General features: G+C 53.6%; 52 protein-coding genes (2 of these 52 cut by a window edge). 21 read left to right on the plus strand and 31 right to left on the minus strand.

The window, feature by feature from the left end; all coding sequences use genetic code 11:
• Positions 1–199, minus strand: partial view of an ADP-glyceromanno-heptose 6-epimerase gene (gene rfaD, locus KWG64_RS22010; protein ID WP_218523130.1) — the 5' end (the start) only. Its footprint begins 734 nt before the window's first position; the window shows 199 of its 933 coding nt (coding positions 1–199); the start codon lies at positions 197–199; its stop codon lies off the left edge, out of view.
• 242 nt (positions 200–441) lie between these two features.
• Here rfaD and kbl point away from each other — a divergent pair, with 242 nt between their 5' ends.
• Positions 442–1,638 carry a glycine C-acetyltransferase gene (gene kbl, locus KWG64_RS22015; protein ID WP_218523131.1) on the plus strand — a complete coding sequence of 399 codons (1,197 nt, stop codon included), beginning with the start codon at positions 442–444 and terminating at the stop codon, positions 1,636–1,638.
• A 9-nt stretch (positions 1,639–1,647) separates the two neighbouring features.
• Entirely contained in the window at positions 1,648–2,670 is a 1,023-nt protein-coding gene (tdh, locus tag KWG64_RS22020) for an L-threonine 3-dehydrogenase (protein ID WP_195816136.1), read from the plus strand.
• A gap of 56 nt (positions 2,671–2,726) precedes the next feature.
• On the opposite strand, the gene KWG64_RS22025 is transcribed toward tdh, so the two are convergent.
• The 3 genes from KWG64_RS22025 to gpmM form a co-directional block, all read right to left on the minus strand.
• Positions 2,727–3,707 (minus strand): divergent polysaccharide deacetylase family protein, encoded by a 981-nt coding sequence (locus KWG64_RS22025; RefSeq protein ID WP_218523132.1) that lies wholly within the window; start codon positions 3,705–3,707, stop codon positions 2,727–2,729.
• Between the two features lie 2 nt (positions 3,708–3,709).
• Positions 3,710–4,975 carry a murein hydrolase activator EnvC gene (gene envC / locus KWG64_RS22030; protein ID WP_255562267.1) on the minus strand — a complete coding sequence of 422 codons (1,266 nt, stop codon included), beginning with the start codon at positions 4,973–4,975 and terminating at the stop codon, positions 3,710–3,712.
• A 172-nt stretch (positions 4,976–5,147) separates the two neighbouring features.
• On the minus strand, positions 5,148–6,692 hold the full coding sequence (gpmM, locus tag KWG64_RS22035) for a 2,3-bisphosphoglycerate-independent phosphoglycerate mutase (protein ID WP_195816140.1): 1,545 nt from the start codon (positions 6,690–6,692) through the stop codon (positions 5,148–5,150).
• Between the two features lie 305 nt (positions 6,693–6,997).
• Here gpmM and KWG64_RS22040 point away from each other — a divergent pair, with 305 nt between their 5' ends.
• From KWG64_RS22040 to cysE, 5 genes are all read left to right on the plus strand, one after another.
• Entirely contained in the window at positions 6,998–7,429 is a 432-nt protein-coding gene (locus tag KWG64_RS22040) for a rhodanese-like domain-containing protein (protein ID WP_152325009.1), read from the plus strand.
• A 53-nt stretch (positions 7,430–7,482) separates the two neighbouring features.
• The gene (gene grxC / locus KWG64_RS22045) at positions 7,483–7,734 is read left to right on the plus strand and encodes a glutaredoxin 3 (protein WP_101079906.1); all 252 of its coding nucleotides are present in this window, start codon (positions 7,483–7,485) and stop codon (positions 7,732–7,734) included.
• Positions 7,735–7,798: 64 nt separating this feature from the next.
• On the plus strand, positions 7,799–8,269 hold the full coding sequence (secB, locus tag KWG64_RS22050; protein ID WP_013577602.1) for a protein-export chaperone SecB: 471 nt from the start codon (positions 7,799–7,801) through the stop codon (positions 8,267–8,269).
• Complete coding sequence (gpsA, locus tag KWG64_RS22055) at positions 8,269–9,288, plus strand: NAD(P)H-dependent glycerol-3-phosphate dehydrogenase (protein WP_218523134.1); 1,020 nt, start codon at positions 8,269–8,271, stop codon at positions 9,286–9,288. Before secB ends, gpsA begins: the two co-directional genes overlap by 1 nt.
• 88 nt (positions 9,289–9,376) lie before the next feature.
• Positions 9,377–10,198, plus strand: a complete 822-nt coding sequence (gene cysE / locus KWG64_RS22060) for a serine O-acetyltransferase (RefSeq protein ID WP_101079904.1) — start codon at positions 9,377–9,379, stop codon at positions 10,196–10,198.
• Positions 10,199–10,257: 59 nt separating this feature from the next.
• On the opposite strand, the gene trmL is transcribed toward cysE, so the two are convergent.
• The 3 genes from trmL to cpxR are packed head-to-tail and all read right to left on the minus strand — an operon-like array spanning position 10,258 to position 12,837.
• On the minus strand, positions 10,258–10,731 hold the full coding sequence (gene trmL / locus KWG64_RS22065; RefSeq protein WP_218523135.1) for a tRNA (uridine(34)/cytosine(34)/5-carboxymethylaminomethyluridine(34)-2'-O)-methyltransferase TrmL: 474 nt from the start codon (positions 10,729–10,731) through the stop codon (positions 10,258–10,260).
• 37 nt (positions 10,732–10,768) lie between these two features.
• Positions 10,769–12,139: an envelope stress sensor histidine kinase CpxA gene (cpxA, locus tag KWG64_RS22070; protein ID WP_152325014.1), complete on the minus strand. Its 1,371-nt coding sequence runs from the start codon at positions 12,137–12,139 to the stop codon at positions 10,769–10,771.
• Positions 12,136–12,837, minus strand: a complete 702-nt coding sequence (gene cpxR, locus KWG64_RS22075; protein ID WP_013577597.1) for an envelope stress response regulator transcription factor CpxR — start codon at positions 12,835–12,837, stop codon at positions 12,136–12,138. Before cpxR ends, cpxA begins: the two co-directional genes overlap by 4 nt.
• Before the next feature lie 151 nt (positions 12,838–12,988).
• On the opposite strand from cpxR, the gene cpxP reads away from it, so the two are divergent.
• The 3 genes from cpxP (at position 12,989) to KWG64_RS22090 (ending at position 16,014) form a co-directional block, all read left to right on the plus strand.
• Positions 12,989–13,498 (plus strand): cell-envelope stress modulator CpxP, encoded by a 510-nt coding sequence (gene cpxP / locus KWG64_RS22080; protein WP_195825781.1) that lies wholly within the window; start codon positions 12,989–12,991, stop codon positions 13,496–13,498.
• A gap of 345 nt (positions 13,499–13,843) precedes the next feature.
• Positions 13,844–14,830, plus strand: coding sequence for a 6-phosphofructokinase (gene pfkA / locus KWG64_RS22085; protein WP_152325016.1), 987 nt, complete (start codon positions 13,844–13,846; stop codon positions 14,828–14,830).
• Between the two features lie 194 nt (positions 14,831–15,024).
• Positions 15,025–16,014 (plus strand): sulfate ABC transporter substrate-binding protein, encoded by a 990-nt coding sequence (locus tag KWG64_RS22090; RefSeq protein ID WP_104924834.1) that lies wholly within the window; start codon positions 15,025–15,027, stop codon positions 16,012–16,014.
• A 64-nt stretch (positions 16,015–16,078) separates the two neighbouring features.
• Here KWG64_RS22090 and tpiA read toward each other — a convergent pair whose 3' ends face one another.
• Both tpiA and KWG64_RS22100 read right to left on the minus strand, forming a co-directional pair.
• Entirely contained in the window at positions 16,079–16,846 is a 768-nt protein-coding gene (gene tpiA / locus KWG64_RS22095) for a triose-phosphate isomerase (RefSeq protein WP_104923984.1), read from the minus strand.
• 127 nt (positions 16,847–16,973) lie between these two features.
• Positions 16,974–17,579 (minus strand): DUF1454 family protein, encoded by a 606-nt coding sequence (locus KWG64_RS22100; RefSeq protein ID WP_195816144.1) that lies wholly within the window; start codon positions 17,577–17,579, stop codon positions 16,974–16,976.
• Positions 17,580–17,737: 158 nt separating this feature from the next.
• Here KWG64_RS22100 and KWG64_RS22105 point away from each other — a divergent pair, with 158 nt between their 5' ends.
• On the plus strand, positions 17,738–18,166 hold the full coding sequence (locus tag KWG64_RS22105) for a DUF805 domain-containing protein (RefSeq protein WP_195816145.1): 429 nt from the start codon (positions 17,738–17,740) through the stop codon (positions 18,164–18,166).
• Positions 18,167–18,173: 7 nt separating this feature from the next.
• Here KWG64_RS22105 and fpr read toward each other — a convergent pair whose 3' ends face one another.
• A complete protein-coding gene (fpr, locus tag KWG64_RS22110; RefSeq protein ID WP_218523136.1) occupies positions 18,174–18,920 on the minus strand; it encodes a ferredoxin--NADP(+) reductase in 747 nt (248 codons plus the stop codon).
• 308 nt (positions 18,921–19,228) lie between these two features.
• Between fpr and emrD the strand changes: the two genes are divergently transcribed.
• Positions 19,229–20,422 (plus strand): multidrug efflux MFS transporter EmrD, encoded by a 1,194-nt coding sequence (emrD, locus tag KWG64_RS22115; protein WP_218523137.1) that lies wholly within the window; start codon positions 19,229–19,231, stop codon positions 20,420–20,422.
• Between the two features lie 68 nt (positions 20,423–20,490).
• On the opposite strand, the gene glpX is transcribed toward emrD, so the two are convergent.
• The 3 genes from glpX to KWG64_RS22130 form a co-directional block, all read right to left on the minus strand.
• Positions 20,491–21,501: a class II fructose-bisphosphatase gene (gene glpX, locus KWG64_RS22120; protein ID WP_195816148.1), complete on the minus strand. Its 1,011-nt coding sequence runs from the start codon at positions 21,499–21,501 to the stop codon at positions 20,491–20,493.
• 143 nt (positions 21,502–21,644) lie between these two features.
• Positions 21,645–23,168 carry a glycerol kinase GlpK gene (gene glpK / locus KWG64_RS22125; protein ID WP_152325021.1) on the minus strand — a complete coding sequence of 508 codons (1,524 nt, stop codon included), beginning with the start codon at positions 23,166–23,168 and terminating at the stop codon, positions 21,645–21,647.
• Between the two features lie 45 nt (positions 23,169–23,213).
• Positions 23,214–24,062: an MIP/aquaporin family protein gene (locus KWG64_RS22130; protein ID WP_152325022.1), complete on the minus strand. Its 849-nt coding sequence runs from the start codon at positions 24,060–24,062 to the stop codon at positions 23,214–23,216.
• Between the two features lie 589 nt (positions 24,063–24,651).
• Between KWG64_RS22130 and zapB the strand changes: the two genes are divergently transcribed.
• Complete coding sequence (gene zapB / locus KWG64_RS22135; protein WP_013577585.1) at positions 24,652–24,891, plus strand: septal ring assembly protein ZapB; 240 nt, start codon at positions 24,652–24,654, stop codon at positions 24,889–24,891.
• Positions 24,892–24,955: 64 nt separating this feature from the next.
• On the opposite strand, the gene rraA is transcribed toward zapB, so the two are convergent.
• The 7 genes from rraA to priA form a co-directional block, all read right to left on the minus strand.
• Positions 24,956–25,441 carry a ribonuclease E activity regulator RraA gene (gene rraA / locus KWG64_RS22140; RefSeq protein ID WP_152325023.1) on the minus strand — a complete coding sequence of 162 codons (486 nt, stop codon included), beginning with the start codon at positions 25,439–25,441 and terminating at the stop codon, positions 24,956–24,958.
• A gap of 120 nt (positions 25,442–25,561) precedes the next feature.
• Positions 25,562–26,488 (minus strand): 1,4-dihydroxy-2-naphthoate polyprenyltransferase, encoded by a 927-nt coding sequence (locus KWG64_RS22145; protein WP_218523138.1) that lies wholly within the window; start codon positions 26,486–26,488, stop codon positions 25,562–25,564.
• A gap of 97 nt (positions 26,489–26,585) precedes the next feature.
• Complete coding sequence (gene hslU / locus KWG64_RS22150) at positions 26,586–27,917, minus strand: HslU--HslV peptidase ATPase subunit (protein ID WP_152325025.1); 1,332 nt, start codon at positions 27,915–27,917, stop codon at positions 26,586–26,588.
• Positions 27,918–27,929: 12 nt separating this feature from the next.
• Positions 27,930–28,460 carry an ATP-dependent protease subunit HslV gene (gene hslV, locus KWG64_RS22155; protein WP_056774599.1) on the minus strand — a complete coding sequence of 177 codons (531 nt, stop codon included), beginning with the start codon at positions 28,458–28,460 and terminating at the stop codon, positions 27,930–27,932.
• Positions 28,461–28,575: 115 nt separating this feature from the next.
• Positions 28,576–29,529: a cell division protein FtsN gene (ftsN, locus tag KWG64_RS22160; RefSeq protein WP_218523139.1), complete on the minus strand. Its 954-nt coding sequence runs from the start codon at positions 29,527–29,529 to the stop codon at positions 28,576–28,578.
• Positions 29,530–29,609: 80 nt separating this feature from the next.
• The gene (gene cytR, locus KWG64_RS22165) at positions 29,610–30,638 is read right to left on the minus strand and encodes a DNA-binding transcriptional regulator CytR (RefSeq protein ID WP_195816151.1); all 1,029 of its coding nucleotides are present in this window, start codon (positions 30,636–30,638) and stop codon (positions 29,610–29,612) included.
• 190 nt (positions 30,639–30,828) lie between these two features.
• Entirely contained in the window at positions 30,829–33,024 is a 2,196-nt protein-coding gene (gene priA, locus KWG64_RS22170; protein ID WP_218523140.1) for a primosomal protein N', read from the minus strand.
• A 201-nt stretch (positions 33,025–33,225) separates the two neighbouring features.
• On the opposite strand from priA, the gene rpmE reads away from it, so the two are divergent.
• The gene (gene rpmE / locus KWG64_RS22175; RefSeq protein WP_152325030.1) at positions 33,226–33,438 is read left to right on the plus strand and encodes a 50S ribosomal protein L31; all 213 of its coding nucleotides are present in this window, start codon (positions 33,226–33,228) and stop codon (positions 33,436–33,438) included.
• Positions 33,439–33,606: 168 nt separating this feature from the next.
• Here the strand turns inward: rpmE and metJ are convergent, their stop codons facing one another.
• Positions 33,607–33,924, minus strand: a complete 318-nt coding sequence (gene metJ / locus KWG64_RS22180; protein WP_004392248.1) for a met regulon transcriptional regulator MetJ — start codon at positions 33,922–33,924, stop codon at positions 33,607–33,609.
• Positions 33,925–34,253: 329 nt separating this feature from the next.
• On the opposite strand from metJ, the gene metB reads away from it, so the two are divergent.
• From metB to metF, 3 genes are all read left to right on the plus strand, one after another.
• Positions 34,254–35,414, plus strand: coding sequence for a cystathionine gamma-synthase (metB, locus tag KWG64_RS22185; RefSeq protein ID WP_152325032.1), 1,161 nt, complete (start codon positions 34,254–34,256; stop codon positions 35,412–35,414).
• Between the two features lie 2 nt (positions 35,415–35,416).
• Positions 35,417–37,852 (plus strand): bifunctional aspartate kinase/homoserine dehydrogenase II, encoded by a 2,436-nt coding sequence (locus KWG64_RS22190; RefSeq protein ID WP_195816154.1) that lies wholly within the window; start codon positions 35,417–35,419, stop codon positions 37,850–37,852.
• 241 nt (positions 37,853–38,093) lie between these two features.
• Complete coding sequence (gene metF, locus KWG64_RS22195) at positions 38,094–39,002, plus strand: methylenetetrahydrofolate reductase (protein WP_195816155.1); 909 nt, start codon at positions 38,094–38,096, stop codon at positions 39,000–39,002.
• A 74-nt stretch (positions 39,003–39,076) separates the two neighbouring features.
• Here metF and ppc read toward each other — a convergent pair whose 3' ends face one another.
• Positions 39,077–41,722: a phosphoenolpyruvate carboxylase gene (gene ppc / locus KWG64_RS22200; RefSeq protein WP_195825773.1), complete on the minus strand. Its 2,646-nt coding sequence runs from the start codon at positions 41,720–41,722 to the stop codon at positions 39,077–39,079.
• Between the two features lie 288 nt (positions 41,723–42,010).
• A complete protein-coding gene (gene argE, locus KWG64_RS22205; RefSeq protein ID WP_101079878.1) occupies positions 42,011–43,162 on the minus strand; it encodes an acetylornithine deacetylase in 1,152 nt (383 codons plus the stop codon).
• A 135-nt stretch (positions 43,163–43,297) separates the two neighbouring features.
• Between argE and argC the strand changes: the two genes are divergently transcribed.
• The 3 genes from argC to argH all read left to right on the plus strand — a co-directional run bounded on the left by argC (position 43,298) and on the right by argH (position 46,685).
• Entirely contained in the window at positions 43,298–44,302 is a 1,005-nt protein-coding gene (argC, locus tag KWG64_RS22210) for an N-acetyl-gamma-glutamyl-phosphate reductase (protein WP_218523141.1), read from the plus strand.
• A gap of 130 nt (positions 44,303–44,432) precedes the next feature.
• Complete coding sequence (argB, locus tag KWG64_RS22215; protein ID WP_101079876.1) at positions 44,433–45,206, plus strand: acetylglutamate kinase; 774 nt, start codon at positions 44,433–44,435, stop codon at positions 45,204–45,206.
• 102 nt (positions 45,207–45,308) lie between these two features.
• Positions 45,309–46,685, plus strand: a complete 1,377-nt coding sequence (argH, locus tag KWG64_RS22220; protein ID WP_218523142.1) for an argininosuccinate lyase — start codon at positions 45,309–45,311, stop codon at positions 46,683–46,685.
• 117 nt (positions 46,686–46,802) lie between these two features.
• Here argH and KWG64_RS22225 read toward each other — a convergent pair whose 3' ends face one another.
• The 5 genes from KWG64_RS22225 to KWG64_RS22240 all read right to left on the minus strand — a co-directional run bounded on the left by KWG64_RS22225 (position 46,803) and on the right by KWG64_RS22240 (position 52,942).
• Entirely contained in the window at positions 46,803–47,156 is a 354-nt protein-coding gene (locus KWG64_RS22225) for a hypothetical protein (protein ID WP_218523143.1), read from the minus strand.
• A gap of 88 nt (positions 47,157–47,244) precedes the next feature.
• The gene (locus tag KWG64_RS25765) at positions 47,245–49,869 is read right to left on the minus strand and encodes an RHS repeat domain-containing protein (RefSeq protein ID WP_255562265.1); all 2,625 of its coding nucleotides are present in this window, start codon (positions 49,867–49,869) and stop codon (positions 47,245–47,247) included.
• 118 nt (positions 49,870–49,987) lie between these two features.
• The gene (locus KWG64_RS25770; protein ID WP_255562266.1) at positions 49,988–51,436 is read right to left on the minus strand and encodes a DUF6531 domain-containing protein; all 1,449 of its coding nucleotides are present in this window, start codon (positions 51,434–51,436) and stop codon (positions 49,988–49,990) included.
• Between the two features lie 235 nt (positions 51,437–51,671).
• Positions 51,672–51,917 (minus strand): YheU family protein, encoded by a 246-nt coding sequence (locus KWG64_RS22235; RefSeq protein ID WP_101077427.1) that lies wholly within the window; start codon positions 51,915–51,917, stop codon positions 51,672–51,674.
• The gene (locus tag KWG64_RS22240) at positions 51,914–52,942 is read right to left on the minus strand and encodes a hydrolase (protein ID WP_218523144.1); all 1,029 of its coding nucleotides are present in this window, start codon (positions 52,940–52,942) and stop codon (positions 51,914–51,916) included. The genes KWG64_RS22235 and KWG64_RS22240 overlap by 4 nt, the downstream gene beginning before the upstream one ends.
• 100 nt (positions 52,943–53,042) lie before the next feature.
• On the opposite strand from KWG64_RS22240, the gene KWG64_RS22245 reads away from it, so the two are divergent.
• On the plus strand, positions 53,043–53,645 hold the full coding sequence (locus KWG64_RS22245) for a LysE family translocator (RefSeq protein WP_101077425.1): 603 nt from the start codon (positions 53,043–53,045) through the stop codon (positions 53,643–53,645).
• 52 nt (positions 53,646–53,697) lie between these two features.
• On the opposite strand, the gene KWG64_RS22250 is transcribed toward KWG64_RS22245, so the two are convergent.
• From KWG64_RS22250 to KWG64_RS22260, 3 genes are all read right to left on the minus strand, one after another.
• Positions 53,698–54,750: a 5-bromo-4-chloroindolyl phosphate hydrolysis family protein gene (locus KWG64_RS22250; protein WP_218523145.1), complete on the minus strand. Its 1,053-nt coding sequence runs from the start codon at positions 54,748–54,750 to the stop codon at positions 53,698–53,700.
• Positions 54,747–55,886, minus strand: coding sequence for a toxic anion resistance protein (locus KWG64_RS22255; RefSeq protein ID WP_218523157.1), 1,140 nt, complete (start codon positions 55,884–55,886; stop codon positions 54,747–54,749). Before KWG64_RS22255 ends, KWG64_RS22250 begins: the two co-directional genes overlap by 4 nt.
• A 178-nt stretch (positions 55,887–56,064) precedes the next feature.
• A protein-coding gene (locus tag KWG64_RS22260; RefSeq protein ID WP_218523146.1) for an ABC transporter ATP-binding protein crosses the window boundary here: on the minus strand, positions 56,065–57,671 show its 3' portion. The gene runs 313 nt beyond the window's last position; 1,607 of the gene's 1,920 nt are visible here — the last part of the coding sequence; its start codon lies off the right edge, out of view — the gene reads right to left on this strand; its stop codon occupies positions 56,065–56,067.

The raw sequence follows: 57,671 nt of genomic DNA on the forward strand, positions 1-57,671 counted from the left end.
CCAGATCGTCGCCGGCAACGATGCTGGCAATGAAATCTTCTTTGTCGCAGTAATCCGCGATATCCAGATCAACCAGATTGACGAATTTCGTGCCGTCTTTCAGGTTGTCTACCACCAAAATATCGCGGTATCCCATATCATTGAGCGATTTAATAATATTGCTGCCGATAAAACCAGCGCCGCCAGTGACGATTATCATGGGATTCACCTTTAATCTTTAGAAGAGCCACGCACCATGCGCAGCTTATACATTGGGTAATATCATAACACTTCATTATGAAGCTCACATTGGGAAGGTGTCCTATAACACGCATTCTTGTGTTTCAGGCGGTAAGGCGTGAACTATGCTGCAAAACGAAGATATTGTGAGCGGTTCCATCGTTATTTCGCAGTCAGGTTAGTAAGGTATTCCGTGAATGAGCCATTTCAGGAGAATACTGTATGTCTGTTTCGTTTTATCGCCAGTTAGAAGATCAGCTTGACCAGGCGCGTGCCGAAGGGCTGTTTAAAGAAGAACGCATTCTGACCACGCCTCAGCAGTCCGAAGTATCCGTCGCGGGCGGCAAGCCGGTCATCAATTTTTGTGCGAATAACTACCTCGGGCTGGCAAACCATCCGGAATTAATTCAGGCCGCAAAGGCGGGGCTCGACAGCCACGGTTTTGGCATGGCATCGGTACGTTTCATTTGCGGAACGCAAGATACTCATAAAGAACTCGAACATCGCTTGGCAGATTTTCTGGGGATGGACGACGCCATTTTGTATTCCTCCTGCTTTGATGCCAACGGCGGATTATTCGAAACACTGCTGACCGAAGAAGACGCCATTATTTCTGATGCACTGAATCACGCGTCAATTATTGATGGAGTTCGTCTTTGCAAAGCGAAACGTTACCGCTATGCCAATAATAATATGGCCGAACTTGAAGCGTGTCTGGAGCAGGCGAAAAAGGACGGCGCACGCCATATTCTTGTGGCGACAGACGGCGTGTTTTCGATGGATGGCGTCATTGCCAATCTGAAAGGCGTTTGCGATCTGGCGGAGCGTTTCGATGCGCTGGTCATGGTAGATGATTCCCATGCCGTTGGTTTTGTTGGCGCGGAAGGGCGCGGAACGCACGAATATTGCGACGTCATGGGCCGCGTGGATATCATCACCGGAACGCTCGGCAAAGCGCTGGGCGGCGCGTCCGGCGGATATACCGCCGCGCGTCAGGAAGTGATCGACTGGTTACGTCAGCGCTCCCGTCCTTATCTTTTTTCAAACTCTTTGGCTCCTTCGATTGTCTCCGCTTCCCTGAAAGTCCTGTCGATGCTGGAAGCCGGCAGCGAGCTGCGTGAAAAGCTGCTGAGCAATGCAAAACTCTTCCGTGAAAAAATGACCGCTGCCGGTTTCACGCTGGCCGGGGCCGATCACGCCATTATTCCCGTGATGCTCGGCGAAGCGCGGCTGGCACAGGAATTTGCCGCGCTGCTTCAGCAGGAAGGTATCTACGTCACCGGCTTCTTCTATCCCGTGGTGCCAAAAGGGCAGGCGCGTATCCGTACACAAATGTCGGCCGCGCACAGCACGGAACAAATCGAAAAGGCGGTCAGCGCCTTCACCCAAATTGGCAAAAAACTTGGCGTGATCGCCTGAGGAGTGTCTGTGAAAGCCTTAGCAAAACTGAAACGTGAAGAAGGCATCTGGATGACCGATGCGCCGGTGCCGGAGCTGGGACATAACGATTTGCTGATCAAAATCCGTAAAACTGCCATCTGCGGTACGGATGTTCACATTTACAACTGGGATGCGTGGTCGCAAAAAACTATTCCGGTACCGATGGTGGTCGGGCATGAATATGTCGGCGAAGTCGTGGGGATTGGTCAGGAAGTGAAAGGTTTTAGCCTTGGCGACCGGGTTTCAGGTGAAGGGCACATTACCTGTGGTCATTGCCGCAACTGCCGCGGTGGCCGCACGCATTTATGCCGAAATGCACAAGGTGTGGGCGTTAACCGTCCAGGCGCTTTTGCGGAATATCTGGTTCTGCCTGCCTTTAATGCTTTTAAAATCCCGGACAATATTTCCGACGATCTGGCGGCTATTTTCGACCCTCTAGGCAACGCTGTGCATACCGCATTGTCGTTTGATCTGGTCGGGGAAGATGTCCTGATCAGCGGTGCAGGCCCGATTGGCATTATGGCGGCGGCGATTTGCAAACATGTGGGCGCCCGCCATGTGGTGATCACGGACATGAATGAATATCGTCTGGAGCTGGCCCGTAAAATGGGCGTAACCCGCGCGGTTAATGTCAGCCAGCAAAGTTTGCAGGACGTCATGGAAGAGCTTGGCATGACCGAAGGTTTTGACGTGGGACTCGAAATGTCCGGCGCTCCGGCGGCGTTTCGCAGCATGCTCAATGCTATGAATCACGGCGGCCGTATTGCGATGCTGGGTATTCCTTCAACCGAAATGGCTATCGACTGGAATCAGGTCATCTTCAAGGGGTTGTTCATCAAAGGGATTTATGGCCGGGAAATGTTTGAAACCTGGTACAAAATGGCGGCGCTGATCCAGTCAGGTTTAGACCTAACACCGCTGATTACGCATCATTTCCCGATCGATGATTTCCAGAAGGGTTTCGATGCAATGCGATCCGGCCACTCAGGGAAAGTGATTTTGGACTGGTAGTGTGGGTTGGTCGTACTGATGTGCAGGGCCTCTTGTGTCAAAGAGGCCCTTAAGTATTATTTTTGAGGCGCAATAGTTGGTTCTGCTACCACTGGTGCTGAGGTGGTTCTGTCAACAAATCCGACCCAAACCCCATATTGCCGTTCTGCGAACTGAATGGCTGGAAGCGATTGCAGGCTTTCTCCTACGACGGTAAACAGGCTGCCGGCATAAACTGGCGGTACAGGATGTTTGGTCCGGCACTGGCTGATGCCTTTTCGTGATGGTTTGGCAGGCGGGATATTTACCGGTTTGCCCGAAGGCGCGCTGCGTTGGGCTTCATCCAGCAAATCACTTGGGCGCACCAGCACAATATCTGACGGTAAATTTGGCAGCATTTGTTGCAGCACTTTTACCGTCGTCGGGTGCGGGTGGCCGATGGCGATCGCATAACCATTTTTGCGGGCTAACTGAATTGCGCGCTCGAACTGGCGGCGGATTTCGGCTTCATTCTGCACATCATCTAAAAAGACATTGCGCTTGATGACTTTCACGCGGGTGCCCTGAGCGGCTTTGACCGACTGAGTATTGCCGATCGTCATGCTGTCGAGGAAGAACAGGTTATGGGCGTTCATGGCCTGCATGACGTTTTCCATGCCAGACAGGCTGGAGGTCATGGCGCTGCCCATATGGTTATTGATGCCGATGGCGTAAGGGATATTACTGATAGCCTGATCGACAATGCGCTTCACTTCAGCTGCACTCATGGACGGCGTCAGCGTATTTTTTTCCAGCGGTTGCTTACTCAGCGGCGCCATCGGCAGGTGGATCAGGATTTCACGTCCCTGCTGATGGGCCTTGTTCATCATCATCTGCGAATCTGGCGCATTGGGGAAAATCGCTACGGATACCGCTTTTGGCATCTGAAGTACCTGGTTTTCCTCATGCTGGCGATAACCAAAGTCATCTATCAGGATGGATAGCTTCGCTGCCTGAACCTGACAAACGAATAACGCAGTACCACAAAGGGCAGCTAAAACGGACTTTTTATATCGCAATGCTATCTTCCCAACCACGGCTGTGGATTGACTGCCTGACCCTGACGACGAATTTCAAAATACAGCGATGGCTGGCCCTGTCCGCCGCTGTTTCCAACTTTAGCAATAGCCTGGCCGGTTCTGACCTGGTCACCGACACTGACTAACGCATCCTGATTATATCCATACAGGCTCATATCACCTTTGCCGTGATCGATGACCACAACCAGCCCGTAACCTTGCAACCAGTCAGCCAGAATGACACGACCGTCGGCAATTGCGCGGACGTCGCTGCCCTCTCTTGCTGAAATAACAATACCTTTCCAGCGTAGTTCACCCTGAAGCTGTTCGCCGAAGCGATGTATCAACGAACCGTTAACCGGCCACATATTCTGGCCGGATGGTCTTCCCAGACCGCCGGTTCGCGCCATCAGTGATTGCTCACTTTGGGTCGGTTTATAGGTGGTGCCGGTTTTCTTCGCCTGCTGCTCTTTCGCCCGGACGGCGGCGGCTTCTCGCGCTTCCTTCTCTGCTCGGGCTTTTGCTGCACGTTCAGCGGCGGCAATTTTATTCTGCAAGCTGGCTTCGTTGGCGCGCAACTCGGTCAGGCTTTGCTCATCTTTTTGCAACGAGGATTCCAGCGCCGTCAGCGTTTGTTTCCGTGCCGAACGGGCCTGCTCAAGTTTTTGTTGCTGCGTCTGCTGCTCGCCTAACAGGCTTTTTTGCTGGGTCTCTTTCGATTGCAGGGAAACCCGCTGTTCGGCCAGTTTGGTACGCGTTTGTTTAAGTTCTTCGATGGTTTTCTGGCGGGCTTCATTCAGATAGCCAAAATAGGCCATGATACGTTCGCTGCGTTCGGTCTCTTCACCGCTTAACAGCAGTTGCAGGCCTTTGTGCTGGCCGATACGGAATGCCGCATCCAGCTGCTTTGAAAGAATGGCTTCCTGCGCTTTCTGCTGTTTTTGCAGTTTATCGATAGAGGCATTCAGCCCGGCGATATCTTTATTCAGCGTCGCCAGTGTCGACTGTGTCCCGCGTAACTGAGTGCTGGCGGAGGCAATGGTTTTTTCCTGTGCCTGCAACTGTTGCAACAACGTTCCGCGCTGCTGTTTCTGCTGCTTTACACTTTTCTCTTTTTCCGCAATGTTCTGCTGAATGGTTTTGAGCTGATCTTTGTTTTCGTCAGCGTGCACACTCACGGAGAGGGTTAACAATGAAGCGCAAAGTAATAAGGCTGGAGATGGGAAGGCAGATACGGCCTTGTCCTGAGCGGAAAGGCGGGTTCTCATCAGGCTGAAATGAATGAATTTGCTCAAACTTTTTTCCGCTTGTCGACCGTGGATGATAGACAATATGGCTGTCCCTTATCTTATCGTAACACTAATCAACCGGCTGATGCACAAACAAAAAAGGCGTACCAGCCTGCGCTGATACGCCTTAAATTCGCTTTCTTAACGGAAATTAGCGCGCGATAAACAGCGGTTTGCCGCTCATTTCGGCCGGGATTTCCATCCCCATCAGGGAGAGCATGGTCGGCGCAATATCAGACAATTTCCCGCCTTCGATGGCTTGCGCGTTGCCGCCCACGTATATCAGCGGAACCGGCAGGCTGGTATGTGCTGTGTGCGCCTGGCCGGTTGCCGGGTCACGCATTTGCTCTGCGTTACCGTGATCGGCGGTGATCAGCAGTTGGCCGCCGACCGCTTTAACCGCATCCACAACCTGAGCCACACAATGATCCAGCGCTTCTACCGCGTTGACGGCAGCATCATAAACGCCGGTATGCCCGACCATATCGCCGTTCGGGTAGTTACAGATAATCGCGTCATATTTGCCACTGGCGATCGCACCCAGCAATTTATCGGTCAGTTCTGCTGAACTCATTTCCGGTTGCAGGTCATAGGTCGCGACATTCGGTGATTTCACCAGAATGCGGTCTTCGCCTTCAAACGCATCTTCCATGCCGCCGTTGAAGAAGAAGGTTACGTGCGCATATTTCTCAGTTTCGGAGATACGAAGCTGCGTTTTCTTATGCGCCATCAGCCATTCGCCCAGCGTGTTTTTCAGTGATGCAGGCGGATACGCGCAGGCAGCTTTAATATCAGCGGCGTATTCGGTCAGCATGATGAAATCGCCGAAGTTAATCACTTTTTCACGGGCAAAACCGTCGAAGTCGGTATTGATGAAGGCGCGGGTGATTTCACGTGCACGGTCAGCACGGAAGTTCATAAAGATCATCGCATCGCCGTCATTGATTGCCGCGTTTTCTTCGCCGGCAGCCTGCAACACGGTAGGTTTCACGAACTCGTCATTTTCGTCTCGGGCGTAAGCGGCCTGCAAGCCTGCCAGAGCGTTATCTGCGGTGAACGCGCCTTTGGCCTGAGACATCAGATCATAAGCCAGTTGAACGCGATCCCAGCGGTTGTCGCGGTCCATTGAATAATAACGGCCGACGATAGACGCGATGCGGCCGGAACCGATTTCTGCAAACTTCTCTGAGAAACGTTTTAATGCGGCTTCAGCGCTGCGCGGAGGCGTATCGCGGCCATCCAGGAACGCGTGCAGATATATGGCTTTCGCGCCACGGCGGTGAGCCAGTTCGACCATCGCCATGATGTGGTCTTCGTGGCTGTGAACGCCACCCGCGGACAGCAGACCCATAATGTGAACGGCTTTGCCCGCGCTGATTGCGCGATCAACCGCGCCGGTCAGTACGCTATTATTAAAGAAGTCGCCTTCTTTGATTTCTTTATCCAGGCGGGTGAGATCCTGATAAACGATACGACCCGCGCCTAAATTGACGTGGCCCACTTCGGAGTTGCCCATCTGGCCATCAGGCAGGCCTACGTCAAGGCCTGACGCAGCAATCAGGGTGTGGGGCTGAGTCGCCCACAGCTTATCCATGACCGGGGTTTTTGCATTCAGAATCGCGTTATCTTGTTGTTCTTCGCGAAATCCGTAGCCATCAAGAATAACCAGAACCATCGGTTTTTTATTGCTCGACATGTCAATTGACCTCAATTTGAAAGATGAAATGCTCAATAGGCTCGCCAGCTCGATGTGAATAAACAGGCGTGGCTAAGTGCATTTAAGCGGGCTGATTTTACCCCAGCGCTGAAAGGGGAATAGCCGTGGGAGATCAAAGATGGAGCGCGGCGGGAGTTAACTTTCGGCATAAAGGCGTGTTAATTTTTCGGGATGTGCCGCAGTTTGTGGCATTAGCCCGCGCATACTGGCTGTATTTGCGCCGACGCGCAGGTATACTCTGAAGCCTTGAATTTTCCCCCAACTGACGGGAGTTGCTACACCCCATGCAAGATATTATGCCATTCATCAGTGCGCATCCGGTTCTCAGCCTGGCGTGGGTTGCGTTACTGATTGCAGTAATTGTGACCACCTTTAAAACACGTTTTTCTAAAGTGAAAGAGATCACGCGTGGCGAAGCAACCCGCCTGATCAACAAAGAAGATGCTGTTGTTGTCGATGTTCGCGCGCGTGAAGAATTCCGCAAAGGCCACATCGCAGAATCCCAAAATGTGCTGAGTGCAGACATTAAAAACAATAACCTGGGCGAACTGAGCAAGCACAAAGCGCAACCGGTTATCGTTGTCTGTGCCACCGGCCAGACTTCCCGCACGGCGGCAGAAGGCCTGATCGCAGCAGGTTTCGAACGTGTTTTCACGTTGAAAGAAGGTATCAGCGGCTGGAGCGGTGAAAACCTGCCTTTAGTTCGCGGTAAGTAAGATTCAGACCCCGTCGCAACGGCACTAAAATCTACGACTCAGAGGTGGAACCCATGGCTAAAATTGAAATCTATACCAAGGCAACCTGTCCTTACTGCCATCGTGCGAAAGCCCTGCTCAATAGCAAAGGCGCTTCATTTGATGAAATCGCTATTGATGGTGACGCAGATACGCGTGAAAAAATGATCGCCCGCAGCGGTCGTTCGACTGTTCCTCAGATTTTTATCGACGGGCAGCACGTGGGCGGTTGCGATGATTTACATGCACTTGATGCGCGTGGTGGCCTTGACCCATTACTGGGTTAATGCCGATAGCCGCGTATTTTCATTAAGTGTTTAAAAGGACTATTAACTCGAGGGTACTACTCACATGTCAGAACAAAACAACACCGAGATGGCTTTCCAGATCCAACGTATTTACACCAAAGATATTTCTTTCGAAGCGCCAAATGCTCCTCAGGTTTTCCAGCAGGACTGGCAGCCGGAAGTGAAACTGGATCTTGATACGGCTTCCAGCCAGCTGGCTGAAGGCGTATACGAAGTCGTCTTGCGTGTGACCGTAACGTCTTCACTGGGTGACGAAACGGCATTCCTGTGCGAAGTTCAACAGGGTGGTATCTTCACTATCTCCGGTATTGATGGTAACCAGATGGCACATTGCCTGGGTGCATACTGCCCGAACATCCTGTTCCCGTATGCGCGTGAGTGCATCACCAGCCTGGTTTCACGCGGTACCTTCCCGCAACTGAACCTGGCACCTGTTAACTTCGACGCTCTGTTCATGAACTATCTGCAACAGCAAGCTGAAGGCGAAGGTGCTGAACCGCATCAGGATGCCTGATGAAAACCGTCAATGCGTCAATGACTGTTATCGGTGCCGGATCTTACGGCACCGCTTTAGCGATTACTCTTGCCAGAAATGGCCATCCCGTTGTGCTCTGGGGACACAATCCCGACCACATCAATGCCTTACAACAAGCCCGTTGTAACCAGGAATTCCTTCCTGATGTTCCGTTCCCCGATAATCTGCTGCTCGAAACCGATTTGTCTGTCGCATTAGCGGCCAGCCGCAATGTGCTGGTTGTAGTACCGAGCCACGTTTTTGGTGACGTCCTGCGTCAGCTGAAACCACATTTGCGGGCCGATGCGCGCGTAGTGTGGGCGACGAAAGGGCTTGAGGCGGAAACCGGACGTTTGTTGCAGGATGTCGCGCGTGAAGAGCTGGGTGATGCGATTCCGCTGGCCGTAGTTTCCGGGCCGACGTTTGCCAAAGAGCTGGCTGCCGGCATGCCGACAGCGATTTCACTGGCCGCCACCGATGCGAGCTTTGCGGAAGATCTTCAGCAGTTGCTGCATTGCGGCAAGAGTTTCCGGGTTTACAGCAATCCTGATTTTATCGGTGTACAGCTTGGCGGCGCGATTAAAAACGTCATCGCCATTGGTGCCGGTATGTCCGATGGGATTGGTTTCGGCGCGAATGCCCGAACTGCGCTGATCACCCGTGGTCTGGCCGAAATGACCCGTCTGGGCTCCGCACTGGGTGCTGATCCTGCGACATTTATGGGCATGGCGGGGCTGGGCGATTTGGTGTTAACCTGCACAGACAACCAGTCACGTAACCGTCGTTTCGGCATTATGCTGGGACAGGGCAAAGATGTTCAGACTGCTCAGGACACTATCGGTCAGGTTGTTGAAGGCTATCGCAACACGAAAGAAGTACGGGCGCTGGCTCAGCGTAATAACGTTGAGATGCCTATTACGGAACAGATTTACCAGGTGTTGTACTGCGGTAAAGATGCCCGTGAAGCGGCCATCAGTCTGCTTGCCCGTGCGAGCAAGGACGAAAAACACAGCCACTGAAAGGCGACATGAAGCATAGCCACCTTGTTGGGTCTCCCGACAGGGCGGCTTTTTATTATCAAAACCTGCTAAGTCGTAAGGAAAAGTGATGTCGCTAGAAGAATTAGAACTGGTCTGGAATAACATTAAATCAGAGGCGAGAGCACTGGCTGAGTGTGAACCGATGCTGGCCAGCTTTTTCCACGCGACGTTACTCAAACATGAAACGCTGGGCAGCGCGCTGAGCTACATTCTGGCTAACAAGCTGGGCAACCCAATCATGCCGGCGATGGCGATTCGTGAAGTGGTCGAAGAAGCTTACCGCAACGACGAGCAAATGATCCTCTCTGCTGCCCGCGATATTCTGGCGGTGCATCAGCGCGATGCGGCGGTCGACAAATTCTCCACGCCTTTGCTTTACCTCAAAGGTTTTCATGCGCTTCAGGCTTACCGCATCGGCAACTGGTTGTGGAAGCAGGATCGCAAAGCGCTGGCGATTTATTTCCAGAACCAGATTTCTGTCTCCTTCGGCGTGGATATTCACCCGGCGGCGCGTATTGGTTGCGGCATCATGTTTGACCACGCCACCGGGATTGTCATTGGTGAAACGGCCGTGGTTGAAAACGATGTATCGATTCTGCAATCGGTCACGCTCGGGGGGACGGGTAAAACCGTCGGTGACCGCCATCCGAAAATTCGTGAAGGCGTGATGATTGGCGCGGGCGCGAAAATCCTCGGCAATATCGAAGTGGGTGCAGGGGCAAAAATCGGGGCAGGTTCTGTGGTATTGCAATCTGTTCCGGCGCACACCACGGCGGCAGGCGTTCCTGCACGCATCGTCGGGCGGCCAGAAAGCGAACGACCTTCAATGGATATGGATCAGCATTTCAACGGTATTGCGCAGGGTTTTGAATTCGGCGACGGTATCTGACAGATTTCCGATGGCATGTTCTTGCATGCCATCGTTCACTTCATTTTTTCTCTTCCGGTTTACTCTTTGAGTAAAGCACCCGGATATCCCAGCTGGCGCCAGGCCTCGTAAACCACCACAGAAACAGCATTCGACAAGTTCATGCTGCGGCTTTCTGCGAGCATCGGAATACGGATTTTATGTCTGGCAGGCAGTGCTTCCAGGATTGTAGCTGGCAGGCCGCGCGTTTCCGGGCCGAACAGCAAAAAATCATTATCCTGATAGCTGACGCCGCTGTGAGCGGGCGTACCTTTGGTGGTCAAGGCGAACAGGCGCTGTGGATTTTCGCTACTGAGAAAAGCGTCGTAGTTTGCGTGATGTTTGATGTGAGCGAATTCGTGATAATCGAGCCCGGCACGGCGCAGGCGCTTATCGTCCCAGCCGAAACCCAGCGGTTCGATGAGGTGAAGCTGACATCCGGTGTTGGCACACAAACGGATAATATTGCCGGTATTTGGCGGGATTTCTGGTTCAAATAAAACGATGTTAAGCATGCGTCCCCCTGATAGAGGGACGCAGAATAGCAGAAACTCAACGCTGGTGCAGCGGCAGCCAGATAATCAGGCGAAGGCCACCCAGCGGGCTGTCTTCGGCTTTAACCTTGCCTCTGTGCTGCTGAACGGCGGTATCCACAATCGCCAGTCCGAGACCAGTGCCGCCTGATTCACGATCGCGAGCCTCATCAGTCCGGTAGAACGGACGGAAAATCTGTTCGCGATCTTCTTCACTGACACCGGGGCCGTCGTCATCCACGGTAATGGTGATACCTTCGTTGTCGTGAGCGAAGTTCAGCGCGATGTGATGATGTGAATAACGCAGGGCGTTACGCACAATATTTTCCAGCGCGCTGTCGAGCGCAGCCGCATTACCGATGAGCTTCCACGGGCCCGGAGGCGATGTCACTTCAAGGGTTTTGCCCATCTGCTCAGCTTCAAACTGCGCATCATCAATCACACCAGCCCACAACTCGTTGGCCTTCAGGGTTTCCCGCGACAGCTCATTCTTGTGCTGACTGCGCGATAACACCAGCAGGTCATTGATCATGCCGTCCAGACGCTGCGCCTCGTTTTCGATGCGCTGCAACTCTTTGCCTTCACCGTGGCGACGACGCATCAGCGCGGTTGCCAGCTGAAGACGCGTCAGCGGCGTCCGGAGTTCATGTGAGATATCCGAAATCAGCCGTTGCTGCGCGGTCACCATGCGTTCGAGCGCGCTGACCATCTGGTTGAAACTGGCGCCGGTCGCGAGGAACTCCTGCGGTCCGGCTTCGAGTTCCGGATGCTGTTTGAGATTTCCCCGTGCAACGTCATCTGCGGCGTTTTTCAACTTACGAGCAGGTTTCGCCAGACTCCATGCCAGCCAGAGCAGAAGCGGGGCGCTGATGAGCATTGTGACGATGAGCAGAAGAAGCGGGCGGTCAAACATCAGATTGATAAAATCAGACTGAGAGCTGCTGGCCGGACGCATCAGGTAAAGCTGATAGTTGTCCTCGCCGTCACGAACAGAAAATGGCCCCACCATTTCAACGCGGCCATATTTCTTTTTCTTCGGACGATCTGAGTTATCAGACTGCCCGATGAAGTTACGCACGATCTGCATTTCATTGCGCTGCGCACCGATGACGCGGCCTTCGCTGGTGACCAGCAACAGGCGCTGGCCAGGCGGAGCCCACTTATCGATCGCGCGAAACAGCCTGCGCCACCACATCAGGTCATTGGCAGGATCGGTGGCGAGTTCGGCTTCGACATGTTGTTCAATCATCAGGCCTTGCCGCTGTTCGTTATCGAGCAACGGCGTAATCTGGCGTGAATCGAGTTTCGGCACCATCAATACCAACATCAGCACCAGCGCTAATGTGAACCAAAAAATGGCAAAAATACGTGCCGTAAGGCTGTTTATCATGAAGCAGAAACCATCAGATAACCGCGTCCGCGCAAGGTTTTAAACCACGGGTGTCCGTCCTGACGGTCGGGCAATTTACGGCGCAAATTAGAAATATGCATATCGATGGCACGGTCAAACGGCGTAAGACGTTTACCCAGTACTTCCTGGCTCAGATGCTCGCGTGAAACGACCTGTCCGAGATGTTTTGCCAGTAAATACAGCAGGGTAAATTCAGTCCCGGTGAGATCCAGCGCTTCACCGTTAAAACTGGCTTCCTGGCGGCCGGGGTTAAGTTGCAGCCCGTCGACTTCCAGCGTTGGCGAGCCATTGTTTTCATTGGTTTGCTGCTGTTCGCTCCAGTTGGAACGGCGCAACATGGCGCGGATGCGCGCAACCAGTTCACGGTCGTTAAACGGTTTTGGCAGATAGTCATCGGCACCCAGTTCGAGGCCGAGAACGCGGTCTAATTCACTGCCACGGGCGGTCAGCATAATCACTGGCGTCTGGTGGCGCTGGCGTAATTCTTTAAGGGTTTCAATGCCGTTTTTCTTCGGCATCATCACGTCAAGTAACAAAAGGTCGATGGTATTATCGATTTTCTCTAATGCCTGCTCACCGTCGTAAGCAACCACAACATTAAAGCCTTCCATTTCGAGCAATTCTTTCAAAAGTGAAGTCAGTTCACGGTCATCATCAACTAACAAAATTTTATTCATTGTATTTACCTCTAGACGCAAAATACGTCATCAATTGCCGCTATTCCATGACTTTACGTACTTTTACAAGCACTGACGCTTGTTTGCAGCAGCAGGTTTAGACTGCTTTTCAATGATTCGCGATGAGCGATAAAGACTTTAGGAGTATGTGATGTTTAAGGCAGCTTCAATTGGTTTGGCCACGCTTCTGACGCTGAGTTCAGGTGTCGTTTTAGCAGATGGCGCAAAACCAGTGTCGGCGATGCCAGCAGAACATGATAGCACGTTGTTGGATAAGCCTCAGGAACGCAACACACTGTTTGATGGTGTGAATCTGACAGAGCAACAGCGCCAACAAATGCGCGACCTAATGCATCAGGCCCGTAAAGATTTGCCTCATGTAAATGTAGAACAGATGGAAACTATGCACAGGCTGGTGACCGCTGAAAAATTTGATCAGGGCGCTGTAAGGGCCCAAGCCGAATTAATGGCTCAGGAGCAAGTGGACCGTCAGGTCGAAATGGCCCGCATCCGCAACCAGATGTTTAATCTTCTGACTCCTGAGCAAAAAGATGTACTTAACCGGAAGCACGAGCAACGCATGAAAGAGATGCAAGCGCAGCTTTCCGGATTACAAACCCCTTCTGCCCAGAAGACGAGTAGTACCAGCACGACCGAGTAAGATCCCTGTTTTTCCTTGCCATAGACACCATCCCTGTCTTCCCCCACCGAAAGGTGGGGTTTTTTTTGTCTGCAATTTGGAATTGTTTCACAAAACCGGAAATTAACAAGATGGAAATCTGCGCGCAACCAACCGGAAATATCTTGTAAAAGCCGTATGAATCAGTAAATTGCGATGTACAGAGCGTTGTATGCGTGTTCTTGCTGACTTGAATCAATTCAGCTACGGTGTTTTGTTATACTATAGGCTCAAACGCTAATAAGCCCTTTGGCTGCAAAAGTTAAATCCGCCGACGGGCAGGCTCAAGATTCTTAAGAAATTGCATCTACAAGTTCAGAGGTAGTCATGATCAAAAAAATTGGTGTACTGACAAGCGGTGGCGATGCCCCGGGCATGAACGCTGCGATCCGTGGCGTTGTGCGTTCGGCGTTATCCGCAGGTTTGGAAGTTTTCGGTATTGAAGATGGCTATCTCGGCATGTACGAAAATCGCATGCGAGAACTCGACCGCTACAGCGTTTCAGACATGATCAACCGTGGCGGTACTTTCCTGGGTTCAGCGCGTTTCCCTGAATTCCGCGATCCGGACATGCGTAAAGTTGCCCTGCAAAACCTGAAAGATCGCGGTATCGACGGCCTCGTCGTTATCGGCGGTGACGGTTCTTATGCTGGTGCTGACCTGCTGACCAAAGAAGGTGGCATCCGTTGTATCGGCCTGCCAGGCACCATCGACAACGATGTTGCCGGTACTGACTACACCATCGGTTTCTTCACTGCTCTGGGTACTGTGGTTGAAGCTATCGACCGCCTGCGTGACACTTCTTCTTCACACCAGCGTATCTCTATCGTTGAAGTGATGGGCCGTTACTGCGGCGATTTGACCCTGGCTGCGGCCATTGCCGGTGGTTGCGAATTTATCGCCATCCCTGAAGTTGAATTCAAACGTGATGATCTGGTTGCTGAAATCAAAGCCGGCATCGCGAAAGGTAAAAAGCACGCTATCGTCGCCATCACTGAAAAGTTAGATGATATCGATGAGCTGGCTAAATATATCGAGAAAGAAACCTGTCGTGAAACCCGTGGCACCGTACTGGGTCACATCCAGCGTGGTGGTGCACCGGTTGCTTATGACCGTATTTTAGCGTCCCGCATGGGTGCTTACGCGGTAGACCTGCTGATGGAAGAAGGTCGTGACTACGGCAAAGGCGGTTACTGCGTCGGTGTTCAAAACGAGAAAATGGTTCACGAACTGATCTCTGTGTGTATTTCTCCTGAGAACAAGAAAAGTAAGTTCAAAGAAGACTGGTACGACACGGCTAAAAAACTGTTTTAAAAACAGCTTTTTGCCTGAATATAAGAACCTCCTTTACGGGAGGTTTTTTTTCGACCTGTTTCTGGTTATTCCAGAAAGTAATAGAAAAAAACCTTTTATTCTTTAGTTGTTTTCTTTTTCTCTGGCACGCTCTGTTCATCCGATCAAATTAATGAAATCCATAAAAACTATTTTTGGGAGAGAGTGCGATGCGTATGCGTAAATGGGGTGCAGGTCTGGCATTACTGTTGGTAGCAACCGGGGCGATTGCCAAAGACATTCAGATTCTGAACGTGTCGTACGATCCAACCCGTGAGCTTTATGAACAATACAATAAAGCGTTCAGCAAATACTGGCAGGGTAAAACCGGCGATACCGTGACCGTTCGCCAGTCACATGGTGGTTCAGGCAAGCAGGCAACGTCAGTCATTAACGGTATTGAAGCCGATGTCGTGACCTTGGCACTGGCGTATGACGTGGATGCTATCGCTGAACGCGGCCGTATTGATAAAAACTGGATCACCCGTCTGCCAGACAATTCTGCCCCTTACACGTCGACCATCGTATTCCTGGTACGCAAAGGCAACCCGAAACAAATTCACGACTGGAATGATTTGATCAAACCGGGCGTGTCGGTAATCACCCCGAATCCTAAAACATCAGGCGGTGCGCGCTGGAACTATCTGGCTGCGTGGGGCTATGCCCTGCATCACAACAACAATGACAAAGCGAAAGCTCAGGATTTTGTGAAAGCGCTGTATAAAAACGTGGAAGTGCTGGATTCCGGTGCTCGCGGCGCGACAAATACCTTTGTGGAACGCGGTATTGGTGATGTGCTGATTGCCTGGGAAAACGAAGCACTGCTGGCCACCAAAGAAGTTGGCAAAGACAAGTTTGAAATCGTGACGCCAAGCGAATCGATTCTGGCAGAACCAACGGTTTCTGTGGTGGATAAAGTGGTCGATAAGCGTGATACGCGTACCGTGGCGGAAGCTTATCTTAAGTACCTGTACTCACCGGAAGGCCAGACTATTGCGGCTGAAAACTACTATCGTCCGCGTGATCCGGTTGTTGAGAAAAAATTCGATGCTGAATTCCCTAAACTGAAACTGTTCACCATTGGTGATGTTGCAGGAACCTGGGCTCAGGCGCAGAAAGATCACTTCGCGACTGACGGAATTTTCGACCAAATCAGCAAGCGTTAATCCTGCTTTCAGGCAATAAAAAACCCCGGCATGCCGGGGTTTTTTGCGCTCAGAAGAAACAGGCTTACGCTTGTTTTGCTTCTGCGGCTGCTTTAACGATCACTGCGAAAGCGTCAGCTTTCAGTGATGCGCCGCCAACCAGTGCGCCATCGATGTCTGGCTGAGTGAACAGTTCAGCAGCGTTAGCAGCGTTAACAGAACCGCCGTACTGGATGATAACTTGTTCAGCCACAGCAGCATCTTGTTTAGCGATGTGGTCACGGATGAATTTGTGAACGGCCTGAGCCTGAGCTGGGGTCGCTGATTTGCCTGTACCGATTGCCCAAACTGGTTCGTAAGCGATCACTGCGCCTTCGAATGCTTTTGCGCCCAGAGTGTTCAGAACGGCGTCCAGTTGCTTAGCGCATACGGCTTCAGTTTTACCGGCTTCGTTTTCTGCTTCAGTTTCACCGATGCACAGAACAGGGATCAGACCCGCTTCTTTCAGCACGCCAAATTTCTTAGCAATGAACTCGTCGCTTTCTTTGTGGTAAGTGCGGCGTTCTGAGTGACCGATGATGATGTATTTCGCACCGATATCTTTCAGCATGTCGGCAGAGATTTCACCGGTGAATGCGCCGGACAGGTTAGCATCAACGTTCTGAGCACCCAGCGCGATACGGCTGCCGGCCAGAGCGTGTTTAGCCTGTGACAGGTAAACTTCTGGTGGAGCAATTGCAACGCCACAACCTACAACGGTGCTCAGCTCGGTACGCAGAGCAGCAATCAGTTCGTTAACCATGTGGGTGCTGCCGTTAAGCTTCCAGTTACCCATCACTAATGGATGTCGCATGTTTTTTCCTCCAAAAGGGGACGCGAGTGTCGATTAAAATTTCTGCCAAACAAGCAGATTACCTGTGCAACAGTATAGAGATCATTGACCATAAAGGCTTTGCTTTTTGTCATTAAAAACCGTCATCTCAGGGCTCAGCCAGCGCCAGTTTTACCGGCTCAACGGCAAACGTCAGGCCTTTTTCGCCATTGTCTGAAATCACAAAACGCACCGCCCCAACTTCCTGTTTATAAAATTGCTGACCTTTCCCTTTTTCAATCAGGGACGTCACTCTCGCCACGCTTTGTTCCGGCGAAAGGGTGGCATCAAACTGACGCATCAGATTCGCCATATAGCTGACAGCCAGCGCGCGGGCGGCTTTCTCTTCAGGGCCCTGGATCGGCAAATAGGTAATTTGCAGCGTTTTGATTTTGCCTGTGCCTTTTTCCAGCGCGGTGGAGGCGTAAAGGTTTTCGTTAATCTTACTGGCTGCGCGGGTGAGCGAGCTGCTGGCGGATTCGCTGATCGCGCGGAATTCGCCGATCTGCTGGGTCGGATTCGCTTCATTGTATTTGGCGCGGAAGTTAATCAGCGTTGTTTCGAATGTCGGTGCGCCAGCCAGAAGATACGGGGCTTTCGGCATCTCTTCTGCGCCGGAATGGTCAGCCGGCGGATCGGCAAGGGCAGTGTTCTGGCCCGCGAGTATCAGTAATACGGGCAAAGCCAGTTGTAAAATCGATTTAGCAACAGTCATAGGGCGTTTCTTATTTTGTTTCAACAGACCGATTAAAGCGGTGATCGGGGGGCAATGTCAAAAGGAGTGCGTAAAGATTCTCCCGGCCACGGTGCATCAGGTACACTCGCCCTGTTTTAACATTTTCCTCTCATTGTTTTTTAGGGAACCGACGGTCAATGACGTTACAGCACGCACTGTTTTCTTTTAACGGCCGCCTGGGCCGCCGCGATTTTTGGCTCTGGATGATCAGCTGGCTGGTTCTGATGGCCGCCGATTTCTTCTTTGCCGCACAGCTATGGATTACCTATCAGACCGCGGGTTTCGCGCTGGTCGTCCTGTTGTGGCCAACGGCGGCGGTGCTGGTGAAAAGGTTACATGACCGCAATAAGTCGGCCTGGTGGGCGTTGTTGTTTGTGCTGGCGTGGATGCTGGTGGCCGGAAACTGGGCGGCGGCGATGCCGCAGACGTGGAGCTGGGTATTAGGACGGCTGGCGCCTTCGGTGATTTTCATCATGCTGATTATCGACTGCGGTGCCTTTGTTGGTACGCCGGGCACAAATCGTTTTGGCCCGGAACCGGAAGACGTCAGATTTAAATCCGCATAAATCGCGCTTACCAGTAGTGCTCACTGGTCATATGGCCCGGTTTGCGTTTGAGATGTTTACGCATGCCGTGCAAGTCTTTCAGAACCTGCTGGGTATCGCGAACCATCTGCGGGTTCCCGCAAAGCATGATGTGGCTGTCGTCCGCGTTAATCTTCAGGCCGACAGCCCCTTCCAGCGTGCCGTTTTCAATCAGCGCCGGAACACGCCCGGTCAGCGAGCCTGAAATTTCCTCACGGCTGACGACGGTCTGAATGTGCAGTTTGCCCTCATAACGGCGCTGTAATTGCTGCATCAGTGGTAAATAGCTGAGATCGGCGGCAAAGCGCGCAGCGTGGACCAGCACGATATTTTTAAAACGCTCAAGACCCATCCCTTCCTGCAAAATCGAAAGATAAGGCCCGATAGCGGTGCCGGTTGCCAGCATCCACAGGGTGTCGCACTCGGGAACTTCATCAATCACGAAAAAACCGGCAGCTTCTTTGGTGACATGAATTTCGTCACCGGGCTGCATCACGTGCAGGCGCGGGCTGAGTTTTCCTTCCGGCACGTTGACCAGATAAAACTCCAGATCTGCGCTGGAAGGCGGATTGACGTAGGAATATGCACGCTGAACCCGCTCACCGTCGATTTCCAGAGAGAGTTTGGCAAACTGGCCTGCGGTAAAAGAGTCGACTGGCGCGTTGACCGTGATGCTGAACAAATTGTCCGTCCAGTGCTCAACTTTTTTGATTTTTCCCGTCACCCAATCAGCCATAAAAACTCCCGTCGTTTCTGATTTCGTCATGCATAGCGAATTTATGCGCTGATTTTATTTCAAAATTTTCGGATCCCTTATCGGTTAAATGTTATCAGCCTGTTCTGCGGCCGTTAGCCGGTATCGATTTCTGTACAGTCTGCGTTACAGATCTGGCTCCTGCCGCTGCCAGCAAAATAACAGGAGAGTTTGCCGCACCCCTCGCTTATTCATCTGAATTTGTTAACTTATGCGCCGCCGTATTATCGGCGGTTTTACTGGTTATTTGTTCTGCACTTTTCCTACTCCATCTGATAACGAACTGAAAAATGAAAAATCTGGAAAATATTCACCTGCTTGTGATGCTGATATTGCTGGTGGCGGTCGGTCAGATGGCGCAGACCATTTATGTGCCGAACATCGCGGATATGGCGACCAGCCTGGCCGTCAAACCGGGGGCAGTGCAGCGCGTTATGGCCGCTTATTTGCTGACCTACGGCGGCTCGCAGCTGATTTACGGCCCGTTGTCCGACAACGTTGGGCGCAAACCGGTGATCCTCACCGGTCTGATGATTTTCCTGATTGGTGCGGCGGGCGCGATGATGTCGTCCAGCCTGAACATGCTGATTGCCGCCAGCGCCGTGCAGGGGCTTGGCACCGGCGTAGCGGGCGTGATGGCGAGAACCATGCCGCGTGACTTATACAGCGGCGGTGCTTTGCGCCACGCCAACAGTTTGCTGAACATGGGAATTCTGGTCAGCCCGCTGTTAGCGCCAGTTATCGGTGGTGCGCTGGCCGCGTGGTTAGGCTGGCGGGCGAGTTTCGGTTTCTTACTGATTTTGTGTGCAGGCGTTGCGTTTTCCATGTACCGCTGGTTGCCGGAAACCCGCCCGGAATTTACCGCTGAACATCCGCCGCGCAAAATGCTCAGCAGCCTGCGTTTGTTGCTGGCAGACGCCAATTTCAGCCGTTATCTGGTGATGCTGGTGGGCGCGCTGGCGGGCGTGGCGGTCTTTGAAGCCAGCTGCGGCGTGCTGATGGGCGGCGTATTGGGGCTGAGCGGCGTAATGGTCAGCATTCTGTTTATCCTGCCGATCCCTGCCGCATTCTTTGGTGCCTGGTATGCCGGGCGCACGGAGAAAAGTTTCCAGCAACTGATGTGGCATTCGGTCATCAGCTGTCTGCTGGCGGGGCTACTGATGTGGATCCCGGGCTGGCTGGGCATCATGAATATCTGGACGCTGATCGTGCCTGCGTCTTTGTTCTTCTTCGGCGCGGGGATGTTATTCCCGCTGGCGACGACCGGCGCGATGGAGCCTTTCCCGTATCTGGCGGGTGCGGCAGGGGCACTGGTGGGCGGTTTGCAAAATATGGGATCCGGCCTGGTGGCGTGGATGTCAGCAATGTTGCCGCAAACCGGTCAGTTCAGTCTTGGCCTGCTGATGTTTGCGATGGCTGTGCTGATTTTGCTGTGCTGGTGGCCGATGTCGAACCGCAGTCAGCATGAAGGGCATGCGGCTTAACGTTTTGTTTTACATTAAAAAAGGCAGGGCGAAAAACCCTGCCTTTTTGATGACCGGAAGGGCGCGAATCAGATAATGAATTCGTGCAGCGCGGCGTCTTTGCGGTCGAGATAATGCGTCGAACGGATGCGGCGGATGGTGCGGGATTTTCCACGAATCAGCAGTGTTTCGGTCGTCGCCATATTTCCCTGACGGCTGATGCCTTCCAGCAGATCGCCTTTGGTAATCCCGGTCGCGGAGAAAATCACGTTGTCGTTGCGCGCCATATCATCGAGCAACAGCACTTTCCCGGCTTCAATCCCCATCGCTTTACAGCGCGCCAGCTCTTCTTCGCCAATCCGGCGGTTTTCCGGCGTATCCCCTTTGACGTCATGACGCGCCAGTAATCGCCCCTGCATATCGCCATCCAGCGCGCGGATAACGGCCGCAGAAATCACGCCTTCAGGCGCGCCGCCAATTCCGTAAAGCACATCAACCTCACTTTCCGGCATGCAGGTCAGAATGGTTGCTGCGACGTCACCGTCCGGGAACGCAAAGACGCGGACACCGGCGGCCAGCATTTCACGGATTGCGTCGTCATGACGCGGTTTTGCCAGCACGGCGACGGTCAGTTCGGTCAGCGGTTTGTTCAGCGCTTTGGCAATATTCGCCAGATTTTCTGCCAGCGTCAGGTTCAGATTAATCGCGCCTTTCGCGCCAGGACCGACGGCGATTTTCTCCATGTACATGTCAGGGGCGTTGAGGAAAGAACCCTGATCGCCCACCGCCAGCACAGCCAGCGCGTTGGACTGACCCATTGCGGTCATGCGCGTACCTTCAATCGGATCCACCGCGATATCGACCGCGTCGCCGTTGCCGGTACCGACTTTTTCACCGATATACAGCATCGGTGCTTCATCGATTTCACCTTCGCCAATCACAATCGTGCCATCGATATCGACTTTATTGAGCATGATGCGCATGGACTGCACGGCGGCGTTATCGGCGAGGTTTTTATCCCCACGGCCCAGCCATTTATAACCGGCGAGCGCGGCAGCTTCGGTCACGCGGGAGAACTCGATTGCTAATTCACGTTTCATTGGAAAACCTGTTGGAAGAAAAGAAAGAGTTCGGTGAGGCAAGGCTCATCTGTGCCGCAGATTTTAGCACAGTGGGAAGGACGCATAAAAAAACTCCCCGGATGGGGAGTTTCATAAAAGGTGTTGGCGTAAAACTGACGGGCTTATTCGTCGTGATCTTCCCACGAACGAACGCGTGCCACCGCTTTCTGCCAGCCTTTATAGCGGACATTACGTTCCGTCGTTTCAATACTTGGGCGGAATTCACGTTCGATAGTGGCTTTGCTGCGGACTTCTTCCAGATCGTTCCAGAAACCGACGGCCAGACCTGCGAGGAAAGCAGAACCCAGCGCGGTTACTTCCAGCACTTCAGGACGCTCAACGCGGGTACCCAAAATGTCGGACTGGAATTGCATCAGGAAGTTGTTGGCAACCGCGCCGCCGTCCACGCGCAAGGATTGCAGACGGGCACCGGAATCGGCCTGCATGGCATCCAGTACGTCGCGGGTCTGGTAAGCAATAGACTCCAGCGTTGCGCGGATGATGTGGTTGCTGTTTGCACCACGGCTCAGACCGAAGATTGCGCCACGGGCATACGGGTCCCAGTAAGGGGCGCCGAGGCCAGTGAAAGCAGGCACCACGTACACGCCGTTAGTGTCTTTCACTTTCATCGCAAAATATTCGGAGTCAGTCGCATCGCTGATCAGTTTCAGCTCATCACGCAGCCACTGAATAGATGCGCCACCGACGAACACGGCACCTTCCAGCGCGTAGTTTACTTCGCCACGCGGGCCGCAGGCGATGGTGGTCAGCAGACCATTTTTCGATGCAACAACTTCAGTACCAGTGTTCATCAGCAGGAAGCAGCCGGTGCCGTAGGTGTTTTTCGCCATACCCGGTTGCACGCACAGTTGGCCGTAAAGCGCCGCCTGCTGGTCACCCGCAATACCGGCGATTGGAATACGCGTACCGCCTTTACCACCAATGTTGGTCTGGCCGTAAATTTCTGAGGAAGGACGGACTTCCGGCAGCATTTCACGCGGAATATCCAGCGCTTCGAGCATGCGTTCATCCCATTTCAAATCACGGATGTTGAACAGCATGGTACGTGATGCGTTGGTGTAATCCGTCACGTGAACGCGTCCCTGAGTCATTTTCCAGACCAGCCAGGTATCGACAGTCCCGAACAGCAGTTCGCCGCGTTTTGCACGTTCACGGGAGCCTTCGACGTTATCGAGGATCCATTTCAGTTTGGTGCCGGAGAAGTACGGGTCAACCACCAGGCCGGTGTTGTGACGGATGTACTCTTCCATCCCGTCTTTTTTCAGCTTTTCGCAGATATCAGCAGTACGACGGCATTGCCACACAATCGCGTTATAAATCGGCTTGCCGGTTTCTTTTTCCCACACGATGGTGGTTTCACGCTGGTTGGTGATACCGATACCGGCGATCTGATCGGAATTGATGTCGGCTTTAGCCAGCACTTCAACCAGTACCGAGCTTTGCGATGACCAGATTTCCATCGGATCATGCTCAACCCAGCCAGATTTAGGGTAGATCTGGGTAAATTCACGCTGAGAAACGCTGATGATGTTGGCATCGTGATCCAGCACTACTGCGCGTGAGCTGGTCGTACCCTGATCGAGTGCGACAATGTATTTTTTTTCGTGAGTCGTATCTGCTGACATAATTTTCATCCTGCAAATGAGTAAGCTGTGGAACAGTTTAGCCGATCAGGCCTTGCGCTGTTTGGTTGGCTGTGACGCTTTGTCAGCCGCTGTTTCGTTAATCTGGTGTGGCAGATGACGACTAATCAATGCTTTATAGCCGACCGCACCCAGACAAGCACCCAGCAGTGGGCCAAAAATCGGTACCAGGAAGTAAGGGATATCGCGGGCGCCGGTGAAGGCCACTTTGCCCCAGCCTGCGAAGTAAGCGAACAGTTTCGGTCCGAAATCACGCGCCGGGTTCAGTGCGAATCCGGTCAGTGGCCCCATGGATGCACCGATAACTGCAATCAGAATACCGATCAGCAGCGGAGCCAGCGGGCCGCGCGGCAGGCCATTGCCATCATCGGTCAGGCCGAGGATCAGCGACATCAGAACGGCGGTGATCACGGTTTCAACCAGGAACGCCTGCAATACGCTGATGTGCGGGTTTGGATACGTAGAGAAGATACCGGCAAGGCTCAGACTGTCTACGCTACCGCGTACCATATTGTGAGTTTGCTCGAAATCGTAAAACAGATTGTAGTAAAGGCCGTAAACCAGCGCGGCGGCACAGAAGGCGCCTGCGACCTGCGCGATGATGTAAGGCAGAACTTTGCGTCCTTCAAAGTTTGCAAACAAACATAGCGCGACGGTGACAGCCGGGTTCAGGTGTGCGCCTGAAATCGCCGCAGTCAGGTAAATGGCCATGGCCACACCGAAACCCCAGACGATACTGATTTCCCACTGGCCAAAGGATGCTCCGGCAAGCTTCAATGCAGCAACACAGCCTGCACCGAAGAAAATGATAAGCCCGGTACCCAGAAACTCAGCGATGCACTGACCTTTTAATGTGGAACTCATGGTTTGGCTCATAGTTTGATCCTGCTAAGGATGATGTTAATGATTGGTTATAGTTTTTCTGTTATGTCGTACGTGAACGTAATCGGATTTTGACGTTCATCATTAAATGAGAACGTAATGTGAATTTATCGTTAACGAGCATAAACGAGAAATAGCGAAATCAAATTTTGTGTGTCGTGTCATAAAAATGAGCGATTTCGCGTATTCTCAGGCTATCGCGCGCGGCAAAAAGGCCACGATTTAACAATTCTCGCGCCGCGTTGGGTGAAACGAACATAACAACAGGCCGGATAAGGTTATTCGGTATTAAGGGGGATTTCTGGTGAGTGACGCTGCTTTTTAAGCATTTCCTGATACCCGGCGCTGTAAAATTGCAACAGACTGCGTGCAGGAAGGGGTTCTTGCTAGACAGGGCAAAGCTGGCTACATACAATCACCCGGTAAGACACCCGCTGGTTTTACAAGACTTTGGCGTAATTCAGACCCGGATTTGGTTTGAATTCGTTATCAAAATCGACGGAGTGCAGGAATTCTTGAGCCGTGTCCGGATGATGCGGCAGAACATAAGATGTGCGCCTTGCGAACATAAGGGGACCGAAAAATGTCATTTGAAGTATTTGAGAAATTAGAAGCTAAAGTTCAGCAAGCGATCGATACCATTACTCTTTTGCAGATGGAAATCGAAGAACTGAAAGAACAAAACAATACCCTGTCTCAGGAAGTTCAGCAGGCGAGTGGTAATCATGAGTCGCTGGTGCGTGAAAATGCACAGCTGAAAGAAGAACAGCACGTGTGGCAGGATCGTCTGCGTGCATTGCTGGGAAAAATGGAAGAAGTCTGATGACTTCGGCCTGAAAATAAAAAAGGACGCCACGGCGTCCTTTTTTGTTGCTGAAACCGCAAGGTTATTCGATGTCGAGCGGGTCTTCTGACAGCACGATACCGGTGTTGTCGGCATAAAGATGGTCACCGGAGAAGAAGGTGACACCGCCGAAATTGACACGAATGTCGCTTTCGCCAATCCCTTCACTGCCTGCGCCCGCCGGAATCGCTGCCATCGCCTGAATGCCGATATCCAGTTCTTCCAGATCGTCTACCTGACGAACCGCACCGTAAATCACAATGCCTTCCCATTCGTTTTGCAACGCCAGGCGTGCCAGACCGGCATCCAGCAATGCGCGACGAACGGAGCCACCGCCATCGACCAGCAGTACGCGACCACGGCCATTTTCTTCCAGCAAGTCATAAAGCAAGCCATTGTCTTCGAAACACTTCACTGTCGTGATTTGCCCGCCAAATGAAGTACGGCCACCAAAGTTGGAGAACAGGGGTTCGACGACATTCACTTCTTCATGGTAGATGTCGCAAAGTTCGGAAGTATCGTATTTCATAGGATTTCATCTGGTTGCTGCATGAGTGTTCAGTATATCCCTTTCGGGCGGATGTTGGCAAAATCATCAATTGTTAAATGTGAAAAGCGGCCCGATAAACGCACATCAGGCCACTTTTATTCAATTGAGTAACAGACCCACCGCAAACAACACGTTAGTCAGTAACGCCGTTTTCACCATATGTTCGAGCAGCGGACGCACTTCCAAAGATGTTTTGGACTTTCTCACGCGGATGACGTGAGTCACCAGCATCGGTACGGCCAGAATAAATAACCAGCCGGTCCAGTGGTGCAAATACACGGCGGAAAAAATGGCCAGGCATAGCGTGGCGGCGGCCAAAATAAACGTGTGATAATTGCGGGCATTCACCGGCCCGAGGCGAACCGCCAGCGTGTTTTTGCCGTTGGCGCGATCGGTTTCGATATCGCGCAAATTGTTGATATTCAGCACCGCCGTCGAGAGCAATCCCGTCGCGGTGGCCGGCAGCATCACAATCCAGTCAAAATATCCCGCCTGCAAATAGAATGTCCCGGCGACGCTGATCCAGCCAAAGAAAATCAAAACGGAAATATCACCCAGCCCCATATAACCGTAAGGGCGTGTGCCGACGGTATATGTGATGGCCGCGCCAATCGAGAGAAGGCCGAGGATCACAAAGCCCACGACATCGCTCGGTTTGTGGCAGGCGACAGCGATAAGCGCGATACCGCAAACGAGCGTCAGGGCGATGGTCAGGATAATCGCGCGCTTCATCTGTGCGGCGGTAATCATCCCTTTTTGCATCCCGCGCAACGGCCCGACGCGATCGGGCGTATCACTGCCTTTTTCGGCATCGCCATAATCATTGGCCAGATTAGACAGGATTTGCAGACAACCCGCCGTCAGCAATGCCAGCAGCGCGATGAGCGGATGGAAAACGCCTTGCAGGCTGGCAATCGCCGAACCCATGACAATTGAGGCAAAAGCCAGAGGCAGCGTTTTAGGACGCAGGCTTTCAAGCCATGCGCGGGCAGGCGTGGTCGGGGTGCAGGGAGTCATTGTGCTCATAGGTGATTTCGCTCAGGTGAACAGTCAGTCCGAAATCTAAAAAAAATCAGGGAGGCAAACGCCTCCCTGAAGATCACTTTCGGAACGTATGAGCAAATTATAAGATAAAACGGCTCAGATCTTCATCAGCTACCAGCTGATCAAGGTGGCTTCTAACATAATCTGCATCAATGTTTATGGAGATACCGTTGCTTTCGCTGGCGTCGTAAGAAATATCTTCCATCAGGCGCTCCAGAACCGTGTGCAGACGACGTGCGCCAATGTTCTCGGTGGTTTCGTTCACCTGCCATGCCGCTTCCGCGATACGACGGATGCCGTCAGCCGTGAAATCAATGGTCACACCTTCGGTCGCCATCAATGCTTTGTACTGATGAGTCAGGGATGCACTTGGCTCAGTCAGAATACGTTCGAAGTCTTCAGTCGACAGCGCCTGTAGCTCAACGCGGATTGGCAGACGACCCTGCAATTCCGGGATCAGGTCTGACGGGCTGGCCGTCTGGAACGCGCCGGAAGCGATAAACAGAATGTGGTCCGTTTTCACCATGCCGTGTTTAGTGGAAACGGTACAACCTTCCACCAGTGGCAGGAGATCGCGCTGAACGCCTTCGCGTGACACATCCGGGCCTGAGCTCTGGCCGCGTTTACAGATTTTGTCGATCTCATCGATGAACACGATGCCATGCTGTTCAACGGCTTCAATCGCCTGTTCTTTCAGCTCTTCCGGGTTCACCAGTTTCGCCGCTTCTTCTTCAACCAGCAGCTTGTAAGCTTCTTTGATTTTCAGTTTGCGCGGTTTCTGCTTCTGTCCGGCCATGTTCTGGAACATGGATTGCAGCTGGTTGGTCATCTCTTCCATGCCCGGAGGGGACATGATTTCAACGCCAACTGGCGCAGCCGCCAGATTGATTTCGATTTCTTTGTCGTCGAGCTGGCCTTCACGCAATTTCTTGCGGAAGTTCTGGCGTGCGGCAGAAGGCTCATGCGCTTCGTCAGCCTGGCCCCAGTTATTTTTCGCCGGCGGGATCAGCACATCGAGAATACGTTCTTCGGCCATTTCTTCGGCGCGGAAGCGGTTCTTATCGATGGATTGCAGACGGACCATTTTCACGGCGGCATCGGTCAGATCACGGATAATTGAATCCACTTCCTTCCCGACGTAGCCCACTTCGGTGAACTTGGTTGCTTCGACTTTGATGAACGGCGCGTTAGCCAGTTTGGCCAGACGACGGGCGATTTCGGTTTTACCGACACCGGTCGGGCCGATCATCAGAATATTTTTTGGGGTGACTTCGTGGCGCAGCGCTTCATCAAGCTGCATACGGCGCCAGCGGTTACGCAGGGCGATCGCGACAGCGCGTTTCGCTTTATCCTGACCAATGATGTAGCTGTCTAACTCGCTGACAATCTCGCGCGGGGTCATCTCAGACATAATTTTCGATCCTTACGCTTTAGAAGACAATTCTTCGATGGTGTGGAATTGGTTGGTGTAGATGCAGATATCACCCGCAATACTCAGCGATTTTTCCACGATATCGCGTGCGCCAAGCTCTGAGTTTTCCAGCAAAGCACGGGCAGCGGCCTGGGCATACGGGCCACCGGAACCAATCGCGATCAGGTCGTTTTCAGGCTGGATGACGTCGCCGTTACCACTGATAATCAGCGAGGCATTTTCATCCGCAACGGCCAGCAGCGCTTCGAGACGGCGCAGCATACGGTCGGTACGCCAGTCTTTAGCCAGCTCAACGGCGGCTTTTACCAGATGACCCTGATGCATTTCCAGTTTGCGTTCGAACAGCTCAAACAGCGTGAAGGCGTCAGCGGTACCGCCAGCAAAACCAGCGATCACTTTGTCGTTGTACAGGCGACGTACTTTCTTGACGTTGCCCTTCATGACGGTATTTCCCAATGTGGCCTGGCCATCACCACCGATAACGACCTTGCCGTTGCGGCGTACACTTACAATTGTTGTCACGAGCGGTTCCTCGTTGCAGACGGAAAAGATCCCCGCAGGCTTGTGGGACACTTTGCGTGTCTCACAAACTTACGGGGCATATTGAAAGTATAGATTGGGGAAGGATTACGGGTTTTCAACCCCCGGTTGCGAGGGGAATGCAACCGGAGATGCCTGCGCTCTTCAGGCGGGATAAGGTGCTGTCTGCACCGGAGCGATTGTTGTATGGGCCAATCACGACACGATTCCAGCCGCCGCCGGTGGTGATTCGACCTTCAAATCCTTCGAATGCCAGCTTGGCGCGCTGGGATTCCGCCTGATCGGCACCTTTGAACGAACCGCACTGCACCATAAAGCGCTGGGTTTTTTCCTGCTCTTTCGGTTTCTCTGGCGCAGCCTGTGTGATGGCGGCCGGCTGCTGTGCTTTCGGTTGTTCTTTCGGCACTTCCCGGACCGGTTCTTTCACCTGTGGCTTAGGTTTTGGCTGAACAGGCTGAGTTTGTACCTGAGCCTGCGGCGCGCGTACTGGCTGCGTTTGCGGCGTGTACGTTGGCTGCTGAACCTGACGCGGCTGTGTCTGCACCGGCTGCTGCTGGGCATAAGTCGGCTGCTGTTGCTGAACCTGGCGCTGCGTTTGTGCCGGACGCGTGGCGACCTGACTTGGGTCGTTATACGGCACTTCAGACAGCTGTGTTGGCGTCTGGCGCATATCGGCCTGCATTTGTTCGAGAAGCTGCCGTTGTTCCGGCGTCAGCTGAGTTTTGGATTCAACCTGACCGCCTGCCGTCGGTTCTGTCGGCGTGGTGACGCCCATCTGACGGTTTTCCAGTTCCTTGATATAACGCCAGCGCTCTTCAGGCTTCGGCGGTAATCCGTTACCCGTACGAACAGCATGCGTCGGCAGTACCGCCGCTTCTTCATGTTTATTGTGCGCAATAAAATAGAGGCCACCGACAAACACCACCAGTACCGCAACGGCTAACACCACCATGGTTTTGGAGATCGTTGGGGAACTGCGTTTTTTACTCCGGCTGGTACTTTTCCGCCGCGCTCCTGAGCGCCCACGGCTTACATAGTCTCTTTGTGCCACTATCGTTTCGCTGTGTCGTGATGAATGAAGAAGTGCGTCATGTTACTTAACCCTGCATATATAACAAATCAAAAACTGACTCACGCTTTCGGGGCGGCCGTGCTTTCGCGGACGACCAGCTCACTATCAAGCAGAAGCGAACCGTTTTGTACCGGATTTCCCTGTAACTGCTCAAGTAATAATAACATAGCCTGACGGCCAAGCTGGAATCTTGGCTGCGCGACGGTGGTCAGCGGAGGATCGGTAAACTGGCTGGCTTTGATGTCATCGAAGCCGACAACCGATAAATCCTGCGGAATACGCAAACCCATTTTCTTCGCCTGGAACATCGCGCCAATCGCCATAATGTCGTTATGGCAGAAGATGGCCGTTGGCGGAGAAGGCAGCGCCATCAGTTCGCTGACCGCCCGCGCGCCGGATTCGTAGGTAAAATCGCCCTGAGCGGTTAATGCATTTTCGACGCTGATCCCGTTGCGGCGCAGCGCCTGCACATAACCTTGCGAGCGATACTGGCAAAGCGGCATATGTTTCGGCCCTTCGATACAGGCAATGCGCTGGTGGCCCAGATTCAGCAGATAATGCACCGCTTCAAACGCGGCAGTCAGGTTATCGATATGAACTGTCGGCAGTTCCAGTTCGGGCGCAAATTCATTGGCCATCACCATCGGTGGCAGGTTGCGTTGTTCTTCTTTACTGGCATCGAAAGGTAAATCGGAACCGAGCAGCAACATGCCATCAATCTGTTTGGTGATGATCAGATTGATAAAGGTTTTTTCCTGCTGGTTTTGCTGAGCGCAGTCGCCAATCAGCACCAGATAACCGCTTTCGGCGGCGGTGTGTTCGATCCCTTTGATCAGATCGGCAAAAAACGGATCGCAGATGTCCGGGACGATCACCAGAATGGTTCGCGATTCGTTGCGCTTCAGGTTTCGGGACAAAGCATGAGGAGAATACCCTACGGCCATCACCGCCTGATCGACCTTCTGACGGGTAGAGGCGGAAACTTTCTCCGGGTTCATTAACGCGCGGGATACCGTTGCTGTTGAAACGCCTGCCTGTTCTGCCACATCTTTCATTGTCGCGGCGGGTAATTCTTTCTTGTGATCCAACGCATCTCTCCTTGCAACAGCATCAAACTGACACAACAACATCCACATTCCTCACCTGGCTACCCATGCTGTGTAGCTCATCACATTCTAAACAGAATGTGAGTAGGATTTGTTACCTAATTTGCATTAAAAGTGTGATGCAGATGCTTTTTTCGATCCATCACGCAGAAATCCTGACTATTTATGCGGATTAGCTATCGATCGGATCGACATCCAGCGTCCATTTCACTTTTTTAGCCTGCGGCAGGCTGGCAATCAGCGGCTGAGAACTTTTGATCAGATGCTGCAAAACGCGGCGGGAAGGATGCTGCAATAACAGCTGCCAGCGGAAACGTCCGTTACGCTTGGCCGCCAGAGCGGGCACCGGCCCTAAAATCCACAACGAATCATCTTTCAGCGGGCTGGATTCCAGCAGATTACGCAACTGTTGCAGGAACAGCGCCGACTGCTGATTATCGTGGTCTTCTGAGCGGATCATAATGTGGCTGGTGTAAGGCGGCAGAAAGACGCTCTTGCGCTCGGCAAGCGTCTGTTTTGCGAATTCGTCGTAGCCTTGCTGCAACAGAACCTGCAACAGCGGATGTTCTGGGTGATGCGTTTGCAGAACCACTTCACCTTGTTTACCTGCACGACCGGCACGGCCTGAAACCTGAGTATAAAGCTGGGCAAAACGTTCTGCTGAACGGAAATCCGCCGAGAACAGCGCGCCGTCAACGTCCAGCAGCGAGACCAGCGTGACATCCGGGAAATGATGGCCTTTCGCCAGCATTTGCGTGCCGATAAGAATACGTGCGCCACCGCGATGGACTTCATTAAGATGCTGTTCCAGCGAGCCTTTGCGGCTGGTGGTGTCGCGGTCAATGCGGGTGATTGGCGTATCGGGAAACAGCGGCGCCAGCTCGTTTTCCAGCTGCTCGGTGCCGACGCCAACTGACACCAGTTGCGTCGATCCGCAATGCGGACACTGATGCGGCACGGCACGCTGGCTGTCGCAATGGTGGCAACGTAGCTGGCGCTGATTCTGGTGCAGCGTGTAATAGTGATCGCAGCGCTGACATTCAGCAATCCATCCACATTCGTGGCAGAGCAGGGCAGGTGCATAGCCGCGGCGGTTGAGGAACAGCATGACCTGATTGTCGGCTTTAAGATGTTCCTGCATGCGCTGAATCAGTGGCTGGGAAAGCCCGACTTTCAGCTGCAACCCTTTTAAATCCAGCAAATTCTGCCGCGCGAGTTTGGCGTTACCGGCGCGCTTGGTCAGCTTCAGCTGGCGATATTTTCCCAGTTCCACGTTGTGCAGCGTTTCCAGCGCAGGCGTTGCCGAGCCCATAATAATGGGAATGTTTTCCGCGTGGGCGCGATACACCGCGAGATCCCGCGCGTGATAACGCCAGCCTTCCTGCTGCTTATAAGAGCTGTCGTGTTCTTCATCGATAATGATGACGCCCAGACGCGCAAACGGTGTGAACAACGATGAGCGCGTGCCGATCACAATTCCGGCTTCACCATTACGCGCCCGCAGCCACACGGAAAGCCGCTCGCTGTCGTTGAGACCGGAATGCAAGACATCGACCGGCGCGCTGAAACGTTCGCGAAAACGCGCGATGGTCTGCGGCGTCAGGCCGATTTCCGGCACCATCACCAGCGCCTGACGGCCCTGCGCGAGAATATTTTCCAGCACGCTCAGATAAACTTCGGTTTTACCCGAACCGGTTACACCGGCCAGCAGCCAGGCGGAAAACTGCTGATCTTCACTGCGGATGGCACCGACGGCGGTGGCCTGTTCGGTATTCAGTCGCAGGCGTTCGCCCACGACGGAGAAATCTTTGCGCCAGTCTTGTGTGGCAGGTGCGATGCTGCGTAAATCCGTCAGCCCTTTCGCCCGCAGTGCCTGCAAGGCGGTATCGGTCAGATCGAGGTCAGCAACCTGATGGCGATATAGCGGTTTTTGGATCAGTGCCGCCATTGCCTGTTGCTGTTTCGGCGCACGTTTCAGGCTGTCGAGCGGCGTGGCGCGCCCCTGTTCGGTGGCAAACCATTGCCAGAGCGGCGTCAGTTCAGCGGGTTTCCCCTGACGTAACAACACCGGCAGCGCGTGAAACAACACTTCGCCAATCGGGAAATGATAATAGTCGGCAGCCCAGAGCAGGATGCGCCACAGATCGGGCGTGAACAGGCTGGAAGAGTCGAGGACTTCACGCACGGGTTTCAGCTTATCCAGGCCAAATTCGCTCGAGTCGCTGACGCGCGTGACAATGCCAATAGCGTCGCGTTTACCGAAAGGCACACTGACCCGACAACCCTGAGAAACCTGCAATCCAGGCGGCAGGAGGTAATCGAAAGTACGGGCAAGTGGAACAGGTAACGCGACGTGGGCAACAGGCATTGTGGGTCCAGACTATAAAAAAATGACGAGATAGTGTACACTGTGTCCTTCGAAATGCATGAACATCATTGCGCGGTTCTCAGAGATTCTGTATGATTCGCCGCCTTTGGTGCATTTCGCACTCAAAGCCTATCATCCACTACGCGTGGTGTCTGACAGAACAGGGTTGGATAGCGACGCGGCCTTAAGAAGAGGTTTTCCATGAAAAAAGGTATTCACCCTAAATATGTAGAAGTTACTGCATCTTGCTCATGCGGTAACGTAATCAAAACTCACTCAACTGTGGGTCACGATCTGAACCTGGACGTTTGTGGCGAATGCCACCCGTTCTACACTGGTAAGCAACGTGAAGTGGCTACCGGTGGCCGCGTTGACCGCTTCAACAAGCGTTTCAGCGTTCCAAGCAGCAAATAAGCTACGCTTGAGAGCAAAAAAAGGCGCCTTTGGCGCCTTTTTTGTTGCCTGTCGTTTCACTTCCCGCCAGACAAAACCTTCAGTGATTCAGAACGTTCTATTGATCGCCCGCTCGCCAAAAGCCCGCACAATGAATTGCACGGGGCTGTCAGAAAATCTCAGCGTTTCTCAATATTCCCAGGTATCAGGATCAACACCCAGTTCACGCATCAGGATCTTCGCCGCTTCCGGGATTTCGTCACTGCGTTCTTTACGCAGGTCTTCGTCATTCGGCAAAGGCTGACCGGTGAACGCATGCAGGAAAGCTTCACACAATAATTCACTGTTAGTCGCATGACGCAGGTTATTCACCTGACGACGGGTGCGTTCATCGGTGAGAATTTTCAGGACTTTCAGCGGAATGGATACCGTGATTTTCTTAACTTGCTCACTTTTCTTACCGTGTTCAGCGTAAGGGCTGACATATTCGCCGTTCCACTCAGCCATGGGACACCTTAAATTTATCAAAAAATAAAATACTGAAAACCGCGTGATTATGCCCGATTTTCACTGTTCTCACTAAATAAATGTCGTCATTTTACAGGGATATCTCACGATTTGCCCTGCGGCATTGTTCATTTTGTCGCCTTGCGCTTAACTGCTTCACGCAACGGATCTGCCGGACATCTTCATTAACGTCATAATTTTAGCGGGTATTGCTCTGTTGCTCAATCTATACGCAAAGAAGTTTAGATGTCCAGATGTATTGACGTCTATAATTCCGGGCGTTACTCTTTACACCCTCATCCTCCGCATTTCGTCAGGAAGAAACGACTATGACGCACAAGCAAGCCACCATTGCCGTGGGCAGTGGCCTGAACAATGATCAGCAATATGGTTGTGTAGTTCCGCCTATCGCCCTTTCCAGCACTTACAACTTTGAAGATTTCAATCAGCCGAGAGCCCATGACTATTCACGTCGCGGAAATCCGACGCGTGATATCGCTCAGCGTGCGCTGGCCGATCTGGAAGGCGGAGCGGGCGCGGTGCTCACCAGCAGCGGGATGTCCGCAATCCATCTGGTGTGTACGGTGTTTCTCAAACCTGGCGATTTACTGGTTGCGCCGCACGATTGCTACGGCGGCAGCTACCGTCTGTTCGACAGCCTGAGCAAGCGCGGTGCGTACCGCGTGCTGTTTGTCGATCAGGGTGACCCGCAGGCGCTGGCCGAAGCGTTGAAGGAAAAACCAAAACTGGTGCTGATTGAATCCCCAAGCAACCCGCTGCTGCGCGTGGTCGATATCGAGGCGATTTGCGCGGCGTCTCACGCGGCTGGCGCACTGACCGTGGTGGATAACACGTTCCTGAGCCCGGCGTTGCAAAACCCGCTGAAGCTGGGGGCGGATTTAGTTGTACATTCCTGTACGAAATATCTGAATGGGCATTCTGATGTGGTCGCCGGTACGGTAATATCTAAGACCGCAGAGCATGCAACTGAACTGGCGTGGTGGGCGAACAATATCGGTGTAACCGCCGCGGCGTTTGACAGCTATCTGCTGTTGCGTGGCCTGCGCACGCTGACGGTTCGCGTAAAACAACAGCAGGAAAATGCGCTGGCGATTGTGGCGTATTTGCAAAAACAGTCGCAGGTCAAAAAGCTGTATCATCCGTCGCTGCCGGAAAACCAGGGGCATGAAATTGCCCGCCGTCAGCAACGTGGCTTCGGGGCCATGATCAGTTTTGAATTTAACGGAGATGAAGCGCAGCTGCGTCATTTCCTGAAAGAATTGAAGTTATTTACCCTCGCAGAATCACTGGGAGGCGTCGAAAGCCTGATTTCTCATACGGCAACCATGACACACGCTGGCATGGCGCCGGAAGCGCGTAAAGCCGCCGGGATTTCTGACAGCTTGCTCCGTATTTCTGTAGGTCTTGAAGACAGCGAAGATTTGATTGCTGATCTGGAACACGCATTCCAGTCAGTGGCAACGAGGTAAGTATGAATGCAATAGCGGTTGCAGCGCCGGCGGGAAGCCGGCAGTTGCACAAATTTGGTGGCAGCAGCCTGGCTGACGTGAAATGTTATCTGCGCGTCGCAGGTATTATGGCTGAGTACGCAAAGCCGGGCGACATGATGGTGGTGTCGGCGGCGGGCAGCACGACCAACCAGCTTATCAGCTGGCTGAAACTGAGCCAGACCGACCGGCTTTCCGCGCATCAGGTTCAGCAGGCCTTGCGCCGGTATCAGAGTGATTTGATTTCCGGCCTGCTTCCGCCGGAAATGGCAGAACCGCTTATTGCTTCTTTTATTCATGACCTCGAACGTCTGGCTGTTTTGCTCGATGACAAGATGACCGATGCGGTTTACGCAGAAGTCGTCGGTCATGGCGAAATCTGGTCTGCACGACTGATGTCTGCCGTATTGTGCAAAATGGAGCTGCCTGCCGCCTGGCTGGATGCGCGCGAATTTCTGCGTGCTGAACGCGCGGCTCAGCCTCAGGTGGATGAAGGGCGTTCTTATCCGCTTCTGCAACAGCTTATCGCGCAGCATCCTCAGCAATATCTGGTGGTAACCGGGTTTATCGCCCGCAGTGACGCCGGTGAAACCGTTCTGCTTGGCCGTAACGGCAGCGACTATTCCGCCACCCAGATTGGCGCACTGGCGAACGCCAGCCGCGTTACCATCTGGAGTGACGTCGCCGGGGTTTACAGCGCCGATCCCCGTAAAGTGAAAGATGCCTGCCTGTTGCCGCTGCTGCGTCTGGATGAAGCCAGTGAACTGGCGCGTCTGGCCGCACCGGTCTTGCATACCCGCACTTTGCAGCCGGTTTCCGGCAGCGATATCGATTTACAGCTGCGCTGTAGCTACAAACCGGAGCAGGGCTCGACGCGTATCGAACGCGTGCTGGCTTCCGGCACGGGCGCAAAAATTGTCACCAGCCATGATGATATTTGCCTGATCGAAATGGCTATTCCGTCTGCGCATGATTTTGCGCTGGCACAAAAAGACGTTGAGTTGCTGCTCAAGCGTGCGCAGATCAAACCGCTGTGTACCGGCGTGCATCCTGACCGCAATCTGCTGCAATTTTGCTATACCTCCGAAGTAGCGGGGAGCGCCTTGCAGGTGCTGGAAGATGCCGCATTGCCGGGGCGTCTGACGCTGCGTGAAGGGCTGGCAATGGTGGCGCTGGTCGGTGCGGGCGTGTGTAAAAACCCGCTGCACAGCCACCGTTTCTATCAGGAAATGAAAGATCAGCCGATCGAATTTATCTGGCAGTCGGAAGACGGCATCAGCCTGGTGGCGGTTCTGCGCGTCGGTCCGACCGCTCATCTGATTCAGGGGCTGCATAAAACCCTGTTCCGCGCTGAAAAACAAATTGGTCTGATGCTGTTTGGTAAAGGCAATATCGGTTCACGCTGGCTGGAACTGTTTGCCCGTGAACAAAAGAATATTTCTGCCCGCAGCGGTTTCGAATTCGTGCTGGCCGGTGTGGTAGACAGCAAACGCAGCCTGCTCAATTACGAAGGTCTGGACGCCAGCCGTGCGCTGGCCTTCTTCGACGACGAATCCCAGACGCACGACGAAGAATCGCTGTTCCTGTGGATGCGTGCGCATCCTTATGATGATCTGGTTGTGCTGGATGTCACGGCGAGCGCAGAACTGGCGGATCAGTATCTGGATTTCGCCAGCTACGGTTTCCATGTGATCAGCGCGAATAAACTGGCGGGCGCATCCGGGACGAATAAATACCGTCAGATCCGCGATGCGTTCTCTAAAACCGACAGTCACTGGTTGTACAACGCGACCGTGGGCGCGGGGTTACCGGTTAACCATACCGTGCGCGATTTACGTGACAGCGGCGACAGCATTCTGGCAATCAGCGGAATCTTCTCCGGCACGTTATCCTGGCTATTCCTGCAATTTGACGGCACGCTGCCGTTCACCGAACTGGTGGATCTGGCGTGGCAGCAGGGGCTGACAGAGCCTGATCCACGCGATGATTTATCCGGTCAGGACGTGATGCGTAAACTGGTGATCCTGGCCCGTGAAGCGGGTTATGACATCGAACCGACGCAGGTTCGTGTGGAATCTCTGGTCCCGGCTGGTTGTGAAACGGGTTCCGTCGATCAGTTCTTTGAGGACGGCGAAGCGCTGAATCAGCAAATGCTCCAGCGTCTGGAAGCTGCGCGCGAAATGGGTCTGGTGCTGCGTTACGTGGCGCGTTTCGATGCCAACGGTAAAGCGCGTGTTGGTGTTGAAGCGGTTCGTGAGGATCATCCTCTGGCCGCGTTGCTGCCGTGTGATAACGTTTTTGCCATTGAAAGCCGCTGGTATCGCGACAACCCGCTGGTCATCCGCGGGCCAGGTGCCGGGCGCGATGTTACCGCTGGCGCACTGCAATCTGACCTTAACCGGTTGACTCAGTTGCTTTAAAAACCTACACCCTTCCGGTTCCTGCCGGAAGGGTGCTTTCAGACTTTTCATCATCTTCTCCTCTGCACTTTCCCCCAACATGAAATTCCTTCAATTTGAGTGAAGATTAATCACACTCAGATGCATTTTTGCAGTTGACAGTTTTGCTCACTTCCTCCATTGTCTATCCATACGTTTAGACGTCTAGACGCTTACTATATAAGCCAATAATTAAAACGCAGTGATCCATGAGGTAGTGTTTATGAGCTTTTTCCACGCTAACCAGCGCGAGGCGCTGAATCAGAATCTGGCAGAGTTGCAGGGTCAGATTAACGTTTCTTTCGAGTTTTTCCCGCCGCGCACCAGCGAGATGGAAGATACGTTGTGGAGCTCCATCGACCGCCTCAGCAGCCTCAAGCCTAAGTTTTTGTCGGTAACCTACGGTGCTAACTCCGGCGAGCGCGACCGCACGCACAGCATCATCAAAGGCATTAAAGAGCGTACGGGTTTAGAAGCGGCTCCGCACCTGACCTGTATCGATGCCAGCCGTGACGAACTGCGCCAGATTGCGCAGGATTACTGGGAAAGCGGCATCCGTCATATCGTGGCGCTGCGCGGGGATTTACCGGCGGGCGGCGGCAAACCGGATATGTATGCAACCGATCTGGTGCATCTGCTGAAAGAAGTGGGTGATTTCGATATTTCCGTGGCGGCTTACCCGGAAGTTCACCCGGAGGCAAAAAGCGCACAGGCAGATTTGATCAACCTGAAGCGTAAAATCGACGCCGGTGCCAGCCGCGCTATTACACAATTTTTCTTCGACGTAGAAAGCTATCTGCGTTTTCGTGACCGCTGTGCGGGTCAGGGCATTGATGTTGAGATCGTGCCGGGCATTTTGCCGGTTTCCAACTTCAAACAGCTGACGCGTTTTGCCACCATGACTAACGTGCGAGTCCCGAACTGGATGAACAGTCAGTTTGAAGGGCTGGACGATGATGCGGAAACCCGCAAAATGGTCGGCGCAAATATCGCGATGGACATGGTGAAGATCCTCAGCCGCGAAGGCGTGAAGGACTTCCATTTCTACACCCTGAACCGTGCCGAAATGAGCTACGCGATTTGCCATACGCTGGGTGTTCGCCCTGACATCGCGGTTCCGGTTCGTGCGTAAGTCAATAATTTCCAGAATGCACAAAGCAAAAAACCCGCGAATTCGCGGGTTTTTCTTTGAGCTCTGCGGCTGAACTAGCCGGTGTTGCGCATACCGGCCGCAACGCCTGCGATGGTTACCATCAGGGCCTGTTCGACATTCGCATCCTGCTTGCCGTCTTTTTCCAGCTCGCGTGAACGGTGTAACAACTCAGCCTGAAGCACGTTCAGCGGATCGGTGTAGACGTTACGCAGTGCGATAGACTCAGCAATCCACGGCAAATCTTCCATCAGATGATCGTCGTTGGAAATCGCCAGCACCACTTTGATATCGCCTGCCAGCTGTTCACGCAGTTTCGCGCCCAGCGGCCACAATTCTTTTTCGACCAGACGCTGATCGTAGTATTCAGCCAGCCACAGGTCGGCTTTGGCGAACACCATTTCCAGCATACCGATACGCGTGGAGAAGAATGGCCAGTCGTGGCACATCGCTTCCAGCTCATCGCGTTTCCCGTCATCGACGACGGCCTGCAAACCGGCACCTGCGCCCAGCCAGGCTGGCAGCATCAGACGGTTTTGCGTCCAGGCGAAGATCCACGGAATCGCACGCAGACTTTCCACGCCGCCGTTGGCCTTACGTTTTGCCGGGCGTGAACCCAGCGGCAGTTTCGCCAGTTCCTGCTCCGGCGTCGCTGCGCGGAAGTAAGGCACGAAGTCTTTATTCTCACGAATATAGCCGCGGTACATTTTGCAGGAAACGTCAGACAGCTGTTCCATGATGTCCACCCAGGCTTTTTTCGGCTCTGGCGGTGGCAGCAGGTTGGCTTCCAGAATGGCGGAGGTATACAGCGCCAGACTGCTGATGGTGACTTCCGGCAGACCAAATTTGAAGCGGATCATTTCGCCCTGTTCGGTCACGCGCAGGCCACCTTTCAGGCTGCCCGGTGGCTGAGAGAGCAACGCTGCTTGCGCTGGCGCACCGCCACGGCCGATAGAACCGCCGCGTCCGTGGAAGAGCGTCAGCGCCACACCGGCTTTCTCACAGGTTTTGATCAATGCGTCTTGCGCGCGGTACTGCGCCCAGGAAGCGGCCATCACGCCCGCGTCTTTCGCAGAGTCGGAATAGCCAATCATCACCATTTGTTTGCCCTGAATGAAGCCGCGATACCAGTCGATGCTCAGCAACTGCTTCATCACGTCGTCGGCGTTATTCAGGTCATCCAGCGTTTCGAACAGCGGCGCAACCGGCATCGGGAACGGACAACCGGCTTCTTTAAGCAGCAGATGCACGGCCAGCACGTCGGACGGAGTGCGCGCCATGGAAATGACGTAAGCGGCGATAGAGCCTTCCGGCGCTTCCGCAATCACCTGGCAGGTATCGAGCACTTCTTTGGTATCGGCGCTCGGTTCCCAGTGGCGTGGCACCAGCGGACGCTGTGAATTCAGTTCGCGGATCAGGAACGCCTGTTTGTCGGATTCTGACCAGCTTTCGTAATCGCCCAGCCCCAGATAACGGGTGATTTCAGCGATCGCGTCGGTATGACGGGTACTTTCCTGACGCACGTCGATACGCACCAGCGGCACGCCGAAACAGCGTACGCGGCGCAGGGTATCGAGCAACTGGCCGTTCGCGATGATGCCCATATTGCACGCCAGCAGCGACTGGTAACAGGCATAAAGCGGTGCCCAGAGTTGCTCGTTTTTCACCAGCAAATCATGAGGACGCGCAACGCGTTCGCCTTTCAGACGGGCTTCGAGATACACCTGCGTGGTGGTCAGCTGGGTACGCAGCTGTTTCATGATTTCGCGGTACGGCTCGAGGATATCGGCACCACCGGCCCGCTCGCGCAGTTCCGGCGTACATTCGGTCATGGAGAGTTCTGAAACCAGCACAGCGATATCGCGCAGGAACAGATCGGTGGCTTTCCAGCGGCTCAGCAACAGAACGTGGCGGGTAATATCAGCTGTCACGTTCGGGTTACCGTCGCGGTCGCCACCCATCCAGGAAGTGAAACGTACCGGCACGGCTTCCACCGGCATTTTGTAATTCAGTGACGTCTCAAGCTGCTCGTTCAGTTCACGCAGGAAAGCAGGAACGCCTTCCCACAGGCTGTTTTCGACCACCGCAAAACCCCATTTGGCTTCATCAACCGGAGAAGGGCGGTTTTTACGGATTTCGTCGGTGTGCCATGACTGCGCAATTAACTGACGCAGGCGGCGCATAATTTGTTTGCGCTCGTAATCGGCCAGATCGTTATGGTCGAGTTGTTTGAGGCAATTATTCACTTCCACCAGTTTGTGGATAAGCGTGCGGCGGGCGATTTCCGTCGGGTGCGCGGTCAGCACCAGTTCGATAGAAAGCTGGTCAACGGCGTCACGTAATTGTTGTTCAGAGAGATTTTTGGATTTCAGACGATCGAACAATTGCGCCAGAGCTTCAGGGTTGCTGGCAGCCTCGCCGTGTGGCGAAATGCTGTGATATTGCTCAGCTACGTTGGCTAAATTCAGGAACTGGCTGAAAGCACGGGCAACAGGCAACAACTCATCATTCGAGAGATTTTGCAGCGTTGACAGCAATTCCTGACGATCAGCATCATTTCCTGCACGTGAGGATTTGGACAACTTACGGATTTTCTCAACACGATCCAGGATATGTTCTCCCAACGTATCTTTGATCGTGTCGCCCAGCAATTTACCTAACATACTGACATTACTTCGCATTGCGGAATATTGTTCGTTCATATCACCTCTGACCCGTTCTCTCGTTTGATTTTTATATTCTGTAAATAACTTTCACCCGTCAGGCATTCATGCCCCGTTCACCCGCCAACCTGGCCATACTTTTTAAATACCGCACCTGTTTTAACCCAAAAACACCCGATCACTCACGTTAAAAATGGTCTTTTTGGCGATGTCGCTGAAATTTAATTACAACCGCGACGATATCAGTTTGGCTAATCCATCATTTGTACAGTATCAAAGGGCGCCCGGAAGCGCCCTGATTGTTTCTTCATCAACCCTGATTCAGGATCAGTGATAACAGAAGTGATGAACGACCTGAGAAATCAGCTCGCGTGTCGGTTTTATGAACGCGGTATCAATATATTCATCTGGCTGGTGCGCCTGATCGATAGAACCCGGCCCCAGAACCAGCGTCGGGCACAGTTCCTGAATGAACGGCGCTTCGGTGCAGTAGTTCACGATTTCGGTTTCAACACCCAGCAGTTTTTCCACCACCTGAACCAGCGGGTGATCCGGCGGGCATTCATAACCCGGGATCGGCGGATGCAGTTCTTCGATAGCAAGACGGCCCGGCCAGCGCTGGCTGACAGGCTCCAGCGCTTCGTTGAGCAGGCCATTGATATCAGCCAGCGTCAGGCCCGGCAGCGGACGAATATCCATGTGCATTTCGCAGCAGGCGCAAATGCGGTTTGGCGCGTCGCCGCCGTTGATATAACCGAAGTTCATGGTCGGATACGGGATAACAAAACCACTGTGGTTGTAACGGGTTTTCAGCGTATTGCGCAGCGTCATCAGATGGGTAATCGACTCGTGCATCAGTTCGATGGCGTTCACGCCGCGAGACGGATCGCTGGAATGGCCGGACTGACCGGTGATGCGGATGGCATTCGACAAATGGCCTTTGTGCGCACGAACCGGTTTCAGTGAGGTCGGTTCGCCGATGATTGCGCAGTCCGGACGAATTTTCGCGTTTTTGGAGAAGTAGCTGGCACCGGCCATCGTCGTTTCTTCATCCGCCGTCGCTAAAATATACAGCGGTTTAGTCAGTTTGGTCAGATCGACATCGCGCAGTGAATCGAGGATAAACGCGAAGAAACCTTTCATGTCGGCAGTACCCAAACCATAGAGCTTATTTTCATGCTCCGTGAGGGTGAAAGGATCACGTGTCCAGCGTCCGTCATCGAACGGAACGGTATCGGTATGACCGGCCAGCAATAAGCCGCCTGCGCCGTGACCGGTACTGGCTAACATATTGAATTTGTTGCGCGTACCTGGAACGGGCTGCACTTCAACGTTGAAGCCTAAATCACCGAACCAGCCTGCCAGTAAATGGATTAGCGTCTCATTGCTCTGGTCCAGAGCAGCGTCCGTTGCGCTGATGGAAGGGGTTGCGATTAACGCCCGATAGAGCTCAATAAAAGGAGGTAATTTCATCTTCACTGTTGACAGCCTTTAGTTAGGGTAGTATTCATATTCATGCAATAATTGTGAATAAAAATACAATAAGCCAGTGCGTAAGGAAACCAGAATAATTATCCGGCTCCTTACCCAAAATTGAGAAGGTGAACAGACCCTATGTTGAATACGCTGATTGTTGGTGCCACAGGTTATGCCGGAGCTGAACTCGCGGCCTATCTGAACCGCCACCCACATATGAACATAACCGGTTTAACGGTTTCAGCGCAAAGTGCAGATGCAGGAAAATTGCTTTCCGATTTGCACCCTCAATTGAAAGGCATCGTCGATCTGCCTGTTTTGCCGCTCAAAGACGTGGCGGAAGTAGCGAAAGGCGTCGATGTGGTGTTTCTGGCGACCGCGCATGAAGTCAGCCACGATTTAGCGCCGCAGTTTCTGGCGGCCGGTTGTGTGGTGTTCGATCTGTCCGGTGCTTTCCGCGTCAGCAAACCTGAGTTCTATACCGAATTTTACGGCTTTGAGCATCAGCATCTCGATTTGCTCGACAAAGCCGTGTACGGCCTGGCCGAATGGCAGGCTGACAAATTAAAAGATGCGCAGCTGATTGCTGTGCCGGGTTGTTACCCGACCGCTTCCCAGCTGGCGCTGAAACCGCTTATCGAAAACGGTTTGCTCAATGACAGCCAGTGGCCGGTCATCAACGCCACCAGTGGCGTCAGCGGTGCAGGCCGCAAAGCCACGTTGGGCAACAGCTTCTGTGAAGTCAGCCTTCAGCCGTACAAACTGTTCAGCCATCGCCATCAGCCGGAAATCGCCGAGCATCTTGGTGTGCCGGTGATTTTCACGCCACATCTGGGTAACTTCCCGCGCGGTATTCTCGCGACCATTACCTGCCGCCTGAATGCGGGTGTGACGGAGGAGGATGTGGCGGAAGCTTTCCACAATGCGTATCACGACAAACCGCTGGTGCGTCTGTACACCAGGGGCGTTCCGGCGCTGAAAGACGTGGTCGGTCTGCCGTTCTGTGATATCGGCTTCGCGGTGAAAGGCGAACATCTGATTGTGGTGGCGACGGAAGATAACGTTCTGAAAGGCGCGTCCGCGCAGGCTGTGCAGTGCATGAATATCCGCTTTGGCTTCCCGGAAACACAATCCCTGCTTTAACAATCCTCAGATTGTCAGCAAACAGAAAACACGTGTCCCTGAGCGTTTATTCAGACGTTCAGGGATGGTAGATTAAATTAAACGCATTGTTATTAATTAACATAATCAATCGGTCGAGGCGCGAACAGCTATGAATCCGTTAGTCATCAAGTTAGGTGGTGTGTTGCTGGATAATGAAGAAGCACTTGAGCGCCTGTTCATGGCGGTCGTGGCTTATCGTCAGGAATATCATCGCCCGCTGGTGATCGTTCACGGTGGCGGCTGCCTGGTTGATGAGCTGATGAAAAAGCTGAATCTTCCTGTCGTGAAAAAAGCCGGTCTGCGTGTGACACCGGCCGATCAGATTGACATTATTACCGGCGCACTGGCGGGCAGCGCGAACAAAACCCTGCTGGCGTGGGCGGTGAAAAACCACATTAACGCCGTTGGCCTGTCTCTGGCTGATGGCGGCACCGTCAGCGTAACCCAGTTGGATGAATCCCTGGGCTTCGTCGGTAAAGCCGAAGCGGGCAATCCTGCGCTGATCAATACCCTGACCTCTGCGGGCTATCTGCCGATTGTCAGCTCTATCGGTATCACCGAAGCCGGTGAGCTGATGAACGTCAACGCCGATCAGGCCGCGACCGCACTGGCGGCGACGCTGGGCGCGGATTTGATTCTGCTGTCTGACGTCAGCGGCATTCTCGATGGCAAAGGCCAGCGCATTCCGGAAATGAGTGCTGAGAAAGCTGAACATCTGATTGAGCAGGGCATTATTACTGACGGTATGATCGTCAAAGTTCATGCGGCGCTCGACGCCGCACGTTCTCTAGGACGCCCGGTGGATATCGCCAGCTGGCGTCACGCCGAGCAGTTACCGGCACTCTTTAACGGCGTCGCGATCGGCACACGTATTCTGGCGTAGTTTGCCCTTCGGCAGATTTAAGGTCTGGCGCATTTGGTACACACTTTTGTCAGGGCGCAGCAGTTTGCGCCCTTTTGCATAAAAAAATTCAGGAGCAGGAAAATGGCACTTTGGGGCGGACGTTTTACTCAGGCAGCAGATCAGCGGTTTAAAGAACTCAATGACTCACTGCGTTTCGACTACCGGCTGGCAGAGCAGGATATTGTGGGCTCTGTCGCCTGGTCCAAAGCGCTGGTGACCGTGAATGTGTTAACCGCTGATGAGCAAGTTCAGCTGGAAGAAGCGCTGAACATTCTGCTGGAAGAAGTCCGTGCCAATCCGCGCGCTATTTTAACCAGCGACGCAGAAGATATTCACAGTTGGGTTGAAGGCAAGCTGATCGACAAAGTTGGCAATCTGGGCAAGAAGCTGCACACCGGTCGCAGCCGTAACGATCAGGTCGCAACCGACATCAAACTGTGGTGTAAAGCGCAGGTGGTTGAACTGGGCGACGCGCTGCATCATCTGCAACAGGCGCTGGTCGCCACTGCCGAAGCCAATCAGGATGCCGTGATGCCGGGTTACACGCACCTGCAACGCGCGCAGCCGGTGACGTTTGCGCACTGGTGTATGGCGTATGTGGAAATGCTGGCGCGTGATGAAAGCCGTCTGAAAGATACTCTGGCCCGTCTGGACGTCAGCCCGCTGGGTTGTGGCGCACTGGCCGGTACTGCGTATCCGATGGATCGCGAGCAACTGGCTGGCTGGTTAGGTTTTGCTTCGGCAACCCGTAACAGCCTCGACAGCGTTTCCGACCGCGACCACGTGCTGGAGCTGCTGTCCAACGCCGCCATCAGCATGGTTCACCTTTCCCGTTTCGCCGAAGATCTGATTTTCTTCAACACCGGCGAAGCGGCGTTTATTGATTTGTCCGACCGCGTGACATCCGGTTCTTCCCTGATGCCACAAAAGAAAAACCCGGATGCGCTGGAACTGATCCGCGGTAAATGTGGCCGTGTTCAGGGCGCGCTGACCGGCATGATGATGACAATGAAAGGTCTGCCGCTGGCGTACAACAAAGACATGCAGGAAGACAAGGAAGGGCTGTTCGACGCGCTCGACACCTGGATGGATTGCCTGAACATGGCGTCGCTGGTGCTGGATGGCATTCAGGTGAAACGCCCGCGTGCCAAAGAAGCCGCGCAGCAGGGTTACGCGAACTCCACCGAACTGGCGGATTATCTGGTCGCCAAAGGTGTGCCGTTCCGCGAAGCACACCACATTGTCGGTGAAGCCGTGGTCGAAGCCATCAGACAAGGTAAAGCGCTGGAAGCCTTAACGCTGGCTGACTTGCAGAAATTCAGCAGCGTGATCGGCGACGACGTTTATCCGATCCTTGAGCTGCAATCCTGCCTCGACAAACGTGCAGCCAAAGGCGGTGTTTCTCCGCAACAAGTCGCACAGGCCATCGCCGATGCGAAAGCTCGTTTAGGGCTGTAGGTTTTCGATGTTTACAATCTTCTAACGATATTAATAAACCAGCACCTGTGCTGGTTTATTAATTTTGAAAGTACTTTTGTATAATAATTAACAATGGTGTAATTTTTTATAAGCGTGCTATTTTTTCATGACGGGCTGTATAAATCCCCCTGAATCAACCAAGAAGCTAAATAACTCAAATTTGTTGTTTGTTTTGTTTTTTTTATAAACAAATTCTTCGGCCAAAATATATTTTTGGTACTCGGAAATATAAGTTATTTTAATCAAGGAATTGTCCTTCTCTAGACTGTATAGGACTCTTGATTTTTCATATGGCCCTAACATTTTCTTCTTTTCCTTCATGAGGATGATAAAGTTCCCTTCAGGCATTGCATTTTTGAAATCATTTGACGTCTCTGCATACATTTCCTTTAGGTTATTATCATTGTACTCTGCTTGAAACGTTTTTATTTTAAGTTGTACTTCTTGCATGTTTTTACTATCACAGGCTGCGATTGTAAAAATCATGACGATCAATATAAAGTATTTGATACAGCTATTATAAATTATCATGACTATCCTAATCGAAAGCACATTTAGTTGATTGGTGGCAGGTGATTTTCCCTACAAATGCACCGGCACCTGGCCCTGCTCCAAGCGAGCCAGATTTGTTCCCTGCACTATCTTTCATTGCTGTTATCCCAAATTTACCCAACCAGCCTCCGGCACCCCCCCAACCCTCGAGGTCGCTTTCTCCGGAAGATACGCTTCCTCCTGATATCGTTCCTGTAAATGCGCCTCCGGCCGCAATTCCAATTCCTTCATGTTCGCAAAGTGAACGATAGGTACATAAATCCACGCCGATTGGAGACCCTACATTTGTTCCAGCAGCTAAGCCATATGAATCGTTCCCACCCATAAAGAAATCAAGTGCGTATGACAAATCTACAGAGATAGAACCAGACATTGGTGCATAGTAAGGCCCGGATATCGCTAATAGCGCACCTTCACGATCACTTTCTGACAAATAACGACCAGCTGATTCTGCCGCCTGACCAGTTTGCGATATACCAATTCCAAAGCCTTTTAGTCCCAAGGCATCGATGTATTGAACAGGATTGTTAATGTATATGTATCTATTCCACCCACCTCTCAACCCGATCGGATCCTGAGTAATATACCGCCCCAGMGCCGGRTCATAATAACGRTGGCGGTTGTAATGCAGCCCYGATTCYTCGTCGTAATGCTGGCCCTGCATTCTTATGGGCTGSCGCAGTTTGTACGGATTAAAAATATCTACCGCGTTGCCCCAGACGTCTGAAATCGCGTCCCATTCCACCTTGCCGGTTTTGTGATTAATCAGCGCCACCGGCGTGCCGAGATGATCGCAGTGATAAAGGTGCAGTTTGAGTTCACCGGCGTCCGGCAGCGGTTCGATCCACGGGGCGAGATTTTCGGTCTTCAGGCCCACGGAGGCCAGCCACTGCAGGTGCGCATCGCTGACGTCGTTCCGGCGGATTTCCTTTTCGATGTCGTTAAATCGCTGATGGATATCGCCGGGGAACGGGCTGCCGGCGTCTTCTTCGAGCTTTTCCGCCAGCGTGCGGTGGCTGTCTTCCATCCGCGCGTGCTCCGCGCGCAGCAGCGGGACGAAGCTGCCCGGATGATAAATGGTGTGCAGCTGGGTGTCGCGGTTCTCAGTCAGCACCAGCCTGTCGCCGTCCCAGCCAAACCAGGTGTTCTGCGTTTGTGCTTCGCCGGATTGCGGGTTTATCTGGCTGACGTGTTTGCCCACCCGGCGGCCGAGCGGGTCGTAGATATAGCGCGCCCGCRTCAGCGTCTGGCCGTCTTCCTCCGTTGTCASGCGCGTCAGGCGGTGCGCCTGGTCGTAAGCCATGCGGGTAACCGCTCCGCCGCCGTGCGGGGTGTGCATCCRGCCCGCGTGGAACGGACGTTTTTCSGTCAGGTTGCCAWAYYKGTCGTATTCATAAAGGTAACGTTCGTCRCGCTGCACGCGGTTGTGGTACCAGACCGGCCGCGCGTCTTCCGGCGGAACGTTCAGGTCAYGGTGCGTGACGCTGCGGTTGCCRGCGGGGTCGGTCAGGGTGGCGAGAAAGCCGTCGGGTGAGCTGACGCTKTKYARRCGTCCGGCTGGCGTATAAGCRTARTGATGGTCGCCGAGGCCGGTGGTCATCTTCGTCATCTGCCCGGCGKYGTTGTAGTCGTAGAGGCGTATCAGGTTCGGATGGCCGACGTCCGGCGTGTGCTGGCCGGCGAGTTGTCCGGTCAGCGAATAGGCGTTTTCGCTCTGCCAGTTATCGCTGAACCGCCGGGTGATTTCGCGGTGCAGCCTGTCGCGGCTGAGTTCCAGCACCACGTCGTGCCCGAGCTTCACGCCCAGCAGGTGGCCSGGGCCGTAGGTCTGCCAGTGGATTTCCGGCAGGCCGTCGTARCGSACSGARRCCTCRAARCCGCGCGGGTCGAACTGATGGCGGACGGTGTGCTGCCACAGCAAATCGCCGTGCGCGTTGCGGATAATCTGCCGCTCGCCGGTCAGGTTGTCGTTGTCGTCGTACTGAAAGCGCACGGTGACMAGATGGGTTTCGCTGCGGTGGGCGGTCTCGTTGACGCGTCCGGCGGCGTCGTACTGCCACAGCACCTCGTCCGGACCGTCRTCCGTGTCCGGSCGCTGCTGGCGGATAAGCTGGCCGTCCTCGTCGTAGTGCCAGTGCGTAAYMAGCCCGGCGTCRTCGCTRYGSATWARCTGWCCGGCGGCGTTGTACTGATAATTTTGCACGCGSCCGTCGAAGCCGGTTTCCTGAGTCAGGCGGTCCATGACGTCGTAGSTRAAATGCGTCTCCGCGCCGTTTTCATTMRYCARCCGCACCAGCCTGCCCGCGCTGTCARAYMCKGTTTGYCGCGTGAGCCCGCCTTCGGTYTGYGASGTYGGGTTGCCGCGCTCATCGTARGTCTGCGTGGACTGMSTGCCGTCGGGGCGGGTGACGGTGATGACGTCGCCCGCGGCGTTGTATTCCCRRCGSGYTCTTGCSCCGCTGGCATCTTCGCGAACAATCCGTCTGCCGCGCGCGTCGTACGCAAAGCGGGTCTTCATCCCTTCTTCGTGCAGGATTTCAACCGGCTGCCCGTCGCGGTTGTAGCGGTATGACGTCTTAAACCCGGAGCAGTCAGTGAAGGCAATCAGCAAGCCGGCCGCGTTCCATTCCAGCGTCTGCCGTCCGCCTGCCGCGTCTTCGGTGGCGCAGGGCTGCGCGCTCTTRTCGTCCGCGTAGTGATAGCGGCGGGTCTGGTTCAGGGCATCGGTCTCAGCCGTCAGGCGCCCCAAAAMATCGTAGGTNTTTCCCTACGCGGCGTCCGTCGGGCGCGGTGGCCGAAATCAGCTGCCCGGCGCGGTTATAGCTGAACCGGCTGCGCTTTTCGCCGCCGGGGTGGACGATTTCGGTCAGGTCACCGCTGGCCGGGTTGAGATGAAACCCGGTGGTGCGCCCGGCGGTATCAGTCTGCGAGGTCAGCCCGCCGCGGCTGTCGAAGGTGCTTTGYACACAACTGCCGTCGGCGTTGTCGAGCCTGACCACGCGCCGCAACCCTTTCTCGCCCTCAAAATGATACACGCGCAGCCGCCCGAGGCTGTCGGTGACGCGTGTCTGATTTKTRCTGTATTCAAACTGRTAGCTCAGGCCGCCCGGGTTGACCTGCGAAACMACCCTGCCGGACGCGTCGTACACGTAGCGCGTGGCCGGACGTCCGGCGTAGCGGTGCGCGACCATCAGGCCGGTGCCGGCAGGTTCCGGATGCCAGTCAAACTGGCGGACAGTTTCACCGGCGCGGTCGTACACGGTTTTCAGCTCGCCGCGCGGGGTGTAGTCGTAGCGGGCCAGCGGCCTGGACGGYAAATCCGGAAACGCCGCATCCTTCGTCAGCCAGACGGCGGAMAGCCGCACGCCACARTCAGAACCCCAGGCTGTATTCAGGGCGGGTCTGAAATCCGGCAGCGTGACTAATTCAAGGCGGAAACGCCGCCCGCAGCTGTCGGTGACGCCGGTAATCTGTCCGGCAAATTCGCCTTCCTCATCGCGGTGATAGTTAAGCTGATTGCCGAAACGGTCGGACAAACCCAAAAGCACACGGGACGACGGCAGCGGGCGCGGCAGCACGTCTTCAGCGGTTGCRGGTARCTGCACGCAGCCCAAAATCCACCAGGGGCCGGTGGCGTCGTTGGCCACAAAATAAKARTGCGGGCTGTTGCGCAGTGCTTCCGGCAGGGCCTGCCARAGCGGGCTGAGCGGATGRTTWTCAGGCTGTTTAYCGRYGCCGCCGCGCGCCAGCCAGAGTTTTTCGCTGTGGCTGAAGGCAATCTGGCCGGGCGGAAGCAGGTGAAAATGAATGCTGCGCCCGGCATTATCGTTAAGGATAAGTTCGTCRGCACGGATTTGCAGGCGGATATYCGCCGCCGCCGACCAGCCGGGGCCAAACATGCCGACCGGCGCGGGCGTGTCCGTTTTATAGCTGCTGTAGCWGCGCGAAAGCACAAAGGGCAGCGGCGCGGGCAGCGCAATATCGGTCTCGCCGGGCAGAACTTTGGCACCGAGGGACGGGCTGACCGGATTCCCAACAGTGGGACTGCCTGGACTTGCAGGGCAAACAGAGCAGGCGACGCCGGTGGGCGCGCCAATCATTACGCCCAGCGAGCCCTGAACAATCGGGCCGCCAATGGCGGTGTTATCGAACTGTCGGGCAGCGGGAAATCCGGTCATGGGTAAGTCCTTTTGGGTAAAGCGTCCATGGAATGATTGATTTGAAGATGGGGTATTTATTGTTTTATTCATCAAATAAATACAACAAAATCAAAGTGATAGAGGAATTTAAACTTTAAAAGGTGTGCGCGTTGTGAGGCGGTTCACAGGTATGAGGAATGCAGAAAAAGTGAAGGGGGTTGAGGATAAACTCCCCGGCCAATGGTCGGGGAAAATCAAGGCAAAAAAGTATTCTTTACCAGTCCTGCGGCATTTCTTCCTGCCCGGCGCGGAACTGGCCGCGGGGCATGATATTTAACGTTTCATGCAGTTCCGACCACACCAGCACGATGTCGCCGCTTTTCAGCTGGCGTTTCACGTCATCCACTTTTTGTTCAAGAGATCTTTCCTGCTCGCCGTAGTCGGTGCCTTCGCGTAAAACGAAAGATTCCACCACGCTGGTGAGCAGCTCTGCGTCCAGTTCCTGCCAGGGAATTATCACAACGTTATTTCCTTTGTTTTTTCTTCAGTCTGTTCAGTGATGGGGTCTGCTGCTGTTTCTAAGTGCGGCGCAATCCACGCCGGAATGCGCTGTTCCAGCCACATCTGCGGATTACGCAGGCTGCCGGATACGAAACCCACGTGGCCACCGTGTTCGGTCAGCTGGTATTCGACGCAATCCGGTAAATCCCCGGCTTTCGGGATCACGTCCGGCGTCATGAACGGATCGTCTTTCGCATGGATAATCAGCAGCGGGATCCTGACCTGCGCGAGTAACGGCATTCCGCTGCACTGGCGATAATAATCCAGTGCGTCGGCAAAACCGTGAGCTTTTGAGGTAATCGCATCGTCGAAATCGCGGATGCGGCGCATGGCCTTAAGTTGTGTCAGCGTGACGGGCAGGGTACCGGGATATTTCGCCAGTTTCCGTGACGCATTTCCTTTGAGCTGATCGAGCAGGTAGCGCTGGTAAATCCGCGATGTGCCCTGTTCCAGCCGGTAAGCGCAAGGTTCGAGCATCAGCGGAGCCGACACCACGACGGCGGCGTTCAGCGTACAATTTTCGCCTTCCTGCCCGAGATAACACGCCAGCATATTACCGCCGAGCGAAACGCCCACTGCCCCGGTCGGCACTTCGCCGTAGGTTTCATTCAGCCAGCGAATGAAAAAGCGGGCGTCTTCGGTTTCGCCGGAATGATAAATACGCTGAAGTTTATTGGGTTCGCCGCTGCATCCGCGAAAATGCATGACCACACCGAGCCAGCCGCGTTCTTTCCACGCCTGTAATAATCCGTGAGCATACGGGCTGTAAAAACTGCCTTCCAGCCCGTGAAACAGGATCATGCGGGGCTTATGGCGCGCCTGTTGCGGGTCCTCGCTCCAGGCTAAATCCAGAAAATCGCCGTCCGGCGTGTCCAGCCGTTGCCAGTGAGGTTTGAGTTTTGCATTGCGCCGGACCAGCCGCGGAAGCAGTGTCTGGATATGCGGATTGCTGGCCCCGCGCAGGGGGCGAAAGGATTCATACATAAGATGAATAAATTTCTCTTAAGAGGCTCTTGTGCGATCAATATCACGCTGTTAGCTTCAATGCTATCGCACATCTTTCGGGTCGGAGAACCCAAATTAAATGGAACTTGGTTTATTTTTATCGATGCTTGGATTTTTATGGGTCGCCGCTATCACTCCTGGCCCGAATAATATGTTGTTAACCACGTCAGGCGCTAACTTCGGTTTCTTCAGATCACTCTGGCTGATGGTCGGCATTATGCTCGGCATGCAAAGCATTTTGCTGCTGGTGGCGTTCGGCGTCGGCGGGCTGATTACTGTTTATCCTGCGCTGCACCTTTTCCTCAAAATCGCCGGGAGCCTGTATCTGCTGTGGCTGGCGTGGAAAATTGCAACGTCTGCGTATGAAACGCTGGAAACCGGCGCGCCGCCGCCGAAGCCGATTCGTTTGTATCAGGGGTGGTTGCTGCAATTTTTGAATCCGAAAGCCTGGCTGATGGGACTTGGCGCTGTCGCCAGTTTCAGTCTCGCCGGTGCGGCCTATAACCATTCGATTGCCGGGATCAGCCTGGGAATGTTTATGGTAAATCTGGTTTCCGGGATTATCTGGCTGGGCTTTGGCACCGTGATTGGCCGTCTGCTGCGCAGTAAGCGCGCGTGGTACACCTTTAACATCGCGATGGGGATCCTGACCGCCGCCTGTGTGTTGCTGATCTGGCACTGACAAAAAAAGCCCGCCTCTGACTGAAGGCGGGCTTTTTATTTCCAGCTGTAGATTATTTGAAGCCGTCGGTTTTCATCAGGTTATCCAGTACACCCATTTCGGTATCCAGTTCAAGCTGGTCGTTTTCCAGCAGCCGCTGATGCTGCTGATCAAACATGCTGCGGATATCTTTCAGGGTTTGAAGCGTTCGCTCACCCGTTTTCACATCGCTGGCCTGCTGACGTCGTAAATTCAGATCTTTATCAATGAAGGTATTCACGGCGGGCATATACCGCTGGAAGAAACGGGTAGCCGGCGCTACGTCTTTCGGGTCTTCCTGCATGCATGTCTGAATACGGCGTGCTGATAACGCAATTTCAGCGATCTCGTGACGTAATTCCGGTGGGAAATCGGTCAGCGCAGACTTGTTTTCCAGTTGTGCAATTTCTTGATCAAACGCTCTTGCTGGGATGTACGGTTTTGATTTTCTGACCGGCTTATCATCCATCCAGATTTGATGCGACGTGTTCGCCTGTAAGCTTTCGGTTTTTACCGATGCTCTGGTGCGTAACGGCATGGGCTTCACGATATCCATCGGCGCAGTGACAGGTATGTGGCTCTGTTTTTCGATTTTGCGTAAATGTATTACCGCGCCGATAACGACAATGACAAACGCGGCATAGAAAACGGTATAAGGCGCGAAGCTGAAGAAATCTACATAAGCGAACAGGCCGATGATCCACGGGAGGAACATTCCGGTCAGGGAGAAACGGAATTGGGTGAGTAAACTGAGCAGCAATGCCGTGGTGGCCATCCAGAAGGGGATTGCCAGCATATCGCCAGTGAAAGCCCAGAGAAGGCCCACCAGACAGCTGTAATACAGACTCAGACGGTCATAGAGAAATGTATGAAATAACAGAATGAAAGACATCCACACCAGAACGGAAGAGGCACCGCTCAGATCCTTCCTGGCGATGCTGTCCACTACGTTGAGATATTCACCGGATGTCGCTTTCCCATAGATAATGCCCGCAATGATTAACAGAAAATGGATGAATATTCGTGCGCCCCGGGATTGCTGGTAGACGGAGCTGATCGCATCAGTATTGTGATTTATTGACCTCATGACTGCGCTGTTGCCTTAATCTGTGGGTTATTCTCCGCCGCAATCGAGGCCAGTTTAGTCCGCAGTTCCTGTTCCATTGTGCCCAGTTCTTTCTCCACTTCTGCACGGCGCGCGCGGGCATTGCTGGCGATATTCATCGTGTCTTCGAGCGTACTCAGCAAACGCTCCTGAACATCGCGCAGGGTTTCAACATCAACAATAGAACGTTCAACTTCCGTCGCGGTTTCGATGCTGCCGGTTTGCAGCAATTCTGCATTGCGGCGCAACATAGCGTTGGTGGTATCGGCGACATCTTTTTGCAGTTTCGCGGCCTGACGCTGTGAGTTCAGCGACAACGCCAGCACGATCTGGCTTTTCCAGACCGGAATGGTGGTGAGAATGCTGCTCTGGATTTTTTCTGCCAGCGACTGGCTGTTGCTTTGCATCAGGCGAATTTGTGGCGCGGTCTGGATGGACATGGTTCGCGTCAGCATCAGGTCACTCAGGCGGCGCTCGAAGCGCTGGATCCCTTCGAACAAGTCACGCACGTTCTGGGCATCCATGGCATCGCCGGAAACCTGAGCTTTTGCTTGTGCCGCAGGAATGGCCTCAGACTGGATCTGCTCAATCTTCTTTTTACCCGCCATGATATGCAGGCTGATGTCTTTGAAATACTCGCGGTTGCGGATGAAAAGCTGTTCAAGCGTGGCGATATTGCGCAGCAACTCTGTGATGGTGTCCTGCAATTTTTCGGAAAGTGTATCGACCTGCCGGGCCAGCGTCTGGTATTCCAAAAGCGTGCGCTCAACTTTATTAAACAACTTGCCGAGCAGCGGAATAGATTCCAGCAGGCCTTTTTTCTGGTCGAAAACGGTCAGGTCAATGCCTTTCACTTTGCTCAGTAAATCCGTGAGCTGCGCGCCCACTTCGCCCGCATCTTTGGCGCGGACTTCCTGCATCAGGGATTCGTTAAACCGCGACATGGCATTCAGGGTTTTTGCGCCATAGGCAATCGAAATGACCGGATCGGTGATATCGATTTGCGCCGCAATTTCGTCTATTTTTTGCTGTTCTTCGGCGCTGATGGCGGGAGTTTGTGTGTCCGGCGCGGCGGTCAGATCGGTTGCCAGTTGGGTGGATAAAACAGGCTCTTCCAATGGCCGGGAAACAGGGGTATCCGTCACGTTATCATCCTTTTAAATTCAGGCGGGTTTCGATTAAGGAATCGAAGAGATGGACGAATTTTAACGCGCAAAACCAGTGACTGCCAGTGAACCGGGCATGAGAAAAGGAACCGCCTTATCCGGAAAGGATAAAGGCGGTTTTACAGCAAACTCAGCTTTCTATATCAAACGCTTTTGACATCTCTTCCAGCTGTTCCTGCGCATCGAGCCAGGTCATTTCGGTTTCATCCAGCGCGCTTTTCACTTTGGTCTGCTGTTGCAGACATTCGGTAAGATCGGCTTTACGGCTGATGTCGTAAATTGCCGAATCAGCCAGACGCTCTTCGATTGTCGCCAGTTCGGTGCCCAGTTTTTCCATCTGCGCTTCGAGTTTGGTGATTTGCTTACGCAGCGGCTGAGTCTGGTTGCGGAAATCGGCTTCGCGGCGTTTCTGATCTTTACGTGACTGCGCGCTGTTCATGCCACCGTCTTTGGCCGGTGCATCCTGCTGGCTTTCCTGACGCTGAATATCCACCAGCCATTGCTGATAATCTTCCAGATCGCCGTCGAACTGTTCCACTTTGCCGCCGTGAACCAGATACAAATCGTCAGTAGTCGAACGCAGTAAGTGACGGTCATGCGAGACAACAACCATCGCGCCTTCGAAGTCGATTAACGCTTCGGTCAGCGCCTGACGCATATCGAGATCCAGGTGGTTGGTCGGTTCATCGAGCAACAGCAGGTTAGGGCGCTGCCAGACGATGAGTGCCAGCACCAGACGCGCCTTTTCGCCGCCGGAGAAACGCCCGGTCGGATCCGTCACTTTGTCGCCGTGGAAACCAAATCCGCCCAGATAATCACGCAACTGTTGTTCCGTTTCGCGTGCGGCGAGGCGGGTCAGATGTTGCAGCGGCGATTCGTCGGCACGCAAAAACTCCAGCTGATGCTGGGCGAAGTATCCGAGTTTCACGCCTTTCGCCAGGCCGATGTCGCCCTGAAGCGGCGGCATGGTACCGGCGAGCAGTTTGATCAGCGTCGATTTACCCGCGCCATTACGGCCTAACAGGCCGATACGCGAGCCCGGCACCAGATTCAGTTTGATGGAATCCAGAATGGTGGTGTCGCCGTAGCCTGCGCTGACTTTTTCCATGCGCAGCAGCGGATCGGGTAAACTTTCCGGCGAGCGGAAGCTAAAATGAAAAGGATTGTCGACGTGCGCCGGCGCAATCAGTTCCATGCGCTCCAGCATTTTGATGCGACTCTGCGCTTGTTTAGCTTTAGTGGCCTGAGCACGGAAACGGTCGATGTAACTTTGCAGATGCGCCACTTTTTCCTGCTGACTTTCAAACAATGCCTGCTGTTGCGACAGTTTGGTCGCACGCTGGCGTTCGAAAGACGAGTAGTTGCCGGTGTATTCGTTCAGCGATTGCTGTTCGATATGCAGAATTTTATCGACAATCGGATCCAGGAAATCGCGGTCATGAGAAATCAGAACCAGCGTCCCGGTATAGCCTTTCAGCCACTTTTCCAGCCAGATGACGGCGTCTAAATCCAGGTGGTTGGTCGGTTCATCCAGCAGCAGTAAATCAGAACGACAAATCAGCGCCTGCGCCAGATTCAGACGCATACGCCAGCCACCGGAGAAGGATTTTACCGGCTGCTGTAACTGATTCTGGCTAAAGCCCAGACCGCTCAGCAGGCTGGCCGCGCGCGCCGGGATTGTCCAGGCATTAATCGCATCGAGTTTGCCGTGCAGTGTGGCGATAGCGTGGCCATCAT

The organism is Rahnella sp. PD12R, from assembly GCF_019200965.1.
In the GTDB taxonomy this organism is placed as follows: Bacteria; Pseudomonadota; Gammaproteobacteria; order Enterobacterales; family Enterobacteriaceae; genus Rahnella; species Rahnella laticis.

Excerpts from the sequence above, each read along its gene's own strand:
- kbl (WP_218523131.1), top strand. The coding sequence starts at position 442 with ATGTCTGTTTCGTTTTATCGCCAGTTAGAAGATCAGCTTGACCAGGCG.
- envC (WP_255562267.1), bottom strand. The coding sequence starts at position 4,975 with ATGAGAACCCGCCTTTCCGCTCAGGACAAGGCCGTATCTGCCTTCCCA.
- gpmM (WP_195816140.1), bottom strand. The coding sequence starts at position 6,692 with ATGTCGAGCAATAAAAAACCGATGGTTCTGGTTATTCTTGATGGCTAC.
- KWG64_RS22040 (WP_152325009.1), top strand. The coding sequence starts at position 6,998 with ATGCAAGATATTATGCCATTCATCAGTGCGCATCCGGTTCTCAGCCTG.
- grxC (WP_101079906.1), top strand. The coding sequence starts at position 7,483 with ATGGCTAAAATTGAAATCTATACCAAGGCAACCTGTCCTTACTGCCAT.
- secB (WP_013577602.1), top strand. The coding sequence starts at position 7,799 with ATGTCAGAACAAAACAACACCGAGATGGCTTTCCAGATCCAACGTATT.
- gpsA (WP_218523134.1), top strand. The coding sequence starts at position 8,269 with ATGAAAACCGTCAATGCGTCAATGACTGTTATCGGTGCCGGATCTTAC.
- cysE (WP_101079904.1), top strand. The coding sequence starts at position 9,377 with ATGTCGCTAGAAGAATTAGAACTGGTCTGGAATAACATTAAATCAGAG.
- trmL (WP_218523135.1), bottom strand. The coding sequence starts at position 10,731 with ATGCTTAACATCGTTTTATTTGAACCAGAAATCCCGCCAAATACCGGC.
- cpxA (WP_152325014.1), bottom strand. The coding sequence starts at position 12,139 with ATGATAAACAGCCTTACGGCACGTATTTTTGCCATTTTTTGGTTCACA.
- cpxR (WP_013577597.1), bottom strand. The coding sequence starts at position 12,837 with ATGAATAAAATTTTGTTAGTTGATGATGACCGTGAACTGACTTCACTT.
- cpxP (WP_195825781.1), top strand. The coding sequence starts at position 12,989 with ATGTTTAAGGCAGCTTCAATTGGTTTGGCCACGCTTCTGACGCTGAGT.
- pfkA (WP_152325016.1), top strand. The coding sequence starts at position 13,844 with ATGATCAAAAAAATTGGTGTACTGACAAGCGGTGGCGATGCCCCGGGC.
- KWG64_RS22090 (WP_104924834.1), top strand. The coding sequence starts at position 15,025 with ATGCGTAAATGGGGTGCAGGTCTGGCATTACTGTTGGTAGCAACCGGG.
- tpiA (WP_104923984.1), bottom strand. The coding sequence starts at position 16,846 with ATGCGACATCCATTAGTGATGGGTAACTGGAAGCTTAACGGCAGCACC.
- KWG64_RS22100 (WP_195816144.1), bottom strand. The coding sequence starts at position 17,579 with ATGACTGTTGCTAAATCGATTTTACAACTGGCTTTGCCCGTATTACTG.
- KWG64_RS22105 (WP_195816145.1), top strand. The coding sequence starts at position 17,738 with ATGACGTTACAGCACGCACTGTTTTCTTTTAACGGCCGCCTGGGCCGC.
- fpr (WP_218523136.1), bottom strand. The coding sequence starts at position 18,920 with ATGGCTGATTGGGTGACGGGAAAAATCAAAAAAGTTGAGCACTGGACG.
- emrD (WP_218523137.1), top strand. The coding sequence starts at position 19,229 with ATGAAAAATCTGGAAAATATTCACCTGCTTGTGATGCTGATATTGCTG.
- glpX (WP_195816148.1), bottom strand. The coding sequence starts at position 21,501 with ATGAAACGTGAATTAGCAATCGAGTTCTCCCGCGTGACCGAAGCTGCC.
- glpK (WP_152325021.1), bottom strand. The coding sequence starts at position 23,168 with ATGTCAGCAGATACGACTCACGAAAAAAAATACATTGTCGCACTCGAT.
- KWG64_RS22130 (WP_152325022.1), bottom strand. The coding sequence starts at position 24,062 with ATGAGCCAAACCATGAGTTCCACATTAAAAGGTCAGTGCATCGCTGAG.
- zapB (WP_013577585.1), top strand. The coding sequence starts at position 24,652 with ATGTCATTTGAAGTATTTGAGAAATTAGAAGCTAAAGTTCAGCAAGCG.
- rraA (WP_152325023.1), bottom strand. The coding sequence starts at position 25,441 with ATGAAATACGATACTTCCGAACTTTGCGACATCTACCATGAAGAAGTG.
- KWG64_RS22145 (WP_218523138.1), bottom strand. The coding sequence starts at position 26,488 with ATGAGCACAATGACTCCCTGCACCCCGACCACGCCTGCCCGCGCATGG.
- hslU (WP_152325025.1), bottom strand. The coding sequence starts at position 27,917 with ATGTCTGAGATGACCCCGCGCGAGATTGTCAGCGAGTTAGACAGCTAC.
- priA (WP_218523140.1), bottom strand. The coding sequence starts at position 33,024 with ATGCCTGTTGCCCACGTCGCGTTACCTGTTCCACTTGCCCGTACTTTC.
- rpmE (WP_152325030.1), top strand. The coding sequence starts at position 33,226 with ATGAAAAAAGGTATTCACCCTAAATATGTAGAAGTTACTGCATCTTGC.
- metJ (WP_004392248.1), bottom strand. The coding sequence starts at position 33,924 with ATGGCTGAGTGGAACGGCGAATATGTCAGCCCTTACGCTGAACACGGT.
- metB (WP_152325032.1), top strand. The coding sequence starts at position 34,254 with ATGACGCACAAGCAAGCCACCATTGCCGTGGGCAGTGGCCTGAACAAT.
- KWG64_RS22190 (WP_195816154.1), top strand. The coding sequence starts at position 35,417 with ATGAATGCAATAGCGGTTGCAGCGCCGGCGGGAAGCCGGCAGTTGCAC.
- metF (WP_195816155.1), top strand. The coding sequence starts at position 38,094 with ATGAGCTTTTTCCACGCTAACCAGCGCGAGGCGCTGAATCAGAATCTG.
- ppc (WP_195825773.1), bottom strand. The coding sequence starts at position 41,722 with ATGAACGAACAATATTCCGCAATGCGAAGTAATGTCAGTATGTTAGGT.
- argC (WP_218523141.1), top strand. The coding sequence starts at position 43,298 with ATGTTGAATACGCTGATTGTTGGTGCCACAGGTTATGCCGGAGCTGAA.
- argB (WP_101079876.1), top strand. The coding sequence starts at position 44,433 with ATGAATCCGTTAGTCATCAAGTTAGGTGGTGTGTTGCTGGATAATGAA.
- argH (WP_218523142.1), top strand. The coding sequence starts at position 45,309 with ATGGCACTTTGGGGCGGACGTTTTACTCAGGCAGCAGATCAGCGGTTT.
- KWG64_RS22225 (WP_218523143.1), bottom strand. The coding sequence starts at position 47,156 with ATGCAAGAAGTACAACTTAAAATAAAAACGTTTCAAGCAGAGTACAAT.
- KWG64_RS22240 (WP_218523144.1), bottom strand. The coding sequence starts at position 52,942 with ATGTATGAATCCTTTCGCCCCCTGCGCGGGGCCAGCAATCCGCATATC.
- KWG64_RS22245 (WP_101077425.1), top strand. The coding sequence starts at position 53,043 with ATGGAACTTGGTTTATTTTTATCGATGCTTGGATTTTTATGGGTCGCC.
- KWG64_RS22250 (WP_218523145.1), bottom strand. The coding sequence starts at position 54,750 with ATGAGGTCAATAAATCACAATACTGATGCGATCAGCTCCGTCTACCAG.